A 44,069-nucleotide genomic window follows, 5' to 3' on the forward strand; every position below is an offset into this window, starting at 1 on the left:
TCGTGGCCGTCGCGACCGGGATCGCGTCGCCGCGCGCGGCGATCACCGCCGTTGGCCTCTCCACCCTGGTGGTGCCGATGGTCTGCTATCTGCGGCTGCTGCGCGGCCCGGATCTGACGCGGGCGACCCGTACGAGGATGCGGACGTTCCTGTGGGTGTTGTTCGGCTCGGCGCTGTTCTGGATGCTGATCGGCCAGGGCGGGGGCCTGTTGAACCTGTTCGCCGCCCAGTCCACCCTGCGCACGATCGGCGGGCTGACGGTGCCCGCGAGCTGGCTGCAGTCCGCCACGCCGCTGTTCATCCTGGTGCTGGCGCCGCTGTTCGCGGCCCGCTGGCGGCGGTACGGCTCGCGGTTCGGGACGGCGTCGAAGTTCGCGGCCGGGCTCCTGCTGGCCGGCGCGAGCTTCCTGGTGATGGCCGTGGCCGCCCACCTCGCGGCCGACGGCACACTGGTGTCCCCGCTGTGGCTGCTGACGGTCTACCTGCTGCACGCCTGCGGGGAGCTGATCGTGTCGGCCGTGGGGATCAGCGCCGCCGTGGCGGTCGCGCCGCCCAGCTACGCGGGTCAGATGATCGGGGTCTGGTGGCTGTTCAGCGCGCTGGGCGTGGGCCTGAGCAGCCAGCTCGTGAACCTCGTCCCGGTCATCGGGGCGCCGTCGTACTTCCTCGCCCTGGGCGTCGCCGTCGCCGCCTACGGAGTCCTGCTGCTGATCCGCAGGCGCTCGTTGGCGGCGTCGCTGTCCTGACGGGCCGGGCGCGCGCGGGTGGGCTGTGCCCACCCGGCGCGCGGGGCGACCTCACCAGGTGACGAGCAGCTCCACGGGCCGGCTGAAGGCCACCCCGCGGCTCCACTCCAGATCATCGGCCTGGCCCGGAGAGCCGCAACCCGGGCAGCCGCGCGGTGAGCGCACCGATCGCGACACCGAGCTCGATGCGGCCCAGCTGCGCACCGAGGCAGTGGTGGATCCCGTGGCCGAACGTCAGGTGCGGGTTGCGTTCGCGGCGCGGGTCGTACTCTGCGGGCCGGACGAACACCTCCGGGTCGCGGTTCGCGGCGTTGATCCACGGCAGCACCGCCTCCCCGGCCCGGATCAGGACGCCACCGAGCTCGACGTCCTCGACGGCGATGCGCAACGCGCCCACCCCACCCCCGGCCTGCGACATCCGCAGCAACTCCTCGACGGCCGCGGGGACGAGGGACGGCTCCTCGTGCAGCTGCTGCCAGCGACCCGGTTCACGCAACAGCACCAGCACCGCGTGCGCGATGCCGGCGGTCGTGGCGTGGTAGCCGGCCCCGAGGAGGGTGTAGCCGAACGCGATCAGCTCCTCCTCGCTGAGGCGGTCGCCCTCGTCGCGCGCCGCCACCAGCACCGTCAGCAGGTCGTCGCCGGCCCGGCCGCGCTTGGCCGCGATCAGCTCGCCCAGGTAGGCGGCGAGCGCGTCGCGCGCGGCGATCACCTCGGCCTGGGACCGGGTGCCGAAGCTCAGCATCAGGTCGGTCCACGCCCGGAACCGGTCGACATCGGTGTAGGGCACCCCGAGCAGCTCGCAGATGACGGTGATCGGCAGGGGCTGGGCCAGGTGGACCATGAGGTCACCGGGCGCCCCGCCGGCGACCATCGTGTCGATCAAGCGGCCCGTGAGCTCCTTGACCCGTGGCCGCAGGGCGTCCATCCGCCGAACGGAGAAGGCCTGCGCGACGAGCCTGCGCAGCCGCGTGTGTTCGGGCGCGTCCATCACGAAGATGGACTTCGAGCCCGCGGCGATGGGCAGCACCCGCGGTGCGTCCGGAGCGGTGATCGCCTCGCGGCTGAAGCGGCCGTCGGCGAGCACGGCCCGGACGTCGGCGAGGCGGGTCACGAGCCAGGCGGGATGCCCGCCGGGCAGGCTCACCCGCGACACCGGCGTGGAGGCCTGCAGGTCCTCGCAGCCCTCCGGCGGGTCGAGGGGGTCGATGACGGGGAACGGGAACGACGGTGGTGCGACGGTGGACATGTGCCTTCCTCCGGTGGGTCGGGCCGGCGGCGACCGCCGGGTCGGGACGTCGGATCGTGGTCAGGCGGTGATGCAGGCGGCCGGGAACTCCACGGGGGACTCCGCGGCGGCCCGGACCCCCGCGCCCGCCCTGCGCACGGCCGGGCCGATCCCGGCTGTGCCCCGCAGCCGGTAGCGGAAGCGGCTCGCCGACGCCCGTTCCTCCACGGCGACCAGCTGGAACTCGACGAGTTCCTCGAGGACCGCCTCGGCCCGCTCCTCGTCGAGGCCGAGCACATCGGCGGCCGCGGCCACCTCGATGGATCCGCTCAGGGTCTCGGCGAGGCGGTCGAGGGCGTGCCGCGCGGGCTGCGGCATCAGCCGGTAGGTGCGCTGCCTGCTGCTCGCCGGGTCGAGCCCCTCGGTGGACAGGCCCATCAGCGGGTCGGCGAGCCCGCGCAGGCGCTCCAGCAGGTGCGTGACCGACCAGTGGGGCCGCAACGCCAGCCGTGCGGCGGCCGCGCGAAGGCTCAACGGGAGCCCGTCGCAGAGCTCGACGAGCTCCCGGACGGCGAGCGGCTCGGCCGCCACCCGCGCCGGATCGATCACAGACGTGAACAGGTCCACCGCCGCGGCGTGCGGCAGCGCGGTGAGCTCGACGGTCATGGTGATCATGGGTGCCGCGATACGCCGCCTGCTGCTGAGCAGCGTCGCGCAACGGTTCCCCGCGGGCAACAGCGGCGTCAGCTGCTCGGCGCAGACGACGTCGTCGAGCACCACGAGAACGGCGTGCTCGGCCGTCCAGCTGCTCCAGGTCGCGGCGAGGTCCGCGGCAGTGCTCGATCCGCGGGTGGGCACGCCCAGGGTGGTGAGGAAGTGCGCGAGCACGACGGCCGGATCGACGGCTCCACCGTTCGCGTCCAACATCGCAGCGAACATCTGCCCGTCGACGAAACGGTCGGCGACCTCGTGCGCCACCCGGGTGCAGAACGCGGACGAGCCGACGCCGGGCGGGCCGCAGACCACCACGGTCGGCGGTACGGCCCGGGGCTCCTGCGACAGCAGGGACGCAGTGACACGTGCCGGCTCCGCGCGGCCGACGAGCGTTCCGACCTCGAGCGGCAGCAGGCTCGGCACGCTGGGCGCACCGGCCAGCCAGATCTGCCCGCGGCCCGCGGGGGCCTCGATGGAGCGGTCCGAGCCGAGAACCGCACTATGCAGCTCCCGCAGCTCGCGGGACGGTTCGAGACCCAGCTCCCGGGCCAGCGCCGCACGCGCACGCTGGTAGGCCAGCAGGGCCTCGGACCGACGGCCGGAGCGGTGCAGCGCGAGCATCAGCTTGGCCTGCAGGCCCTCGTGCGTCGGCTGTGCCGCCACCAGGCCGGTGAGCTCCCCCACCAGCTCCAGGTGGAAGCCGAGCGCCAGGTCTGCGTCGATGCGTCGCTCCGCCGCGCTGCTGCGGAGCTCGTCGAGCCGCAGCGTCTCCGCCTCCAGCACCGGGCCGACGTTGACGTCACCGAGCGCCGGGCCCCGCCACACCTGCTGTGCCGTGCGCAGCACCGTGGAGGCCTCATGGAGCTGGCCGGCGTCGAACAGGGTCCGGCCCCGCGCCACGAGCTGCTCGAACCGCACCACGTCGAGGTCGTCCGGGAGCAGCCGCAGGATGTAACCGCCCGGTGTGGTCTGCAACGGACCGCGATCGTCCTCACGCCCGCGCTCCGGCTGCTGGTCCACCAGCAGCTTGCGCAGTTGGTAGACGTAGGTCTGCAGGGTGGTCAGGGCGCTGGTCGGCGGCCTGTCGTTCCATAGTTCCTCGATGATGCGATCGGTGCGCACCACCGCCCCGGCGTTCAGGGCCAGCAGCGCCAGCACACGGCGCAGTTTCGGCGCCGACGGCGTAACGATCCGACCCGAGCACTCCACTTCGAACGGACCTAACATTCGAACCTGCACGAGGACCCCCCGTCCCATAGTGACCGGTGGACACCAGTCGCCCGTAACGTCGCATTCATCTGGTCGTTACATTTTCCACGCCGGACTCCGACGTGGTCGATGAGCAGCACCGCCCAGGAGTTCGACCCGGCCACGATCACGCGGCGGTCTAGAGGGCTTCTAGATTCCCGCTGGGGCCATGGCGTCGATGATGTGATTTAAATCACTCCTACTTGAACCTGGCACGATCGCTCCGACTGGGTGATTGATTCGATGCTCGAACTAGTGTAGGCTCAATGCGGCAACCACCCCATCACGAATCGGATAGGTTTCCATGACCTCGAAAGCGCAACTGCCCGGCTGGCTCCGTCCGGCGAACAGCGTCGTGAAGACCCTCCAGAAGATCGGCTTTCCCCTGGGCACAATCCACGTGCTCACCGTGCCCGGCCGCAAGTCGGGGACGCTCCGCTCCACGCCGGTCTCCCCCCTCACCGTCGACGGGGGGCGCTACATCATCGCGGGCCTGCCGGAGTCCGACTGGGCACGCAACGTCCGCGCCGCCGGCCAGGGGAAGCTGGCCAAGGGCCGGACCACCACCACGGTCTCGGTGACTGAGGTCACCGACCAGCAAGAGCGGCAGCGCGTTGTGTCGTCGTTCCCGCGCGAGGTGCCGCACGGCGTGCAGTTCTTCGTGCGCATCGGCCTGGTCGAGACCGGCACCGAGGCCGAGTTCGCCGCCGTTAGCGACGAGGTCGCGGTGTTCGAAGTCCGGGAGCTCTAGCCTCGGGCTTTCATCGAGGTTGATCTTGTGAGCGACACGTCGGCCTGCGGTACGCGAAAGGTGACATGTGGCGACCCCCTCGGCACGAGAGCATCGGTCCCGAGGAACCAGGACCGTGGTTCCAGAGGGTGCTCGAGGAGGTCCCCGATGGCGATCGTAGGTGGGTTGGATCTGCACCGGAAGCAGATCACCTTCGATGTGGTGGACATCGACACCCGGTCAGGTGCGGCGGGGCCGGATCAGCCCGGCGGACCGCCAGTTGTTCCGCGGCTGGCTGGCCGAGCTCGGTGGTGGGCGGGTCGATCTGGCGGTCGAGGGCTGCACCGGGTGGCGGTTCATCATCGAGGAGTGCCCGCCTCGCACTACCCGACACCGCCGCCGGCTACGAACCCAAGAGGATGCGGCTGCGCATCCTCGCCACCGCCGGGCGGCTTATCCGCACCGCGCGCCGCCACATCCTGCACATCGACCCGACCTGGCCCTGGGCCACCACGATCACCACCGCCCACGCCCGGCTTTGCGCGCTCCCCGTGCCCTGAACCCCGCCACACACCCGCGCAACCCAGGACCCGGAGCACCGGCAGAAGACGCTGAGCCGGCGATCACGCACGCCCACCGAGGGCCCACCCAATCTGAAGATCAACAACCCTGAACGAAGATCACCGTACGACCGTTACGAAAGATCGAGGCTAGGTCCTCTTCATCGAGCGGATGCGGCTGGCCTGCTTGTACTGCACCACCACACCGCGCGAGAGGAAGTCGTCGATCAGGGAGAGTTCCCACTCACTGTATCCCTCGATCTCGTTGAGCCCGGCCGCCGCCAGGGGCTCGTAGATCTGGTTGATGATGCGCCTGGCGGCACCGGTGAGCGAGAGGACCACGCGGCGGCGGTCCTCGTTGCTCGAATCCCGGTTGAGGTAGCCGCTGGCCACCAGGCGCTGAATCGCCGTCGTCGTGGCCGCCGGGCTCAGGCTCACCGCCCTCGCCACCGCCGTGGCCGTGGTGCCCGGCTCCGCCTCGACAATGCCGAGGATCCGCAGATCCGTGCGGTTGACCTGCAGCGCGGCGGCCGCGGCGGCATCGACCTCGTCGGTGGCGGCACCGAACTCGGCCGCGGTCTGCATCACTCGACGAAGCAGCAGCGATCGAGCGGAATCGGTTGACACGGGCCGAGTATAGCCCATGTCAACGATGCCGACCCACTCCGCTCATTCGACGATCAAAGCAATGGATATCGATTCAGTGATCACCAAACCGCCACCTCCTACCACGTCGAGTTCATTAACTTGTCCGTTCAAATCAGCGGGACCGTAACTATTCAGGTCTCGAGCTGGTGATGTTGCGCCATGTCACTGAAGTGATCTCAACGAGAATTGCGTAGCTGGACTTGTTCGATGTGCATGAGGACGAGCGCGGCTTTGACGTAGTCGCCGATCCTGCGGGGGCTGGCGGTGACACGTCGCAGTGCTCGCCAGCGGCCGGTGAGCAGGGCGAAGCCGCGTTCCCCGCGGCAGCGGACCGACCGCAGCGAGTGTGTTGTAGGTCTGGTTGCCAGGGGCGAGGACCTGGCCGTTGCCGGGCTGCTTGATCGGGTGTGCACGCCCTGGCCGGCGCCGTGGTAGCCGGAATCGGCGAGGGTGGGCAGGTCGAGCTGTGACGCCGACCAGTACAGCGCACCGAGCACGCCGGTGGTGCGAGCGCAGGTCAGGTCGTGGCGGTGGCCGGGCAGGACATCGGACACCCAGATCGGCAGCCCGTCCGGACGCATGATGGCTTGCACGTTCCCGCCGGGTGCGCGGTGTTTCCCGGAGTACCAGGCGTTGATCGTTCGCCCTTCGTGCTGGTCGAGGTTTCGGCGCATCGGTCGGTGCGGAAGACCTGCCGTCGAGCACGACATGCGACCACCCCTGCTCGGCGACGGTGGTGAGCGCGTCGTGCAGGTCCGGGGCCTGCTCAGCGAGCATGGTGACGACTCGTCGCGATAGTGGTAGGCGGTAGCCCGTGACACCTTGAACCCTGCACCCACCAGGGCCACATCGCCTTGGTTGCGGAACCAGACCAGCACGAGCTGTCCATGTGCCAGCGGATATGCCGAAGGCGCACGCGTCGGCGCACGCGTCGGCGCACCGGACGCAATCCAGGTCGCGGACCGGTTTCACCTGCTCTGCAACCTCACCGACGCCGTCAAACGCGTCGTGCGTGCGCATCAGAAGTGCCTGCAGGATCAGCCCGCTTCAGCCGCCGTCGCCCAACCCGATCCGACCCAGCCCGCCGCACCGGACGGCGAACCGACCGATGTTGTCGCCGGGCGCCGCGCCGAGCTGACGCGACTGCGCTGGGCTGAGGTCCGCGTCTTGTCGGACAAGGGGATCGGGACCACCGCGATCAGCAGAGCGCTGAATCTGGACACCAAGACGGTGCGGCGCTACGCCCGCGCCGCCACCGCCGAGGAACTGATCACCACCATGCCGCGCCGGGGCAGTGACCTCGACGGACACACCGCCTACCTGGCCACACGCTGGCAAGAGGGCTGCACCAACGCCATGCGGCTCACCCAGGAGCTGCGCGAGCGCGGCTACCGCGGCAGCGAACGGTCCGTGCGTCGGCTGCTGCAAGCGTGGCGTGCCGGCGCCACCCCCGTGGCCACGCCCACCAGCCCTCCGACTCCGCATCAGGTCACCGGGTGGATCATCCGCCCCACCAGTGAACGCACCAAGCACGACCACGCCGCTCTCACCCGGATCATCGACCGCTGCCCGATCCTGCGCGTCCTCGACCAGCTGGTCGGCGACTTCGGCGGGATGCTTCGCCACCTCCACGGCCAGCACCTCGACACCTGGATCGCGCAAGCCAGGCCAGCGGGATCCCGCAGCTCCACGGGTTCGCCACCGGCCTGCTCAAGGACTACGACGCCGTGCGCAACGGGGTTGACCCTTCCCTGGAGCAGCGACGCAGTCGAAGGCGCCGTCGCGAGGCTCAAGGCCGTCAAACGAGCGATGTACGGCCGAGCGAACTTCGACCTCCTCCGACGCCGCGTCCTGCTCCCCACCTGACCCGGCTACCCCGGATTCACGGACCTTGTGCCACCTGTGTTCCGCGTAATTCAGTCGACCTAGAGGCCATGATCTTGGGTTTGACCTGGGGGAACGGGTCGAGACACGCGTCGTAGGCGTGTCTCTAGGTGGTGGTGTTGTCGCTGGTCAGTGGCTTGTAGCGGCGAGTTCGATGATCTGCTTCGGGGCGGGGATGTCGAGCTGGGCGAGCAGGTCGCGTTGGGGCTTGGACAGCTCGGTGCGCTGGCGGAACGTGCCGGTGGGGCCGGTGAAGGTGCCGGCGTGGAGCCGGTCGAGGTGACGGCGCACGTTGTTCCAGGTGTCGCCGGTGCTGGTCTCGATGATGCGAATGAGCAGCAGCGCGAGCCAGCACAGCACGATGTGGGCGCGGATGCGTTCTTCGAGGCGGTGATAGACCGGGCGCAGGTCGAGGATCTGTTTCATGTCCCGCCAGCCGCGTTCGACCTCGAGGAGCTGCTTGTAGCCCAGCGCGATGTCGGCGGCGGACAGGTGCGGGTCCGAGCAGCGCAGCAGGTACTTCCCGTCCAGGTTCGCCTCGGACTTGATCTTCGCCTTGTCGATGCGCAGCAGCCCGCCGGGAGTGACCCGCAGGTACCGGTTCAGGCCGGGCTTGGTCGAGATCCGGCCGCGTAGCTCAGCGCGTTTCATCACCGGGAGCTTGTCTGATCCGGCGATGAGCTCCTCGAGTTGGGCGACGAGTTGGGCACGGATGTGGGCGTCACGCTCGGCGCCGTCGGGGTTGTAGCAGATGACGAACCGCTCGGTCTCGGACACCTTCACCTCCTTGACCCGCATGTTGTCGGCGATCTCGGTGTAGCGGCCCTGCCTCGACAGGGCGGCCTTGATCTCCGGGGAGTCGGAGCGAAGCTTCTCCCCGATGATGTAGGCGTGATCGCCTTGTCGCAGGTAGCGACGGTTGGCCTCGGAAGAGAACCCTCGGTCGGCGACCCACACGATCTTCGACAGCGTCCAGTCCCGCATGTCGTCCTTGACTTGGCGGATCAGCTTCGAGTCGGCAGTGTTGCCGGGCCAGCACCACACCCGAACCGGGATCCCGTCGCGGGTCACGGCCATCCCGATCACGATCTGGGGTAGGTCGTCGCGGGAGTCCTTCGACTTGCCGTAGGTCCGGAACCCGACCCCGTTGTCCTGCCCGTCTGTTGGCCGCCGCTGAGGATGACGATGGCGGCGTCATCGACGGTGACGATGTCGTCGATGTGAGCAGGCCCCGTCGGCGAGGTGCCGGACGGGGCCTGGTCGTCGAGGTGGCGCGGTCGTCGTTGTTGTGCCGGGTGGGGTGTCAGTCGGCGGTGACCTCGGCGACGGCGGTGCGGGTGGAGGACTCGTCGACGATGGCCTTGTCCGCGGCGAACGCCGCGACAAGCGCTTGGACGGCGAGGTTGTTGACCGCCCGGGGATAGCCACGGCTGGTCTGGTGGATCAGCGCGGCGGCGTCGTCGGAGAACAGGGGGTCTGTCCGTCCGGCGAGGGCGAGGTGGTGTTTCAGGTAGCTACTGGTCTCCTCGGCGGTCATCGGGGGCATGGCGTAGCGCAGCGCGATCCGTTGGTCGAGCGCGGCGAGGACGCCGAGCTTGATCCGCCGCCGCAGCGTCGGTTGGCCGACCAGCAGGCATGCGAACGGGCTCGAGGAGTCCATGTCGTGGTTGGTCAGCATCCGGATCGACTCGAGCTGGGCGTGGTCGAGCAGGTGGGCCTCGTCGATGACCAGGACGGGGGTGCGGCCGCGTTCGGCCTGCTCGACCGCGAGCGCGTCGACGGTCTGCGGGACCAGCGTGGCGTGGTGGGTCAACGGCTTGGCGCCGAGGGCGGCGACGATCTGGTGGTGGATGCCGCGGACCCCGACCGTCGGGTTGGGCAGGTAGATGATGGTGTGTCTGGTGGGGTCCAGGGCGTGCAGGGCGGCGCGGACGGCGACGGTCTTCCCCGCGCCGACCTCGCCGGTGATCACCCCGATTCGGTGCTCGGTGATGCACCAGCCGATCCGGGCGACGGCCTCGCCATGGGCGGCGTGGCGGTGCAGCATCCCGGGGGCGAGGTCGCGACCGAACGGGGTGCGGGTGAACCCGAAGAACCCTTGCAGACGGTCGATCACGAGTCCGTCCCGCCATCGCGGACCTGGCCGTCGACGTCGATGAGGAGGTCGAGTTGCCCGGGCAGCTCCCCTGCGTGGTCGGTGCTGGTGAGGGCGGCGTAGTTGACGCGTTGAGCGAGTTCGGAGTGGTGGGCGTCGTCGAGCAGCAGCGCGTAGTTGATCCCGGTCGCCGCCGGCGGCTCGGGTGGGGTCTCGGGGCGGGCCTTGACGTGGGAGTGGCGGGTGATCCGGTGCGGCAGCGCCGCCCCGACCGCGGTCCCACCGTGACGGACCTCGATGCGGGTGAGGTCGAACGGGTCGAACACCAACTCGACGCGGCGTCCGGCCAGGGCCGGGTCGACCTGATAGCTGTTGCCCTGCAACGACACCAGCGCGGTCTTGCTGACCGTGCGCTGCTCGGCCCAGAGGAACGCCTCCGCCAACGCTGCGGGGGTCGGAAGCGGGAACGGCCCGCCAGCCGACCACCGCGCGAGGGGTGCCGCGTCGGTCTCGGAGTGGGGTCGGCGATGGTAGACCTGCTCGACCCAGGCGGTGAACAACCGGTTCAACTCGCCCAGCTCGGCGACCTCGTGCCGCCCGACCTCGTTGCGCCCGCCCGCGGCGCTGGTGTTCTCCGCGCTGTTCTCCGCGCTGATTTCGACGAGGAACTGTTCGCGGACAGTGCGGAAGAACCGTTCGATCTTCCCCCGGCCCTGCGGGCGGCCCGGGGTGGAGTGGACCAGCCGGATCCCGAGCTTCGCGCAGGCCCGCAGCAGCCAGGTATCGACGAACGCCGAGCCGTTGTCGACGTAGATCCCTTCCGGGACCCCGCGGGAGCCCAGCGCGGGGCGCAGCGCCGCCGCGAGGCGGACGGTGTCCTCGGCGAACCCGAACCGGTGCCCGACGATCGCGCGGGAATGATCGTCGATGAACGCGAACAGGTAGGTCTTGCGCCCGCCGATCCGCGGGCCGTGCAGGGCGTCCCCGGTCCACAGCTCGTTGGGTCGGTCGGCCTCGAACCGCCCGAACACCGGCGTCGGCGCCCCGCCCAGCACGGTGGGGTCGACCGCGGCCAGGTCGGCGAAGCGGCGCTGCAGCGTGCGCTCACCGGGGGCCCAGCCCAGCTGCGCGCGCAGGATCCGCCGCACCTGGGTCGCGGTCCGGTCCGGGTTCTCCTTCTTCAACGCCACCGCCAGGTCCAACACCTCCGCGGGCAGCCGTCGAGAGGACTGCCGCGGATGCGGCACCAGGGCGTCGAACCCGCCGGTGCGCCAGGCCCGGATCCAGCGGTCCAGCGTCTCCCGCGACACCCGCACCGGTCGCCCGGCCGGGTCGAGGTGGGTGCGGGCGGCCAGCTCCCGGACCAACCTGCCGCGCTGACGTGTCGAGTGCGCCGGGTCGGCGGCCTCACGGATCAGCTGGTAGCGGAACAACGCCACCGCCCGCGCCCGTTCCGCCCGCCCGCTCGCCTCGTCCGGGCGCACCCCGCCCACCGCCACCGGTCTCACCATCACCGACACCTCTCCTCGCTGGTCGTGCTCGCCGTGCTCGGCGGACAGCGCGAGGATGACCGCTGGTGATCACCACCGGCAGGGGCAACTCGTGTTGATCAATTTGAGGCTGTCGGGTCGGGCCATCCGGGGGCCAGCAGCCGGCCCGCCGACACCGCCACGGCGACCGGCCAGACCGGCACCACGACCACGCCGGCGACAGCGTCGTCGGAAGCGCCGAAGCGGGCGTGCACCGCCCGGACCGCCGCGTGGATCGCGGCCAGCGCGTCGGCCCAGGCCGTGCCGGCCGGGCCGGGCAACACCGGGTCCGGGTCCAGCGCCCGACACCATCCGGTGAACACCGCCCGCACCGGCTCGGCGCGGGTGGCGAAGCGCCGCAACCAGCCCCGGACCGTGTCCGCCGGGCGTCCCAGCGCGGCGGCGATGAGCCGATGCCCCTGCCCGGCCGCCCGCGCCGTCAGTGCAGCCCCGATCACCGCGGCCGTGTCCGCCCGCCTGAGCAGCAACAACACCGGCAACAACACGTGGGTCACCCGGCACCGGGAACACCGCGACCGGCGCGGGGTCACCGTCCTGGGCCCGTCCGGGCCGCGCACGACCCGGGTCCGGGCTCGACCCCAGCCGGCCAGCCGGCCCGCGCACCCCGGACACACCAACTCGCCCGAACCCAGCCGTTGCTCGACCACGACCGGGTCGATCTCTACCGTGACCACCGCGCCTCCGAGCGCACCGCTCGGCCCTCCCGCAGCAGCCCGGCCAAGGACACCGTGGGAGGGCCGAGCCCTCCCGACGTCGACCTGCCGTCGTCACCGTGTCGTCGGCGACGAACGAGATCAACACGCCGCGCCGCACACCCCTGCCATCATCACGCCCGACGGCGCCCTCGCCCCGCTACGTCGTCGTATTCAACGGCGGCTGACACCCGTCCTTCTCACCGGCGCCGTCCTTCTCACCGGTGCGGTCGGGAAGGGGACGGCCGTGGTCGTCGCGCGCCACGGGCTGGTCGGGGTCTTCGAGTTCGAAGTAGGTGGAGGTGGTGTCGAAGAACAGCAGGTCGACTTCGAGGTTGAGCAGGTTCGCGACCTGCGCGAACACCCCGGCTTCGAGCTGTTCGCAGACGTCGTGGAGCCAGTCCATCGCCCGGTAGCAGGCGTCGTCGGAGGTCTGCGGGAGGCCGTCGATGTGCACGTCGTGGTTGATCCAGTCCGCGGCGGCCAGCTTCGAGGACGGGGCGAGTGCTCGGTTGGCGACCAGCCCGAACAGCACCCGCTCGGTCGCCGCGGTGTCGCGGGGACGACCCCGGCGCGGCTTCCCACCCGGCCCTGCGTCCAGCCCGCGCAGCACGGTGTCGATGCCCAGCCGCTGCCACAGCGCGTCGAGGACGAACGTGCCGCCGAACGGGCGGGACTCGCAGAACGTCAGCTCCGAGCCCGCGCCCGCGGCTTGCGCGTCGGCCGGATCGAGCAATCGGGTCAGCGACCCGACCAGCCGCTTGATCGCGTCCCGGTCGAGCTGGTCCTCCCGGCCGAACCCGTAGAGGATCTTCGGGACCGATCGGCCGGCGACCGGGTCCCACTCGCTGTGGGCCAGGTGCAGGTAGCGGACCGTGCCGGCCTTGGTCTTCCGCGTCGTCGTCTTCACGAACATCGCTCTAGACCTTACACCCCGAAAGGGGCTTCTAGCAGCGGGTATCCGGACAGCCGTTTCTCTAGGCGATTCTGCGTTCAGCGGCCACCCGCACCGCCCTGACCTTGGACTTCACCCGACCCGGGACTCTAGACGAGCCGAATTACGCGGAACGCAGGTGCCAGAGCCACCGCAACTTGGCCGTTGACACGAGCAGAGCTTCATTCCAGCAGGTCATCCCTGAAGTCGCCATGGACCTGGCGGTCCACCCGTGGCGGAGGAAAATCGGTGGGCGCTCGCGACGACGCCGGCCGCTCCTTGCTGCTGGTGAGCCCGTTCTGAAGTCTGGTCGCGGGTGTCAATGACGCGTTAGAACTGACAGCCCCCTGGCCCGCTAGATGTACTGACCGGAGACGTTGGTTGAGGTTGTGTGACGACACGATCTGAATGATCTTGAGGTGGAGGACCTCTCAGGAGTGCTGTGGAGCTGTCTGACGGCACCCACCACCACCGGGAGGTCCTCCATGGCCCACGCTAACGCGGCGCTGACCCCGAAGGCCCGATTGAAGCTCGCGCGTCTGATCGTCGAGGACGGCTGGTCGGTCTCCGCCGCGGCGGCACGGTTCCAGGTGTCCTGGCCGACGGCGAACCGCTGGGCGCGCCGCTACGAGACCGAGGGCGAGGCCGGCATGGTCGATCGCTCCAGCCGCCCGCACCGGATGCCGCGCCTGACCCCACAGCCGGTCGTGCGCAAGATCGTGCACCTGCGCTGGAAACAGCGCCTCGGACCGCTGGAGATCGCCGCACGGACCCCGGTCGCGGCCTCGACCGTCGGGCGGGTGCTGCGTCGCTGCGGGATCAGCCGGCTCAAGCAGGTCGACCGGGTCACCGGGGAACCGGTGCGCCGCTACGAGCACCCGCACCCCGGATCGTTGATCCACGTCGATGTCAAGAAGCTCGGCAACATCCCTGATCAGGGCGGATGGCGCTACGTCGGCCGCCAGCAGGGCGAGCGCAACCGGGCCGCAACCCTGGGCAAGCCCCGCAACAGCCACCACCACCCGAAGATCGGTACCGCGTTCGTGCACACCGTGATCGACGACCACTCCCGGGTCGCCTACGCCGAGGTCCACGACGACGAGACCGCCGCCACCGCGATCAGTGTGCTGCGCCGGGCCGTGGCCTGGTTCGCCGCCCGCGGCGTGATCCTGGAACGGGTGCTGTCGGACAACGGCAGCGCCTACCGCTCGCACGCCTGGCGCCACGCGTGCACGGAGCTCTCGATCACCCCGAAGCGGACCCGGCCCTACCGGCCCCAGACCAACGGGAAGATCGAACGTTTCCACCGCACCCTGGCCGCAGGATGGGCCTTCCGACGGCTCTGTCTCAGTGAATCCCAGCGCCGCAAGGCCCTACCGGGCTGGTTGCACGAGTACAACCAGCACCGGCCCCACAGTGCCACCGGCAGGAAACCACCCATCACCCGCTTGACCAACCTCTCCGGTCAGTACAACTAACGGGGCTTCGCCCCAGCCCGACCAGGCGTGTCGTGGTCGGCCTGGTCGGGCGGGTTCCGGTCGGCGCGGAGACCGTGACCGGCGTGCCGGTCCGGTGTATGAACCGCATGGAGCGGTTGGTTGGCCTACTGGCCGCCCGTCCGACCGGAGCCCGCGATGACGCTACCGCGCAGTGCCGCCGATGTCCTGACCGATCATGTCGTGTTCGAGGTGGAGTGCATCGACCGGATGTATCTCAACGTGTACGTGCCCGGCCTGCAGTACGCGGCCGGGTTGGTCGCGTTCGTGCACCGGCAGCTCGATCTCCCGATCGCCTCGACCGCACCCTTGGGGAAGATCACCGACGGGTTCGTCGCCGGGATGCACCGTTTCGCCCGTGACCAGCGGGTGCCGTGGGTGGACTTCGTCAAGGGCCAGCGTACGGACGACATCGCCCACGAGCACCTGGCCCGGTTCGACCAGGACGAAGGCGTGTTGTTCATCGGTCGCGCCCAGGAGAAGACGGGGCTGTTCCGCACCGAGAAACGCCGGGGCGACGACGGGCGGGCGTATCCGTGGATCGTGCGCGCCACCGGGGTGGTCAACCACTTCTACGTCTACGCCGTGGACCGCGACTTCGGCCCGTTCTTCCTCAAGTTCTGCTCCTACTTCCCCTACAACGCCCGGCTGTGCATCAACGGCCACGAGTGGGCCAAACGCCAAGCCGCGAAGGAGGGCATCGGGCACACCGCGCTGGACAACGGGTTCGCCACCTGCGATGACCCGGCCGCGCTGCAAGCGGTCTGCGACCGGCTCGGACCCGCGCAGATCCAGGCGCTGCTCGACAAGTGGCTGCAGATTCTGCCCAGCCCGTTCAGCGACGCCGATCGGGCCGCGGGCTACCGCTACGAACTGTCGGTGCTGCAAGCCGAGTTCTCCCTGACCCAGGTGCTGGACCGGCCGGTCTCGGGGCGGGTGTTCTTCGAACACGTCATCCGCGACAACCTCGACGCCGGCCGCCCCGACCAGGTCAGCCTGATCTTCGACCGGCAGTTGGTGCGGCGCGGTCCGCGGCCGACTCCGGGACGGTTCCGCACCCGGGTGATCACCAACGGGGTCACACCCAGCGTGCACATCGACTACAAGAACACCCGGATCAAGCAGTACCACAAGGAAGGACGGGCGCTACGGACCGAGACCACGATCAACAACCCCGGCGACTTCGGGATCAAGAAACGGCTGACCCATCTGCCCGAACTCCGGGAGATCGGCTACTCCGCCAACAGGCGCCTGCTCGGCGTCCAACGACTCAGCCACAACCCGATCCGCGCCGCCGAGGCCTTCCACACCGTGCACGACCCGATCATCACCGACGACGGCGCCCGGATCGCCGGGCTCCGCCTGGGTGACCGTCGCGCCCACGGGCTGCTCCAGGCACTGCTGGTGTTCCGGCTGCTCCCGAACGGATTCCTCAACCGTGACCTGCGCGGCCTGCTCGCCGGGCTACTGGGCCGAGAACCCGAGGAGATCAGCACCGGGCAAGTCAGCTACGACCTACGACGGCTCCGCGCGCACGGCCTGATCAACCGCGTCCCGCACAGTCACCGCTACCGGGTCACCAACACCGGGCTACACCACGCCATGCTGATCACCCACCTGCAGACCCGGGTCCTGCAGCCCGGCCTGGCCCAGCTCACCGACCCCAACCCACCACGACCGACGGTGCTGCGCACCGCCGCCCGCAACTACCAGCGCGCCCTCGACCAACTCACCCAGGAGACCCAACTTGCCGCATGAACACGAACTTGACTCGATCACACCGACTTCGTCGGCCCAAGTCTTCTAGTGTGGTGGGCCGATGTTAGAAACAAACAACACCGCCGACCAGCTGGCCGGTTCCCATCTGCGTGGTGTCCTGCCGGGGGCACCGCCGGGGGCTGCTTCAGCACGCACGCCGAGTGAGCGTGTGAGGCCGCCGCCACCGGCGAATCCCGATGCCGACGTGGCCGATCGCCATCCGCCACATACGCACCGACGACGGCCCAGACGCCGACGTCGGGCACGCCGCCAACTGCCTGGGGCCTGGACCGGGTACCGCGTCGTCGGCACAGGCCGGTGCAGAGACGAAAACTGGAACGTCGCGGACGGGAACCAGTCGGTCATGCCGACCCCTTGACCCACCGAGCTGATCATCGGCGGGCGACGATCACGCTGGACCATCCTCCGCCAAACGCGCCGAACGGTCGTCAACCATCGCCAACAGGCCCCGAAACCTGGAGCAGACTGTGACCCCGTTTCGTCGGCTCCGACGCCGTGCTCCAGATTTGCTCCAGTTGCGCGTGCGTGGGCGTCTTTAATGATCCACACGAAGATCACGTCGAGATCGACAGCGGGTCTCTGTAACCGACGATTGCTGCAGGTCAGAACATGAAATGGGCGGTTCCCCCGTCGAGAGGAACCGCCCGTTCCGGCCGTCGGGACGACAGGATTTGAACCTGCGACCCCTTGACCCCCAGTCAAGTGCGCTACCAAGCTGCGCCACGTCCCGGCCGCCCCCGAGGAGGCCTCACAACCCTACAACACAGCGATCTGAGGCCGTTCGGCCGGTCATGGCTCCCCCAAAACGGCTGGTAGCCGCACCCACTGCCCGCCGCCGGTTGCCCGTCGGCTGCGACCCCGTCAGTGTCGGCCGACCGACACCTCCCCACCACCGCCGATGGTCGCCCGACGTGGGCGACTTTGGGGGGTACCCGTCAGTAACTTAAACCGAGGCCTGGGCCGGGATCGGGGGCGCCGCCGCCACCAGCGGGAACGTGGCGCGGACGGCGAACCCGCCTCCCGCGGACGTGCCGGCCGACAGCTCGCCCCCCACCGACGTGACGCGCTCGACCAGGCCGCTGAGGCCCGCACCACCGGCGGCGAAGGCGACGCGGCGGCGGCGGGCCGGGGCGGCGTTGACCACCTGGACGTACAGCTCGTCGGGGTGCCAGGTCAGGTCGACGCGCACGGACGCGCCCGCGGCGTGGCGCACGGCGTTCGTGAGCGACTCCTGCACCACCCGGTAGACGGCCCGCCCGACGCCCGGAGCGACCTCGGTGCGGGCGCCGTGGTGGGTGATCTCCACGTCCACGCCGGCGGCCTGGGCGCCGGCGACCAGCGCGGCCATCTCGGCGAGCCCGGCACGCTGCTCGGCCCCGCCGTCGGCGAGGCCCAGGGCCACCCGCATCTCCGCGAGCGCCCGCTTCGCGAGGCCACGGATCCGTTCGGCCGCCTCGCGGGTGGGCTCCTCCTGCGTGGACGCGGCGAGGGCGGCGGCGCCGACGGCGATGAGGGTGGCGTGGTGGCCGACGGCGTCGTGGATCTCCCGGCCGATGCGGGCGCGCTCCTGGGCCCGTGCGGCGTCCTGGGAGGCCGCGAGTGCGTCCTCGCGGACCTGCTCGAGCTCGCGGAGGCTGGCGGTCAGCCGGGTGCGGGTGGCCATCAGGAGGCCTACGAACGCGGGCGCGACGGCGTTGATCCCGACGTAGGCGACGGTGAGCACGATCTGCTGCCAGCTCAGGTCCTGGGTGACCAGGACGGGGGTCACGGCGGCGACCACCGGCAGCACCAGCCACGGCAGCGTGCCCCACACCCGCCCGTTGCGACGCCCCAGCGCGTAGAGCGAGACGACGGCGGCAGGCCAGCCGAGCCCGCCCGCCAGCCCCCACAGCCCACCCAGGACGGCCAGGGGCGGCCACAGGTGGCGCAGCGGCAGTACCAGGCAGGCCACGAGCCCCGCCGTGAGCGACCAGGTGAACGGGGGGTGCGACAGCAGGACGGCACCGACGGGGATTCCGACCGCCGCCAGCTCCACCCCGCCCCGATGCAGCGCTGCGGTCCAGTTCACCCGACACCCCACCCCTGCGCCAGCAACGCGGCCTGCACCCGGTTGTCGGCCCCCACCTTGTTGAGCAGCGCCGACACGTACTTCTTGACGGTAGCCTCGGCCAGCCCGAGACGACAGCCGATCGCCGCGTTGGACTCGCCCGCGGCCAGCCCGCGCAGCACCTGCTGCTCGCGGAGCGACAGCCGCGGCGGCGACGGGGGCGGCCCCGCCGCGAGCTTCGGGAGCAGGCGGGCGGTGATCCGGGGGTCCAGCACGGCACCCCCCGCGGCGAGGTCGCGCACGGCGCGCACCAGCACCTCGGGGTCGGCGTCCTTGAGCAGGAAACCCTGCACACCGAGGCCGAGCGCCTCGGTGACGTACTCGTCGAGGTCGAACGTGGTGAGCACGGCCGCCGGCGGTGCGTCGGGGCGCGCACAGAGCACGCGCAGCGCCTCCAGGCCGGTCATGCCGGGCATCTGGACGTCGGCGAGCACGACGTCGGGCCGGTGCTCGTCGACGGCGCGGAGCAGCCCCCGGCCGTCCTCGGCCTGTCCGACGACCGTGATCGCGCCACCGGCCTCGAGGACGGTGCGCAGCCCGGCCAGCAGCAGTGGCTCGTCGTCGGCGAGGACGACGCGGACGGGGAGCATGCCCGGGAGGTTACTTCCGCGCGCGCTTCTCCCGCACCCGGATCGCGATGCGGACCGGCGAGCCGGTGAACCCGAATTCCTCGCGCAGCTTGCGCTCCAGGAACCGCCGGTAGCCGGCCTCCAGGAACCCGCTGGTGAACAGCACGAACGTCGGCGGCCGCGTGGCCGCCTGCGTCGCGAAGAGGATCTTGGGCTGCTTGCCGCTGCGGACCGGCGGCGGCGTGGAGGCGACGATGTCCGACAGCCAGCCGTTGAGCCGGCCCGTGGGGATGCGCCGGTCCCAGGACGCGAGCGCGGTGCGCAGCGCGGGGGCGATCTTCGTGACCGACCGGCCGGTGAGCGCCGAGACGTTGACGCGCTCGGCCCACCGCACGCTGACGAGGTCGCGTTCCAGCTCGCGCTTCATGGCCAGCCGCCGGTCCTCGTCGACGAGGTCCCACTTGTTGAACACCAGCACGAGCGCGCGGCCGGCCTCCTGCACCATCGTGATGACGCGCTGGTCCTGCTCGGCGATGGGCTCGCTGGCGTCGATCAGCACGAGAGCCACCTCGGCGGCCTCGATGGCGGCCTGGGTGCGCAGGCTGGCGTAGTACTCCATGCCGCTGGCGGTCTTGACGCGCTTGCGCAGCCCCGCGGTGTCGACGAAGCGCCACACCTCGTCGTCGAGCTCGACCAGGGAGTCGACGGGGTCGACGGTGGTGCCGGCGACGTCGTGGACGACCGAGCGGACCTCGCCGGAGACCTTGTTGAGCAGGCTCGACTTGCCGACGTTCGGCTTGCCGATCAGCGCGACGCGTCGCGGTCCGCCGCGGGCGTTCGCGCCGAAGTCGTCGCGGGGGGTCTCGGGCAGCTTCTCCAGGATGACGTCGAGCAGGTCGCCCGAGCCGCGGCCGTGCAGGCCCGACACGGCGTAGGGCTCGCCGAGGCCGAGGCGCCACAGCGCGGTGATGTCGGAGGTCAGCCGGTCGTCGTCGACCTTGGTGGCCACCAGGATCACCGGGATGTCGCCCTTGCGCAGGATCCGCGCGACGGCCTCGTCGGTGGTGGTGGCGCCGACGCTCGCGTCCACCACGAGCATCACGGCGTCGGCCGAGCGGATGGCCAGCTCGGCCTGGGCGGCGACGGCGGCCTGCAGGCCGCGGGCGTCGGGTTCCCAGCCGCCGGTGTCGAGCAGCGTGAAGCGCCGCCCGTTCCAGAGGGCGTCGTAGGCGACGCGGTCGCGGGTGACGCCGGGGACGTCCTGGACGACGGCCTCGCGGCGGCCGAGCAGGCGGTTGACCAGCGTGGACTTGCCCACGTTGGGCCGCCCCACGACGGCCAGAACCGGCGCCGGGGTCAGGACCGCGTCCTCGACCCCGTCGAGGAGGTCCTGGTCCGCGGGCGCGAACTCGCCGGGGTCGAGCCCGAGTGCGGCCATCGCCGCGCGGTCGTCGGGTCCTGCAGTCATGATGCTGTACTCCGTAGCTGATCGAGTTCTCGGACCATCCCGGCCAGTGCGGCCCGGACGGTCTCGGTGGCGGCGGTGAGGCCGGTGCGGCCCCCGCCTGCCGGGACGTGCAGTGGCTCCCCCACCAGGACGTCGACGCGGGGGCGCCAGCGTCGTGCGGACCCGTCGGGGCGCCGGGTGCCCCGGCACACCACCGGGACCACCACCGCCCCGCCGCTGCGCGCCAGCCAGGCCGCGCCGTGCTGCGCCGCGGCCACGTCGCCGGACCCGCGCGTGCCCTCGGGGAACACCGCGACGAGCCCCCCGCCGCGCAGTACCCCGACGGCCGCCAGCAGCGGCCGCCGGTCGGGTTCGCCGCGGCGCACCGCGAGCTGGCCGATCCGCGGCAGCACGAGCCCGAGCGGCCCCCTGAACATCTCCCGCTTGACCAGGAACACCGCGCGGCGCCGAAGTAGTCCGAACAGCAGCGGCCCGTCGACGAACGCGCTGTGGTTGGCCACCAGCACCACCGGGCCGCAGGCGGGGATCCGCTCGCGGTGGTGGACGTGCAGCCGGTAGAGCGGCAGGAACAGCCAGGTGCCGATCCAGCGGGCCAGGTCGTGCAGTCGGGGCCAGGATCCGGGAGGGAGATCGGCCCCCGTGGCCGTGATCACCGGAGAAGTCCCCGCTCGACAGCCAGCGCCAGGAGGGCGTAGAGCACGTCGTCGACCGACAGGTTGTCGGTGTCGAGCACGGTGGCGTCCTCGGCGACCTGCAGCGGCGAGGTCTTGCGCGTGGTGTCGAACTGGTCGCGGCGCCGGACGTCGGCCAGCACCTGTTCGACGTCGCCCGAGCGGCCGGCCTTGCGGTCCTGGGCGCCCCGGCGCGCGGCCCGGACCTGCTCCGACGCGGTCAGGTAGACCTTGAGCGGGGCGTCCGGGACCACGACGCTGCCGATGTCGCGGCCCTCCACCACGATGCCGCCGCGCTCGACGAGGCCCTCGTCGATGAGCCGGCGCTGGTGCAGCACCAGCGCCTCGCGCACGGCGGGCCGCGCCGACACCGCGCTCACCGCGCCGGTGACCTCGGGTCCGCGGATCTGGGCCTCGACGTTCTCGCCGGCGAGCAGTACGGCGGGCGCGGACGGGTCGGTGACCGAGCGGAGGTCCGCGGCCGCGGAGACGGCGACCTTCTCGGCCTCGTCGCTCGACGGGTCGAGCCCGGCGCGCAGCACGGCAAGCGTCACGGCCCGGTACATCGCGCCCGTGTCCAGGTAGGCCGCCGACGACTCCCGCGCCAGCCGGCGCGAGACGGTGGACTTCCCGGTGCCGGACGGTCCGTCCATCGCCACGACCCCGCGCAGCATGCCGGTCACCGTTGACTACCCCTCTTCCGGGCCAGCGGCCCCTCCCGCCGCTTCACCGGCCGAACACACAACGCACCCCATCATGCCGTGCGGCCCCGCTCAGTCCTGGGGCAGGTCCCGGCGCAGCGCCGCGGCGCCGCGCAGGTAGGGGTGCCGCAGCTCGGCGCGGGTGCGCTCGGTCTCGACGTGGGCCAGCAGCCGCACCGTGCGCGGCAGCGAGCCGGGGACCCCGATCTCGGTGGCCGACAGCAGCGGCACGTCGGTGAGCCCGAGCAGCCGCGCCGCGTAGGCGGGGAACTCCGCGGTGAGGTCGGGTGTGGCGGTGAAGACGATCGAGATGATGTCGTCGGCCACCAGGTCGTTGCGCTCCAGCATGGCCGTGACCAGCTCGGCGGAGCCCTCCAGGATGTCGTCGCGGGAGTCGGCGTCCACCTGCACCGCCCCCCGCACCGCGCGGACCGCCACCGCGCCTACATCCCTACGGACTTGTACAGCGAGCCGACCTCGGTCCTGTTCAGCGGCCGGAACTTGCCGGGGCGCTGGTTGCCCAGGTGGACGTCGCCGACGGCGGTGCGCACCAGCCGCTGCACTGGGTGCCCGACCTCCTCGAGCAACCGGCGCACCACGTGCTTGCGCCCCTCGTGGATCACCAGCTCCACCATGGAGCGGCCGGCGTGGAAGTCGACGAGCTTGAACGAGTGCACGGCCACGAGACCGTCCTCCAGCTCGACGCCGGCCTTGAGCCGCTTGCCCATGTCACGCGGCACCTGGCCCATGACCTCCGCCAGGTAGGTCTTCTCCACCTCGTAGGAGGGGTGCATCAGCCGGTGGCCGAGGTCGCCGTCGTTGGTGAGCAGCAGCAGACCCTCGGTCTCGGCGTCGAGCCGGCCCACGTGGAACAGCCGGCCGCGGGCGCCGCCGTCGAAGTGCTCGTCCATGATGCCGCGCTCGACGATGAGGTCGCCGACGCACATGCGGCCCTGGTCGTCGGACATCGTGGAGAGGATGCCGCGCGGCTTGTTGAGCGCGAGGTGCACCAGCCCCTCGGCGATGACGATGCGCGAGCCGTCGACGTGCACGACGGCGGTCTCGGGACGCACTCGGCGGCCCATCTCGCGCACGATCTTGCCGTCGACGCTGACGCGCCCCTCGGCGATCAGCTCCTCGGCGGCGCGGCGGGAGGCGACACCGGCCTGGGCCAGCACCTTCTGGAGGCGGACGCCGTCGGGATGGTCGGCGATGGGCGGACGTTGATCAGTCATTTCCGGTTTCACATTTCATCGATGGCGTCGACGTCGGGGAGCAGCGGTGCCAGTGGCGGCAGCTCCTCGAGCGACGAGAGTCCGAGCCGTTCCAGGAACAGCTCGGTCGTGCAGAACAGGGTGCCCTGGGTGGCGTGGTCGACGCCGACCTCGTGCACCAGCCCGCGGGTGAGCAGCGTGCGCAGCACGCCGTCGCAGTTGACGCCGCGCACGGCCGACACCCGGGCGCGGGTGACGGGCTGGCGGTAGGCGACGACGGCGAGCGTCTCCAGGGCTGCGCGGGTGAGGCGGGCGCGCTGGCCGTCGAGCAGGAGGCGCTCGACGTGCGGCGCGTAGACGTCGCGGGTGTAGAAGCGCCAGCCACCGCCGATGTTGCGCAGGTCGATGCCGCGTTCCTGCTCCGTGTAGCCGACCGCGAGCCGCTGCAGTGCGGCCCGGACCCGCGCGACGGGCTGGCCGAGCGCGAGCGCGAACGCCTCGTCCTCGGTGGGGGCGTCGACGACGAGCAGGAGAGCCTCCAGGGCAGCATCGAGACGGACGTCGTCGAGCAGCTCGTCGAGATCGGTGCTCACGGGGGCTGGATCACTCATCTGTATCAGGTCGGGGCAGGTCGGACGCCCCCCATCGTACGGTGAGCTCCCCGAACGGCTCCGGCTGCTCCAGGTCCACGCTGCGTTCGCGGAACAGCTCCAGCACGGCGAGGAACCGCGCGACGATCTCCAGCGGCGTGGTGCAGTCGTCCGTGAGCGTGGCGAACGTGGCCACGCCGAGCTCCGCGAGCCGCTCGCGCAGGTTAGCGGCGTGCTCGGGCACCGAGACCTGGGCGGCGTGCAGGTGGTCGAGTCCCACCGTGGGCGGCGGCTTGGGCCGGAACACCGACGCGGCGAGGTCGGCGAACGTGGCGGGGTCGACCCCGAGCAGCACCTCGGGCAGCAGGACGGCGAAGCGCTCCTCCAGCGCCACCGAGCGGGGGAACCGGCGCATCGCCCCGGCCTCCAGCTCGACGAACAGCCCCGCCACCTGCTTGTACGCGCGGTACTGCAGCAGGCGGGCGAACAGCAGGTCGCGGGCCTCCAGCAGCGCGAGGTCCTCGGCGTCCTCCACCTCGGCGTCGGGCAGCAGGCGGGCGGCCTTGAGGTCGAGCAGGGTGGCCGCGATGACGAGGAACTGCGTGGTCTCGTCGAGGTCGGCGTCGTCGCCGAGCATCTTGAGGTGCGCGATGAAGTCGTCGGTGACGGTGTGCAGCGCCATCTCGGTGATGTCGAGCTCGTGCTTGCCGATCAGCTGCAGCAACAGGTCGAACGGGCCCTCGAAGTTGTGCAGCCGGACCTGGAACCGTCCGGGGTGCGCCTCGGGACCGAAGACGGCGCCCTCGTCGAGGAGCGTCACCGGGCGAGGACCTCGCGCGCCGCCAGCCGGTAGGCCTCGGCCCCGTTGGAGTTGGGTGCCCAGGTGGTGATCGGCTCGCCGGCCACCGTGGTCTCCGGGAAGCGGACGGTGCGGTTGATGACGGCCTCGAACACGAGGTCCCCGAACGCCTCGATCACCCGCTGGCGCACCTCACGGGTGTGCAGCGTGCGGTGGTCGAACATCGTGGCCAGTATCCCGACGATCTTCAGGTCCGGATTGAGCCGGTCCTGCACCTTCTCGATCGTGTCCATCAGCAGGGCGACGCCCCGCAGTGAGAAGAACTCGCACGCCAGTGGGATGAGGACCTGGTCGGAGCAGGCCAGCGCGTTGATGGTGAGCAGGCCCAGCGAGGGCTGGCAGTCGATGAGGATGACGTCGTAGCGGTCGAGCACGGGCTTGAGCGCACGCCCGAGCGCCTGCTCGCGGCCCACCTCGGTGACGAGCTGGACCTCGGCGGCGGACAGATCGATGTTGCTGGGCAGCAGGTCGAGGTTCTCGACGCTGGTCTGCCGGATCACGTCGTCCACCTCCACACCCCGCTCCATGAGCAGGTTGTAGATCGTGGTGTCGAGCTCGTGGGCCTGGACGCCGAGACCGATCGACAGCGCGCCCTGCGGGTCGAAGTCGACGAGGAGTACCCGGCGCCCGTACTCGGCCAGCGCCGCACCCAGGTTGATGGTGGACGTGGTCTTGCCGACGCCACCCTTCTGGTTCGCGACGGCGATGATCCGGGCGGGTCCGTGCTCGGTGAGCGGGGCCGGTTCGGGCACCTTCAAGCGGTGTCTCCCGGTGGAGTCCGTCTCGGGGGCCGGCTCCACCTCGTCGAGCGGCTCCCGGCGGGGGGCGAAGGGCCGCGGTGTGTCCATGCGGGCTCCGGTCTCTCGCGGAGGTCCCCTGATCTTGTCAAGGGGCCGTTCAGCGCAGAGTAGAAGGCACCGCGGGCGACCGGCAACGCGCCCCGCCGTGGAGCGGTCGCCCTTTTCGGTCGGTGAGCACGCGACGTTACCGGCTGGTTGCGGGAAGCTGCGCGTCGGGTACCCGGGGCGTGAGACCCCTGTTCCCCGGACGTGACGGCACGGACACGGCCGCGCAGCAACACCTCTGTTGACTCACCGTCGTCCCCGAGACGATCCGGAGAGGTCCACCCCGAAGCCGGACCTGTTCAGCCCGTACACCCTCAAGGGCGTGACCCTGCGCAACCGCATCGCCATGTCGCCGATGACGATGTACCGCTCCGTCGACGGCAAGAGGGACGAGTACCACCTGATGTACCTGGGCGCCCGCGCCGCCGGCGGGTTCGGCCTGATCACCTCGAGCAGGTCGCCTCGCCCCCGAGGGCCGCACCACGCCGCACTGCGCCGGGATCTGGGACACCTGGTGCTGCTGGGCCACCCGGCGCTGTCCAACCCGCACCGGCCGGTGTGGGCCGCCCGCGAGCTGGGCCACAAGGACCCGTTCGAGCTGGTGCCCGAGGACTGGGGCTGGTGGCTGCAAGAACTTCCGCGGCCACGACCCGAGCATCGGCTGGCCCGAGGTCCCCGTCACGGACGAGGCGGAGGCCGCCGAGACCGCAGCCTGACCCCGCCTCGCGCCCACGGAGACCCCGACTCGCGGTCGCCCACGCCCCGACTCGCGCACGCTCACGCCCCGACTCGCGGGCGTTTGTCCGCGAGTCGGGGTCTGCGTGTGGCCGAGTCGGGGTCTCCGTGCGTCAGCGCAGGGCGCGGGGGTGGCTCGTCGCGTAGACCTCGCGCAGGGTGTCCACCGTGACGTGGGTGTAGATCTGCGTCGTCGTGACGCTCGCGTGCCCCAGCAGCTCCTGCACCACCCGGACGTCGGCGCCGCCGGCGAGCAGGTGCGTCGCGAAGCAGTGCCGCAGGGTGTGCGGGGAGACCTTCGCCGTCAGGCCCGCGGCGTCGGCGGCGCCGTGCAGCACGTGCCAGGCGCTCTGCCGCGACAACCGGCCGCCGCGGGCGTTGAGCAGCAGGGCCGGGGTGCCGCGGCCGCGGGCCGCCAGCCCGGGCCGGGCGCGCACCCGGTAGGCCTCGACGGCCGTGAGCGCCGGCCGCCCGACGGGCACGATCCGGTCCTTGCCGCCCTTGCCGCGCAGCAGCACGGTGCGGTGCTCGACGTCGAGGTCGTCGAGGTCCAGGCCGATGGCCTCGGAGATCCGGGCGCCGGTGGAGTAGAGCAGCTCGAGCAGGGCACGGTCGCGCAGTGCGGTGGCGTCGTCGCCGATGCAGCCGGCGAGCAGCTGATCCACCTCGTCGACGGTGAGGTCCTTGGGCAGCCGCACCGGCAGCGCGGGCGGCGCCACCTCGCGGGCCACGTCCTCGGCCACCAGCCCGTCGCGGGCGGCGAACCGGTGCAGGCCCCGCACCGCCGCGAGCGCCCGCGCCGCCGACGACGCCGCGAGCGGCGTGGGTCCGCTCCGCAGCGCGACGACGAACCCGCTGACGTCGGACTCCCGGACGGCGCCGAGGTCGTCGACCCCGGAGCTCGTCAGGTGGTCGACGTAGCGCCGCAGGTCACCGGAGTAGGACCGCAGGGTGTTGGCCGCGCTCCCCCGCTCGACGGCGAGGTGGTGCAGGAACGCCTCGACCACGTCGACCGGCCTGCTGCCCATCGGCCCATCATGCCGCTACCCGACGGACGCGGACGCGTGACGCGCCACCAGCTCGGCCAGCTCGTCGCGGGTCGGTCCCGCAGGCACCGGCGGCCGCCAGCCGCCCGCGTAGATCGCGTGGGCCCGCGGCTCGACCTCGGCCAGGGTCCCCGGGAGCGTCTGCATGGCCTGGTACGGGCCGACCACCCGCATGAGCGACGGGTCCACCTCGGCCGCGGCCCCGATCAGGTCCGACGGCAGCGGCCGGTCGAGGTCGACGTCCGCACCGGCCCAGCGCGCCGCGAGCCCGTCGTCACACACGACGTGGTCCTCGAACCAGGGGCGGATGTTGCCGGTGCACCACGCGTCGAACGCCCGTGTGGACGACTCCGGGTCGGCGGCGTCCTGCTCCAGCAGCGCGAGGAGCGCCCGCACCTGCAGCAGCGACGTCGTGACGCCCCGACCCGCGGACGGGTTGGTGGTGCACACCGCGTCGCCGACGAACACCAGCCCGGGCAACGGCACCACGCCGTTCTCGTCGAGCTGGCCGCAGTAGCTGTTGTAGAGCCGGCCCCCGGGCAGCACACCGGTGATCGGGACCGCGCGCTCCGGGTCCGTCCACGTCGCCAGCAGCGGGACGGCCGCGGCGGCGGCCTCGAACACGGCGACCTCCCGCAGGCCCGCGAACGAACGGTCGGTGCCGGGCCGGAGGATCAGCGCGGAGAACACGCCGTCGTCGTGCGGGAAGGCGATCACGCCGTAGCCGGGGTAGAACGCCACCCCGGCGATCGGCATCGACATCGGCCCGAAGTCCGCACCGGGACGCAGCCGGTACTGCCGCGAGACGTACGCGAGACCACAGTCGCGGCTGTCCACCGGGGCCCGCAGGCCCCGCCCCAGCCGCCCGGCCCGGCCCGAGGCGTCGAGCACGAGGTCGGCGTCGAGCCGTTGCCCGTCCACCCGCAGCCCGACCGCGCGGCCCCGCTCGGCCAGTACGTCGTCGGCGTGGCCGCGGAGCATGACGACCCCCGGCTCGGCCTCCGCGGCGGCGCGCAGCACCCACTCGAACGTCAGCCGGCGACAGCGCAGGCCGAGCGCGATGTGCGGCGGCTCGGGCAGGATCACGCGCTCGGCCCCCACCGCCACGAGGGTGTCGAGCACTTCGGGCATCTCGGCGGTCAGCGCCTCCACCACCTGCAGCCGGAACGCGTGCGGGTGGTGGAACTGCATCACCCCGGCCCGTTCCCACGTCCCGTCCGGGCGCGGGCCGGGGTCGCGGTCCACGACGGTGACGTCGTGACCGCGACGGGCCAGGGCGATGGAGGTGAACAGACCGGTGGGCCCGGCCCCGACGATGGCGATCCGCATGCCTCGACAGAGGCGGCGACCCGCGTTCCCGATACATCAGGACAGCTGCGGAACGACCTCACGCTCGAACAGCTCGATGCCCGAGCGGTCGTAGGCGGCCTCGGCGAAGTTGAAGATGCCGTAGGTCATGCCCGCGTCCTGCAGCTTCGACAGGTTCGCGACGATCTGCTCCGGCGTGCCGCACGCGGGCAGCCCGCGCACCGCGCCGAGCGACGCCTCCGCCTTCGCCTCACCGACGTACGGCACGAGCCGGGCCTTGGCGTCCTGCAGCCGCTGCTCCACCTCGGCCTCGGTGGCGCCGATGGCCACGTTGTAGTTGGCCGAGCGGGTGATGGCGCCGAAGTCGGTGCCGACGGTGTCGCAGTGTCCCCTGAGCAGCTCCGACTTGTGGGTGAAGCCCTCCAGCGTGCCGTCGAAGTTGGTGTACTGCGCGTACTTCGCCGCGATCTTCAGCGTGACCTTCTCCCCGCCACCGGCGATCCAGAGCGGGATACCGCCGTCCTGCAGCGGCAGCGGGCGGCAGATCGCGCCGTCGACCTGGTAGTGCTTGCCGCTGAACGTGGAGACGCCCTCGGTCCAGGCCTGCCGCATGATCTGGACGCCCTCGTCGAGCATCCCCAGCCGGTCCGGCGCGGGCGGGAAGCCGTAGCCGTAGGCCTTCCACTCGTGCTCGTACCAACCGGCGCCGATGCCCATCTCGACGCGGCCGCCGGAGATGATGTCGGCGGTGGCGGCGACCTTCGCGAGGTAGGCGGGGTTGCGGTAGCTCATGCAGGTGCACATCTGGCCCAGCCGAACCCGCTCGGTGACCGCGCCGAACGCCGACATCAGCGACCACGCCTCGTGCGTGGCCTGGTCGGTGGGCGCGGGCACGGTGTGGAAGTGGTCGTAGACCCAGATCGACTCCCACGGGCCGGCGTCGGCGTGCTGCGCCAGCCCCTTCATCACACCCCACTGCTCAGCCGGCTCGATGCCGACGAGATCGTGTCGCCAACCCTGGGGAACGAACAGTCCGAAGCGCATGCGTGAACGGTACCGTCGGCGGGGTGACCACGCCCGGGCCCTCGATGCGCATCGGTGACGACGAGCGGCACGCCGCCGCGGCCGCGCTGGGCGAGCACTACGCCCACGGCCGACTCGAGGCCCACGAGTACGAGGAGCGGGTCACGGCCGCATACACCGCGCGCACCGCCGCGGAGCTGGAGCGGCTGTTCGCCGACCTCCCCCGCCCGGCCCCGGTCATGCCGCCGGTCCGCTACGTCCCGGTACCCGACGCCTACGCGCCCTACGGCCGCCACCCGGTCACCGGGCAGCCCTACTCCGACCGTTCCAAGGTCATCGCGGGCCTGCTGCAGCTGTTCCTGCCGTTCGGGGTCGGCCGCTTCTACACCGGCCACTACGGCGTCGCGGTGGGCCAGCTGCTCACGCCACTCGTGGGCCTCGGGGTGCTCTGGTCGTGGATCGACGCCATCGTCCTGCTGGCCGGCCGCCCCAATGACCCCTACGGCCGTCCGCTGAGGAACTGACCGGGCACAGTTGATCGTCAACCCAGGGTTGACGCTCGGTCATCGTCAACCTACAGTTGACGCATGGCAGAACCCGTCCGCACCAACGTCCGCCTCGACGACCTCATCCACGCCATCACCACCGTCCACTCCGACGCCCTCGACCAGCTCCAGGACGCCGTGCTCGCCGCCGAGCACCTCGGCGAGGTGGCCGACCACCTCATCGGGCACTTCGTCGACCAGGCCCGGCGCTCCGGAGCGTCGTGGACCGACATCGGCCGCAGCATGGGTGTCACCAAGCAGGCCGCGCAGAAGCGGTTCGTGCCGAAGGAGTCGGCCGACCTCGACCCCGACCAGGGTTTCTCCCGGTACACCCCGCGCGCCCGCAACGTCGTGATCACCTCGCAGAACGAGGCCCGGGCCGCGGGCAACGACACCATCACCCCCGCCCACCTGGTGCTGGGCCTGCTGGCCGAGGACAAGGGACTGGGCGCCCGCGCGATCGTCGCCCACGGCGTCCCGCTCGACGCCGTCCGCGCCGCGGCCACCGCGGCCCTGCCCCCGGCCGCCGAGACCAAGCCGGACCTGGTGCCGTTCGACGCGCAGGCCAGGAAGGCGCTCGAGCTGACCTTCCGCGAGGCGCTGCGCCTCGGGCACAACTACGTCGGCACCGAGCACATCCTGCTCGCGCTGCTGGAGCAGGAGGACGGCACGGGCCTGCTGTCCGGGCTCGGCGTCGAGAAGGAACGGGTCGACGCGACCGTCGCCGAGTACCTGAGCCTGATCACCGCCGCCCGGGACGAGGGCTGACGGCCGTCAGCCCTCGCGCTCCGCGAACCGGGTGGGGCGGTCGGTCCACGGCGCGTCGACGGGACGGCCGGTCGCACCGGCCCCCGCCACGGCGTTGGCGGCGAGCACGGCGGCCACCGTCACGCCGTTGACGATGGTGCCGGCCAGCACCATCCGCACGGCCACCGACAGCGTCACCCAGCGGGTGGACATGTCGGCCTCCTCGTCGTCGCCCATCTCCGGGCGCCCGACGTCGGAGAGCCCGCGGGCGAGGAACACCCGCACGGACTCGTCGGAGAAGCCGGGCGAGGGCACCACGTCGATCAGCACCGACCAGTCGGTGGCCGTGAGCCCGGCCTCCTCCTCGAGCTCGCGCTTCGCGGCCTCCACCGGGTCCTCATCCTGGACGTCGAGCAGGCCCGCGGGCAGCTCCCAGAGCCGCCGGTGCACGGGGTGGCGGTACTGGTGGATCATCATCAGCCGGTCGTCGGGGTCGAGCGCCACGATCGCGACGGCGCCGGGGTGCTCCAGGATCTCCCGGACGGCCACCCGCCCGCCGGGCATGACGACCTCGTCGGACCGGAGGGCCATGACGCGGCCGGCGTAGACGTCCTTGCTGGACTGCACCGGGAAGTCGTGCCGGGGAGAGCTCACGAACCTGCTCCGTTCACGGACGCGGCCGCGCGCTCGCGCGCGGGGCCGTCGAAGGGGAGCCGGTCCTCGGCCCGGTACCTCAGCGCCGCCTGGACGAACGCGGCGAACAGCGGGTGCGGACGGGTCGGGCGGCTCTTGAGCTCGGGATGGGCCTGCGTGCCCACGAAGAACGGGTGCTTCTCGGCGGGCAGCTCGACGAACTCGACGAGCCTGCCGTCCGGCGACGTGCCGCCGAACACCAGCCCGACCTCCTCCAGCCGCTGCCGGTAGGCGTTGTTGACCTCGTAGCGGTGGCGGTGGCGCTCGGAGACCTCCCGGCTGCCGTACGCGGCGGCGGCCACGGTGCCCGCTCCGAGCTTGGCCGGGTAGGCCCCGAGGCGCATGGTGCCGCCCATGTCGCGCTGACCGGCCACGACGTCACGCTGGTCGGCCATCGTGGAGATCACCGGGTGCGGCGTGCGCTCGTCGAACTCGCTGGAGTTGGCGTCCTCGAGCCCAGCCAGCGAGCGCGCCGCCTCGATCACCATGCACTGCAGGCCCAGGCACAGCCCGAGCGTCGGGATGCCGCGCGTGCGGGCGTGGGTGATGGCGCCGAGCTTGCCCTCGATGCCGCGGACGCCGAACCCGCCGGGGATGAGCACACCGTCGACGCCGTCGAGCGCGGCGGCCGCCCCGGCCGGGGTACGGCAGCGGTCCGACTCCACCCAGAGGATCTCCACCCGCGCCCGGTGGGCGAACCCGCCGGCCCGCAGGGCCTCGGTGACCGAGAGGTAGGCGTCGGGCAGGTCGACGTACTTGCCGACCAGCGCGATCCTGGCGGTCTCGTCGGGATGGTGGACGCGGTCGAGCAGGTCGCCCCAAACCGTCCAGTCGACGTCCCGGAACGGCAGGCCCAGCCGGCGCACCACGTAGGCGTCGAGGCCCTCGGTGTGCAGCACGCGCGGGATGTCGTAGATCGACGGTGCGTCCGGGCAGGCCACCACGCCGTCGAGGTCGACGTCGCACATGAGGCTGATCTTGCGCTTCATGTCCTCGGGGATCTCGCGGTCGGCCCGCAGGACCAGCGCGTCGGGCTGGATGCCGATGTTGCGCAGCGCGGCCACCGAGTGCTGGGTGGGCTTGGTCTTGAGCTCGCCCGACGGCGCGAGGTAGGGCACGAGCGACACGTGCAGGAAGAAGCAGTTGTCCCGGCCCACCTCGTGGCGGACCTGGCGGACGGCCTCCAGGAACGGCAGCGACTCGATGTCGCCGACGGTGCCGCCGACCTCCGTGATCACGACGTCGGGGATGCTGTTTCGACCGTCTGGGCTGTCGTCGTCGGGCTCCGCCATCGCGAGGATGCGGTCCTTGATCTCGTTGGTGATGTGCGGGATGACCTGCACCGTGTCGCCCAGGTACTCGCCGCGGCGCTCCTTGGCGATCACCGTGGAGTAGACCTGGCCGGTGGTGACGTTGGCCCGGCCGTGCAGGTTGCGGTCGAGGAAGCGCTCGTAGTGACCGATGTCCAGATCGGTCTCGGCGCCGTCCTCGGTGACGAAGACCTCGCCGTGCTGGAACGGGTTCATGGTGCCCGGATCCACGTTGAGGTACGGATCGAGCTTCTGCATGGTCACCCGCAGACCACGCGCCGTGAGGAGTTGGCCGAGGCTGGACGCCGTCAGACCCTTGCCCAGCGAGGACGCTACCCCGCCGGTGACGAACAGATGACGAGTCGCGCGAGGCTGCACGGGGTCTCAGCCTACAACGAGGAGCGCCCATCCCCCGCGCGCCCCACCCGGGAGGGCTACGCCTTGGGGGCCGAGCCGCTCGACGCCGTGACCGCCGTGCCGTACTGGCCTGCCCGGCCGTCCACCTGCTCGCGCAGGGCCAGCACCGCGGACACCTGGCCGGCCCCGGTCTGGAGATCGTCCACGGTGGACATCGCCCCGGTGACGGTCGGGTCGGCACGCGCGACGCCGACGGCCCCCGTCGCGTCGGACGAGCCGGCGCGTCCGGCCAGCACCGCTCCCCCGCCGGCGCGGTCGAGCTGCGCGGCGAGCCGGGCGGTGACGGCCGCGGCGTCGGAGGCGTCGACGCCGGTCAGCGCCCCGCCGGTGAGGACCAGGGCCAGGTCGGCCTGCGCCGGGGGATCCCCGGGGGCCACGAAGCCGGCACCGGCGAGGCCGGAGAGCACGGCGCGTTCCTGGTCTGGGGTCGTGCCCGCCTTGGCGAGCAGCACCCCGCCGAGCAGGCCACCGGCCAGGCTCCCGGTGTCGGACGCGGCGGGCAGCTGCGCGCCGGTGGGCAGCAGTTGGGCGGTGAGCTGACGGAGCTGGTCGGCCCGCGCGGGATCGCCGACGGCGTCGGTGAGGGCGACCTCCCCGGTGACCTTCGCGCCGGACTGCCCGAGCAGCGCCACCACCGCGTTGCGGTCGGCCGGGTCGGCCCCGGACGTGATGAGCACGACGGTCTGGCCGGTCAGGGTGCCGCGCACGGCCGCCGGGCCGACGCGCTGGGCGAACTCGTCGGACGCCCGCTGCGACGCGGCCAGCGCGTCGCGCTCGGCGGTGAGCTGCTGGACCTTGCCGCCCAGGTCGTCGGCCTTGGTCGTGACCGCACCGAGCAGGCGGTCCGACACCCCGCTCGCCCCGAGGACCACCCCGATCGCCAGGGCCAGGAACACCGCCGCGATGGACACGGCGTGGTAGCGCAGGGAGATCACCCGAACCAGCCCCGGATCACCTCGAACAGCGCACCCCAGCCGTGGGAGATCCACGCCAGGACCGCATCGCCCGCGTCGGACACGAGCAGCGCGGCGACGATCGCCACCACCGCGGCGCCGATCATCAGCAGGATCGCCCCGGCCGAGATCCGGCTGCGGTAGAGCGTGGCGATCACCCGGCTGTCGACGAGCACGCCGCCCAGCTGCAGCCGCGTGAGGAACGTGGAGGCGTTGCTGCCCGCGCGGCCCCGGTCGAGGAACTCGGCCATGGTGCCCGACAGCCCGACGGTGACGACGAGCGCCGCATCGTGGTGCGCGGCCAGCAGCAGCGCGAGGTCCTCGGGGTTGGCCGTGCTCGGGAACGTGACGGCCCCCGCCCCGAGGTCCTGCACGCGGTGCAGGCCGGGCGCGTGGCCGTCGGCGAAAGCGGGCACGACGATGTCGGCGCCGCAGGTCAGGGTCTCGTTGGAGACCTCGGCCGGGTCACCGACGATCAGAGCGGGCGTGTGGCCGGCGGCCATCAGCACGTCGGCGCCCGCGCCGACGCCGACCAGCACCGGCCGGTACTCGCGGATGTAGTTCTTGAGGCGCGCGAGCTCCGCGGCGGCGTCGAACCCGGCCGCGACGACCAGCACCTGGCGCCCGGCCAGCTCCACCTCGACGGGCGGGACCCCGGCACCGTCGAGCAGCATCGCGCGCTCCTGGCGCATGAACTCGATGGTGTTGGCGGCGAACGCCTCGAGCTGGTGCGCCAGCCCGGACTTGGCCTCGACGAGCGCGTCGGCCACGGAGTCCGCGTCCTGCAGCACCCCCGCGGCGAGCCGCAGCTCCCCCGCGTAGATCACCCCGCCGTCGAGGCGGATGCGGGCGCCGTCCTTGATGGCGTGCATCGCCTCTGCGCCGACGTTGTCGACGAGCATGATCCCCGCGGCGACGAGGATCTCGGGCCCGAGGTTGGGGAACCGGCCGGAGATCGACGGCGAGGCGTTGACCACGGCGGCGACGTCGGCGGCGACGAGGGCGTCGGCGGTGGCGCGGTCCAGGTCGATCTGGTCGAGCACAGCGATCTCACCGGACTTCAGGCGGCGCAGGAGGCCATCGGTACGCCGGTCGACGCGCGCGGTGCCGGCGAGTCCGGGCAGTTCTGGGCGCGTGCGGTGCAGCAGGCCGGACAGCTTCATACACGCACTGTGACATCCGGTGACCGCAATCCCAGGAAGGCACGCCGACGCCTACCCTCCGTTCATCCCCACATCTCCACGCCCGCCGGCCGGACGGCGGTGATCAAGGCGACATGGTCGTCAGTGGATCTTCAGCAGCGACCGTTCGGCCTTGGTCACCGGGTGGTGCGGGGCCGGGGCGGCCGGGCATCAGGCCGGGTCAGGTGCGGGCCGGGGTCTTCCTGCGGGGTCTGCGCGCCGGCGGCGCGTCCGCACGGTCGGCCTCGCGGTGCGCCCGGGCTGCACCCAGGAGCTCCTCGGCGTGGGCGCGGCCGGTGTCGGTGTCGTCGAGACCGGCGAGCATGCGGGCCAGCTCGACGATGCGGTCGCCCTCGGCCAACCGCCGCACGATGCTGCGCCGGGCGCCGTTCTCACCGCGCACCGACTTGTCGACGACGAGGTGCCGGTCGGCGTAGGCCGCCACCTGGGGCAGGTGGGTGACCACGATGACCTGGTGGCGCGCCGCCAGCTTCGCGAGCCGCCGGCCGATCTCCACCGCGGCCCGCCCGCCGACGCCGGCGTCGACCTCGTCGAACACCATGGTGGGCACGGGATCGGCCCCGGCCAGGGCCACCTCCAGGGCCAGCATCACCCGCGACAGCTCACCACCCGACGCGCCCTTGTGCAGCGGCATCGGTGCGGCACCTCCATGGGCGACGAGGCGCAGCTCCACCTCGTCGACGCCGCTGGAACCGGCCACGAGCGTGGCCTTCCCGATCGTCAGCGTGTCGGCGGTGCCCGGCGTGGCCTCGCGCGGCGAGACCGACACCAGCAGCCGTGCGTCACCCATCGCGAGCCCCGCCAGCTCGGCGGTGGTGGCCTCGGCCAGCCGGGCCGCGGCCTCCGTGCGCGCCGCCGTGACCGCCACGGCGTACTCGGCCAGATCGGTGGCCAGCGCGTCGCGGTGGGCGGCGAGCCCGGCCAGCGCCTCGTCCGAGACGTCGAGCCCGGCGAGCCGCTCCCGCGCCTCCGCGGCCCAGGCCAGCACGCCGTCGACGTCGGCCGCGTACTTGCGCGTCAGCGCCTTGAGCTCGGCCTGCCGCGACAGCACGGACGCCAGCCGTTCGGGATCGGCGTCGAGACGGTCGAGATAGCCGGTGAGCTCGGTGCCGACGTCGCCGATCAACGCGAGGGCCTCGGCGAGCCGGGCGTCGAGGGCGGTGAGCTCGCTGTCGCCGGCCGCGGAGAGGCGGCTGCGGGCGTCGCCGATGAGGGCGAGCGCCGCGGGAACCTCCATGTCGTCGCCACCGACCAGCGCCATGTGGGCCCCGGACGCGACCTCGCGCAGGTCGTCGGCCGCCGAGAGCCGGCGCCCCTGCTCGATCAGCTCGACGTCCTCACCCGGCTGCGGGTCGACCGAGCCGATCTCGGTGAGCCCGTGGCGCAGCAGGTCGGCCTCCTGCGCGAGGCGACGTGCCCCGTCACGGCGTTCGACGAGCTCCGCGGCCACCCGCAGCCACTCGGTGCGCGTGGCGCGGTAGCGCTCCAGGGGGGCGGCCACGGCGTCGCCGGCGAACCGGTCGAGCAGGGCCCGCTGCTCCGCCGGGCGCAGCAGCCGCAGCTGGTCGTTCTGGCCGTGGACGGCGAGCGTGGCCTCGGCCAGGCGCCCCAGCACCCCGACGGGCACCGACCGTCCGCCCAGGTGCGCCCGCGAACGCCCGTCGGCCCCCACCGTGCGGATCGCGATCAGGGTGCCGTCCTCGTCGGCGTCGGCCCCCACCTCGTCGGCGACGGCCATGGCCGCGGCATCGGCGGTGAACCGCCCCTCGACGACGGCGCGCTTGGCGCCCTCCGACACCCGCGACGCCTCCGCGCGGCCGCCGCCGAGCAGCGACAACCCGGTGACGACCATGGTCTTGCCCGCACCGGTCTCTCCGGTGAGGACGGTGAGCCCGGGGTCCAGGTCGAGCGTGGCGTCGTCGATCACGCCGAGGCCCTGGATCCGCATCTCGGCCAGCATGGGTCGCAGCCTACGACCCGACCCCGACAGATCCGACGAGCCATCCACAGGCCCCTCGGCTACCCGCGCATCGGACGACCCGGGCGGGTCATCGTGCGCCGCGCCAGCCCCGAACGGGCAGGTCGAACTTGCGGACCAGCCGGTCGGCGAACGGCCGACCGTCCAGGCGCACCATGCGCACGGGCATCTCCCCGCGCGTGATCTCCACGCGGGAGCCCGGGCGCAGCGGGAACGTCCGGCGGCCGTCGCAGTCGAGCACCGCGGGCGGCCCCGACGGGTCGACCTCGATCGCCACCGTGCTGTCGGGCGAGATCACCATGGGCCGGGCGAACAGCGCGTGGGCGTTGCTCGGCACCAGCAGCAGCGCCTCCACCTGCGGCCAGATCAGGGGGCCGCCCGCCGAGAACGCGTAGGCCGTGGACCCCGTCGGTGTCGAGCACAGCACGCCGTCGCACCCGAACGCCGACACAGGTCGCCCGTCGACCTCCAGCACCACCTCGAGGATCCGCTCCCGCGTGCTCTTCTCGACCGTGGCCTCGTTCAGCGCCCACGTACGGGCGAGCACGTCGCCGTTCGACCGCGCCACGACGTCGAGCGTCATGCGCTCCTCCACCGAGTACGTGCCCTGGACGAGGGCGCCGAGCGCCTCGTCGAGCGACTCCTCCTCGGTCTCGGCGAGGAAGCCCACCCGCCCGAGGTTGACGCCGAGCAGCGGCACCCCGACCGGCCGCGCCATCTCCGCGGCGCGCAGCAGCGTGCCGTCGCCACCGAGGACGAGCACCACCTCGGAGCCCTCGGCGCATCCCGGGCGGCCGTCGACGATCCGCGGCTCCATACCGGGGGGCAGGTCGCCGTCGGGCACCTCGGCCCACTCGTCGCCGATCACCCGCAGGCGCACGCCCGAGTCGGCCAGCGACTTCGCGACGTGCGCGGCCGTGCGCCGGTTCGTCTCGCGTCCCGTGTGCAGGACCATGGTGACCTCGCGCGGGGTCATGCCGGACCCTCGGCGACGGCGGTGGCCAGCACGTCGTCGCCCAGGTCGTCGCCGTCGCGGGCGAGGCGCAGGAAGAACTCCACGTTCCCGGACGGGCCCGGCAGCGGGCTCGCCACGGCCCCCTGCAGCCGCAGGCCCAGCTTCCGCGCGGCGGCCGCGACGTCGGCGAGCGCCGAGAGCCGCAGGGCCGGATCGCGCACCACCCCGCCGGACCCCAGCCGCTCGCGCCCCACCTCGAACTGCGGCTTCACCATCGGCAGCAGCGTGCCCGCCGTGCACGCGGCGAGCGCGGGCAGCACGGTGCGCAGCGAGATGAACGACAGGTCGGCGACGGTCAGGTCGACCGTGCCCCCGATCGCGGACGGCTCGAGCGCGCGGACGTTCGTGCGGTCGTGCACGTGCACCCGCTCGTCGCTCTGCAGCCGCCAGACGAGCTGGCCGTACCCGACGTCGACGGCCTCGACCTCGCGCGCGCCCCGCTCCAGCAACACGTCGGTGAAGCCGCCCGTGGACGCGCCGGCGTCGAGGCAGCGCGCGCCGGTGACGTCGACGCCGAACGCGTCGAGCGCACCGATCAGCTTGTGGGCACCCCGCGACGCCCATTCGCGCTCACCGGTCTCCTGGACGGTGACGGGGGTGTCACGGTCGACCATCGTGGCGGCCTTGCCCGCCGCCACGCCGCGGACGGCGACACGGCCCTGCTCGATCAGCTCGGCGGCCTGCTGGCGGGACCGGGCCATGCCGCGGCGGACCAGCTCGGCGTCGAGCCGGGCTCGGGTGACCACCCGCGTCACGCCGACCCGGCGGCGAGCGCCTCGCCCAGCGCCGCGTGGACCCGTTCGAACGCGTCGACGTGCTCGGCCGGCGGCCGGTGCTCGAGACCCTCCAGGCCCGCCATCGCCCGCGCGACCACCTCGCCCGGATCCGACGCAGCCACGCGGGGGTCGGCCGGGTGCGGAGGGCCGGGAACGGGGCGGGTCATGCCGGGTGCTCCTCTGCCGGTCGCTCGGTCGCCACGGCGGCCAGGGCCGTGATGGTGGTCGCGGAGGTCACGGCGCCACGGTAGCCGAGGCCGCTGTCCTTCCGCTCAGCCCGAGATCGGCCAGCGCACGCGTGGCGTCGGCGCCGTCGGCGGTGACGGTGGCCGGGCCGCCGCCCGCATCCCAGTGGACCCCGCAGAGGGTGCGCAGGGCCGCGAGCGGGTCACCGCCGCCGGACAGCCGCAGGCCGCCGTCGTCGGTGGGCTGCGCCGTCCAGGCGGACGGGGCGCCGGGCGCCAGTTCGTCGGCCGGGGCCGTCAGCGCCCCCATGTCGGCGGCGATGTAGTCGGGCCGCAGCGCGGGCGGCGCGGCGAGCACCTCCGCCGCATCGGAGACTCCCGTGAGGACGAGGAGCGTGGCGAGCCCGGCAGCCCGGCCGCCCTCGATGTCGGTGTCGAGCCGGTCCCCCACCACGAGCGCGCGCTCCGCGCCGGTCCGCTTCACCGCGGCCAGCAGCTGCGCCGTGGCGGGCTTGCCCGCCACCTGCGGCTCCAGCCCGGTGGCCGTGCGCAGCACCGACACCATCGACCCGTTGCCGGGCAACGGACCGCGCTCGGTCGGCAGGGTCGGGTCGAGGTTGCAGGCCACCCAGACCGCGCCGCGCCGCAGCGCGACGGAGGCGTCGGCGAGCAGCCGCCACCCGGTGTCGGGGCTGTGGCCCTGCACCACCGCCGCCGCGACGGCGGGATCGTCGGTGACGGTGAGCCCGGTGGCCGTCACCTCGGCCGCCAGCGCGTCGGTGCCGACGACCAGCACGGGCGACCCGCCGGGCAGCTGCTCGGCGAGCATGGCCGCGGCGGCCTGCGAGCTCGTCGCCACGTCGTCGGTGTCGGCCGGGAAGCCCAGCTCGGCCAGGTGCTGCGCGACGTCCGCCGGGCGCCGCGAGGCGTTGTTGGTGACGTACACCGTGCGCACCCCGCGCTCCGCCGCCCCGCGCACGGCCTCCACCGCGCCGGGCACGGCGTCCTGGCCCCGGTACAGCGTGCCGTCGAGGTCGGCGAGCAGGACGTCGTAGCGGTCGAGCAGGTCGGTCACCGCCCGTCCTCCCCACTCTCGTCCGGGCGCTCGGTGAATGCGGTGCGCACCGGCCCCGTCCCGGCGTCCGGCGTGACGGTGGTCGGCGCGCGGTCGACGCCATCGGCATGAACGGGCGCAGGAGCGTCGTGTCCCTCGTCCGTGGCGCCGGTCGCCACGCTTTCGGCGGGTCCGGTGGTCGTGACGCCGCCGGCCTCGCCGTCGGCGTCGGTGACGACGTCGTTGGCCGCGCCGGTGGCCGCGTCGGTGGCCGCGTCGGTGGCCACGTCGGTGGCCGCGTCGGTGGCCACGTCGGTGGCCGCGTCGGTGGCCACGTCGGTGGCCGCGTCGGTGGCCAGGTCCGTGGCCGCGTCGGTGGCCAGGTCCGTGGCCGCGTCGCCGTCGGTGGAGCCGGCGGCGGTGTCAGCGGTCGTAGCGGCATCGGCCGTCGTGCCGGCATCGGCGGCGGTGGCGACGTCGTCAGGTACCGCGTCCACCGCCGGGGTCGCAGGATCGACGGCCTCGGGGTCTGCGGCCTCCGGTTCGGCGATCGCCGCAGCCTCGTCGTCGTCGACGGGCACATCCGCGGCGTCGTCCGCGACCGCACCGTCCTTCGGGGACCCGAGGCCGCCGGTGGAGGCGCCGTCGTCGGTGACGGCCTCCGGCCCGGCCTCGTCGTCGGTCTCCAGCTCGAGGAGGTCCTCGCCCTGGAAGGTGACGCCGTCGTCCTCGAGGGGTTCGCCGGTCAGCTCGGCGATCCGCGCCGCGGCATCGGTCTCGCCCTCGACATCGGCGTCGACCGTGTGGACGAACCACTGCAGCGCGTCGGACTCCCGCCCGGCGGCCAGCAGGTTGTCGGCGTACGCGTAGAACAGCCGGGGGCTCCACGGCTCGCGGCGGGTGGGTTCCAGCTCCGGGATCTGGAGGCCCACGACCGCGGCGTCGAGCTCACCGAGATCGCGACGGGCCCCCGCGGCGACGATGGCCAGCTCGATCGTCTCCGCCTTGCCCAGCTCCTTCGCCTCCGGGGCGCGCACCAGCTCCAGGGCCCGCTCGGGACGTCCGAGCGCACGTTCGATGTCGGCCATGACCGCGAGATGCCCCGGACCGCCGCCCATCCGCCGGGCGGCCCGCAGCTCGCCGAGCGCCTCGTTCCACTCCCCGGCGTGGTAGGCCACGATCCCCGCGGCCTCCCGCACGACCGCGATCCGCGACGCCCGACGGCGCGCGTAGCGGGCATGGGCCAGCGCCTGCTCGGGGTCCTCGTCGACGAGCATGCCCGCCGCCACGAGGTGCTTCGCGACGACGTCGGCCGTGTCCTTCTGCAGACCGCGCAGGTCACGGCGGGCCTCGTCGTCCAACTCGCCCGGGGTGATGCCCTCGGGGAGATCGGGCTCCTCCACGTGGGTGGTGGTCACGCCCTCCGGGGTGCGGCGGTCGGGACGGTCGCCGCGACCGCCCTGGTCGCGCCGGTCCGACGGGCGCCGGTCCGAGGCGCCGCGCCGGTCGCTGTACGAACCCGCTCCGCGCCGGTCGCCGTCGCGACCCGTTCCGGCCGGTGAACGCCTCGCATCCGGCCGTCCCGCGTCGGAACGGCCCGAATCGGAACCGCCGTAACCGGAGCGTCCCGACCCGGAGCGTCCGGAATCCGCTCGCCCGGAAGCGGACCGCACAGAATCGGATCGCACAGAATCGGATCGCGGTGAACCCGATCGCGGGGAGTCCGTCCGTCCGGAATCGGAACGTCCGGAATCGTGCTGGCGTGAACCGTGCCTCGCCGAGTCCCGCCCTGCCGACTCCGGCCGCGGGTAGTCGGACCGCGCAGTACCGGAGCGGCCTGAGTCCGGACGTGCGGCGTCGCCGCGATCGTCACCGTCGCGGCCCGAGTCGGACCTCGCGAAATCGGGCCGCGCCGAGTACGAACGCCCCGAGGCGTTCCCGCCGTCCCGCGGACCGGCCGGGCGGTCCGAGCCGTAGCGGCTCGACCCGCCGTCCCGCGCTCCGCCCGTACGGCGTGCGTCGCCGCCGGCCCGACGGTCGTCGCCGCGCCCCGCGTAGCCCGTACCGGCCGATCGGTCGCCGGCGTCGCGATCGCGGTAGGACGGGCGCTCGGCACCGCGCGACCGGTCGTCGGACCCGCGTCCACCGTCGCGCGGGGGGTACGAACGGCCGCCCGACCCCTGCCCGGTACCACCGCGACGGTCGTCGTCGCCGCGGTAGGGGCTCGATCGCCGGTCGTCGCGTGGCGATCCGTCCCGGTAGGCGCCGGTGCTGCGCTGCCCTGCGGGCCGGCTGTCGTTACCGCCGCCGTAGGGCCTGCGCTCGCCGGACCGCCTGTCCGGTCCGTCTCCGCGGTCCGCCCGGGAGTCGCCGGCGGCGGCCCGACGTCCACCCTCGGTCTTGGGTGTCCACTTGCCGCGGGACCCGCCGGCCGCATCGCGGTCGCCGTACGGACGCCGCTCGCCACCCGTGCTGCGTCGGTCGTCCGACCCGCCGCGCTCGGGACGGCCACCGGAGGAACCCTGGTAGCCCCCCGTACCGCGACCCGTACCGCGGCCAGAGCCGGCACGGCCGGTGCTGCCGCCACGGTCGTCACCGCGCCGGTCGTCACCGCGCCGGTCGTCACCGCGTCGATCATCACCGCCGCGATCAGGGCGGGCGCCCCGATCCGGACGGGCGGACCCACCGGTCGCGGGCCGGTAGCGGTCCTGCCGGTCGCGTCCGCGAGCGGGGCCGTCGTCGCGGCGCGGTGCGGCGCCGCGTCGGTCGCCATCGCTCCTGCCCTCCGACCGCTCCTGCCACGAGGACCGGGCCGCACCGGCGTCACCGCCCGGACGGTCGTCGCGGCGCCGATCGTCGCGGCGGCCTGCGTCACGTCCCTGCCGGGAGCCGCGTCCGGTGTCCTTGCCACCCGCACCACCCGCCGGACGGCCGGACGAGCCCGAGGACTTCGACCACCCGCTGCCGACGCGCGAACCGGAGCCGCCACGCTGCTCTCGACGATCTCCGGATCGATCATCACGGTCGTTGGTGGAACGGGTGGGCCTGTCCTTGCGGTCCCCGGCGCCGGCGCGATCATCTCGTCGTGGGCGGTTATCGCCGGAACCATCCGCGATACTCACCTGTAGAGGATACAAAAAAGTAGGCCCCCACCTGACGGCGGGGGCCTACTTCGAATTTTGATGTCGGCGGCGACCTACTCTCCCACACCCTAACGAGTGCAGTACCATCGGCGCAGGCAGGCTTAGCTTCCGGGTTCGGGATGGGACCGGGCGTTCCCCCACCGCTATAACCACCGACAACACTATCAACTTATGGTTCCTGCTAGTGGATGCGAGACAAGAGCCTCGACCACCGAACACATGTTTGTGTGTTCAGGGTCGCACAGTGGATGCAAACAACTCGCTGTAATCAAGCCCTCGGCCTATTAGTACCAGTCAACTCCACCCCTCACAGGGCTTCCATCTCTGGCCTATCAACCCCATGGTCTGTGGGGGGCCTTAACCACGCAAGGTGGTGGGAGACCTCATCTTGGAACGAGCTTCCCGCTTAGATGCCTTCAGCGGTTATCCCTTCCGAACATAGCCAACCAGCCATGCCCCTGGCGGGACAACTGGCACACCAGAGGTTCGTCCGTCCCGGTCCTCTCGTACTAGGGACAGCCTTCCTCAAGTCTCCTGCGCGCGCGGCGGATAGGGACCGAACTGTCTCACGACGTTCTAAACCCAGCTCGCGTACCGCTTTAATGGGCGAA

The 44,069-nt window shown here is 72.3% G+C and carries 41 protein-coding genes, 1 tRNA gene, 2 rRNA genes and 1 pseudogene; 10 read left to right on the plus strand and 35 right to left on the minus strand.

From position 1 onward, the window contains the following. A partial coding sequence (locus BGP03_RS36145; protein ID WP_363094920.1) for a hypothetical protein occupies positions 1-117 on the plus strand: 117 nt, incomplete at its 5' end. After that, positions 78-746, plus strand: coding sequence for an oligopeptide:H+ symporter (locus BGP03_RS32445; RefSeq protein ID WP_363094905.1), 669 nt, complete (start codon positions 78-80; stop codon positions 744-746). The genes BGP03_RS36145 and BGP03_RS32445, both read left to right, overlap by 40 nt. A gap of 112 nt (positions 747-858) precedes the next feature. Here BGP03_RS32445 and BGP03_RS32450 read toward each other — a convergent pair whose 3' ends face one another. Both BGP03_RS32450 and BGP03_RS32455 read right to left on the minus strand, forming a co-directional pair. Next, positions 859-1,995 (minus strand): cytochrome P450, encoded by a 1,137-nt coding sequence (locus BGP03_RS32450; protein WP_298798385.1) that lies wholly within the window; start codon positions 1,993-1,995, stop codon positions 859-861. A gap of 60 nt (positions 1,996-2,055) precedes the next feature. Beyond that, the gene (locus BGP03_RS32455) at positions 2,056-3,945 is read right to left on the minus strand and encodes an AfsR/SARP family transcriptional regulator (protein ID WP_363094907.1); all 1,890 of its coding nucleotides are present in this window, start codon (positions 3,943-3,945) and stop codon (positions 2,056-2,058) included. 295 nt (positions 3,946-4,240) lie between these two features. Here BGP03_RS32455 and BGP03_RS32460 point away from each other — a divergent pair, with 295 nt between their 5' ends. Together BGP03_RS32460 and BGP03_RS32465 are read left to right on the plus strand one after the other, a co-directional pair. Next, complete coding sequence (locus BGP03_RS32460) at positions 4,241-4,687, plus strand: nitroreductase family deazaflavin-dependent oxidoreductase (RefSeq protein ID WP_298798381.1); 447 nt, start codon at positions 4,241-4,243, stop codon at positions 4,685-4,687. A 398-nt stretch (positions 4,688-5,085) separates the two neighbouring features. Continuing rightward, positions 5,086-5,226 (plus strand): hypothetical protein, encoded by a 141-nt coding sequence (locus BGP03_RS32465; protein ID WP_298798404.1) that lies wholly within the window; start codon positions 5,086-5,088, stop codon positions 5,224-5,226. Between the two features lie 150 nt (positions 5,227-5,376). Here BGP03_RS32465 and BGP03_RS32470 read toward each other — a convergent pair whose 3' ends face one another. Then, a complete protein-coding gene (locus tag BGP03_RS32470; RefSeq protein WP_298798380.1) occupies positions 5,377-5,811 on the minus strand; it encodes a winged helix-turn-helix transcriptional regulator in 435 nt (144 codons plus the stop codon). Between the two features lie 239 nt (positions 5,812-6,050). Continuing rightward, on the minus strand, positions 6,051-6,548 hold the full coding sequence (locus tag BGP03_RS32475; protein WP_298798379.1) for a transposase family protein: 498 nt from the start codon (positions 6,546-6,548) through the stop codon (positions 6,051-6,053). 184 nt (positions 6,549-6,732) lie between these two features. Here BGP03_RS32475 and BGP03_RS32480 point away from each other — a divergent pair, with 184 nt between their 5' ends. After that, positions 6,733-7,740: a hypothetical protein gene (locus BGP03_RS32480; RefSeq protein ID WP_298798378.1), complete on the plus strand. Its 1,008-nt coding sequence runs from the start codon at positions 6,733-6,735 to the stop codon at positions 7,738-7,740. Positions 7,741-7,887: 147 nt separating this feature from the next. Here the strand turns inward: BGP03_RS32480 and BGP03_RS32485 are convergent, their stop codons facing one another. The 5 genes from BGP03_RS32485 to BGP03_RS32505 all read right to left on the minus strand — a co-directional run bounded on the left by BGP03_RS32485 (position 7,888) and on the right by BGP03_RS32505 (position 13,011). Continuing rightward, positions 7,888-8,835: a transposase gene (locus BGP03_RS32485; protein ID WP_298798376.1), complete on the minus strand. Its 948-nt coding sequence runs from the start codon at positions 8,833-8,835 to the stop codon at positions 7,888-7,890. Between the two features lie 226 nt (positions 8,836-9,061). Next, positions 9,062-9,874 carry an ExeA family protein gene (locus tag BGP03_RS32490; protein ID WP_299738605.1) on the minus strand — a complete coding sequence of 271 codons (813 nt, stop codon included), beginning with the start codon at positions 9,872-9,874 and terminating at the stop codon, positions 9,062-9,064. Beyond that, a complete protein-coding gene (locus BGP03_RS32495) occupies positions 9,871-11,364 on the minus strand; it encodes a DDE-type integrase/transposase/recombinase (RefSeq protein ID WP_299738607.1) in 1,494 nt (497 codons plus the stop codon). The genes BGP03_RS32490 and BGP03_RS32495 overlap by 4 nt, the downstream gene beginning before the upstream one ends. A 98-nt stretch (positions 11,365-11,462) precedes the next feature. Beyond that, on the minus strand, positions 11,463-11,888 hold the full coding sequence (locus tag BGP03_RS32500; RefSeq protein ID WP_299738610.1) for a hypothetical protein: 426 nt from the start codon (positions 11,886-11,888) through the stop codon (positions 11,463-11,465). A gap of 367 nt (positions 11,889-12,255) precedes the next feature. Then, the gene (locus BGP03_RS32505; protein ID WP_298799462.1) at positions 12,256-13,011 is read right to left on the minus strand and encodes a hypothetical protein; all 756 of its coding nucleotides are present in this window, start codon (positions 13,009-13,011) and stop codon (positions 12,256-12,258) included. A 503-nt stretch (positions 13,012-13,514) separates the two neighbouring features. Here BGP03_RS32505 and BGP03_RS32510 point away from each other — a divergent pair. After that, positions 13,515-14,507, plus strand: a complete 993-nt coding sequence (locus BGP03_RS32510; RefSeq protein WP_298799461.1) for an IS481 family transposase — start codon at positions 13,515-13,517, stop codon at positions 14,505-14,507. A gap of 156 nt (positions 14,508-14,663) precedes the next feature. Next, positions 14,664-16,283 (plus strand): hypothetical protein, encoded by a 1,620-nt coding sequence (locus BGP03_RS32515; protein ID WP_298799460.1) that lies wholly within the window; start codon positions 14,664-14,666, stop codon positions 16,281-16,283. A 677-nt stretch (positions 16,284-16,960) separates the two neighbouring features. On the opposite strand, the gene BGP03_RS32520 is transcribed toward BGP03_RS32515, so the two are convergent. From BGP03_RS32520 to BGP03_RS32570, 11 genes and pseudogenes are all read right to left on the minus strand, one after another. Beyond that, positions 16,961-17,034: transfer RNA gene (locus BGP03_RS32520), tRNA-Pro, on the minus strand. Positions 17,035-17,247: 213 nt separating this feature from the next. After that, positions 17,248-18,372, minus strand: coding sequence for a histidine kinase (locus BGP03_RS32525; protein ID WP_296377799.1), 1,125 nt, complete (start codon positions 18,370-18,372; stop codon positions 17,248-17,250). Beyond that, the gene (locus BGP03_RS32530; protein WP_296377800.1) at positions 18,369-19,001 is read right to left on the minus strand and encodes a response regulator transcription factor; all 633 of its coding nucleotides are present in this window, start codon (positions 18,999-19,001) and stop codon (positions 18,369-18,371) included. The genes BGP03_RS32525 and BGP03_RS32530 overlap by 4 nt, the downstream gene beginning before the upstream one ends. Before the next feature lie 10 nt (positions 19,002-19,011). Beyond that, positions 19,012-20,448 carry a ribosome biogenesis GTPase Der gene (gene der / locus BGP03_RS32535; protein WP_296377801.1) on the minus strand — a complete coding sequence of 479 codons (1,437 nt, stop codon included), beginning with the start codon at positions 20,446-20,448 and terminating at the stop codon, positions 19,012-19,014. Continuing rightward, complete coding sequence (locus BGP03_RS32540) at positions 20,445-21,101, minus strand: lysophospholipid acyltransferase family protein (protein ID WP_296377802.1); 657 nt, start codon at positions 21,099-21,101, stop codon at positions 20,445-20,447. The genes der and BGP03_RS32540 overlap by 4 nt, the downstream gene beginning before the upstream one ends. Next, positions 21,098-21,793, minus strand: a complete 696-nt coding sequence (cmk, locus tag BGP03_RS32545) for a (d)CMP kinase (RefSeq protein WP_296377803.1) — start codon at positions 21,791-21,793, stop codon at positions 21,098-21,100. Before cmk ends, BGP03_RS32540 begins: the two co-directional genes overlap by 4 nt. 99 nt (positions 21,794-21,892) lie before the next feature. Further along, positions 21,893-22,258 (minus strand): chorismate mutase, encoded by a 366-nt coding sequence (aroH, locus tag BGP03_RS32550; protein ID WP_296377804.1) that lies wholly within the window; start codon positions 22,256-22,258, stop codon positions 21,893-21,895. A gap of 5 nt (positions 22,259-22,263) precedes the next feature. Beyond that, a complete protein-coding gene (locus BGP03_RS32555; protein ID WP_296377805.1) occupies positions 22,264-23,055 on the minus strand; it encodes a pseudouridine synthase in 792 nt (263 codons plus the stop codon). 8 nt (positions 23,056-23,063) lie between these two features. Next, positions 23,064-23,588: pseudogene (scpB, locus tag BGP03_RS32560) on the minus strand (SMC-Scp complex subunit ScpB); the annotation flags it as partial. Between the two features lie 49 nt (positions 23,589-23,637). Then, positions 23,638-24,444, minus strand: a complete 807-nt coding sequence (locus BGP03_RS32565; protein ID WP_298798360.1) for a segregation/condensation protein A — start codon at positions 24,442-24,444, stop codon at positions 23,638-23,640. After that, a complete protein-coding gene (locus BGP03_RS32570) occupies positions 24,441-25,331 on the minus strand; it encodes an AAA family ATPase (protein WP_296377807.1) in 891 nt (296 codons plus the stop codon). Before BGP03_RS32570 ends, BGP03_RS32565 begins: the two co-directional genes overlap by 4 nt. 343 nt (positions 25,332-25,674) lie before the next feature. Here BGP03_RS32570 and BGP03_RS32575 point away from each other — a divergent pair, with 343 nt between their 5' ends. Next, a complete protein-coding gene (locus BGP03_RS32575; protein WP_298798368.1) occupies positions 25,675-26,235 on the plus strand; it encodes a hypothetical protein in 561 nt (186 codons plus the stop codon). Here the strand turns inward: BGP03_RS32575 and xerD are convergent. From xerD to BGP03_RS32590, 3 genes are read right to left on the minus strand one after another with little or no spacing between them, the layout of a single operon-like run. Beyond that, positions 26,177-27,091, minus strand: coding sequence for a site-specific tyrosine recombinase XerD (gene xerD, locus BGP03_RS32580; protein ID WP_298798361.1), 915 nt, complete (start codon positions 27,089-27,091; stop codon positions 26,177-26,179). The genes BGP03_RS32575 and xerD overlap by 59 nt on opposite strands. A 15-nt stretch (positions 27,092-27,106) precedes the next feature. After that, positions 27,107-28,438: an FAD-dependent oxidoreductase gene (locus BGP03_RS32585; RefSeq protein WP_298798362.1), complete on the minus strand. Its 1,332-nt coding sequence runs from the start codon at positions 28,436-28,438 to the stop codon at positions 27,107-27,109. Positions 28,439-28,474: 36 nt separating this feature from the next. Then, positions 28,475-29,461, minus strand: coding sequence for an LLM class F420-dependent oxidoreductase (locus BGP03_RS32590; RefSeq protein ID WP_296377810.1), 987 nt, complete (start codon positions 29,459-29,461; stop codon positions 28,475-28,477). 23 nt (positions 29,462-29,484) lie between these two features. Here BGP03_RS32590 and BGP03_RS32595 point away from each other — a divergent pair, with 23 nt between their 5' ends. Both BGP03_RS32595 and BGP03_RS32600 read left to right on the plus strand, forming a co-directional pair. Next, a complete protein-coding gene (locus BGP03_RS32595; RefSeq protein WP_363094915.1) occupies positions 29,485-29,964 on the plus strand; it encodes a DUF1707 domain-containing protein in 480 nt (159 codons plus the stop codon). A 63-nt stretch (positions 29,965-30,027) separates the two neighbouring features. Beyond that, positions 30,028-30,753: a Clp protease N-terminal domain-containing protein gene (locus tag BGP03_RS32600; protein WP_298798363.1), complete on the plus strand. Its 726-nt coding sequence runs from the start codon at positions 30,028-30,030 to the stop codon at positions 30,751-30,753. 6 nt (positions 30,754-30,759) lie between these two features. Here the strand turns inward: BGP03_RS32600 and BGP03_RS32605 are convergent, their stop codons facing one another. The 12 genes from BGP03_RS32605 to BGP03_RS32660 all read right to left on the minus strand — a co-directional run. Beyond that, positions 30,760-31,386, minus strand: coding sequence for an NUDIX hydrolase (locus tag BGP03_RS32605; protein ID WP_298798364.1), 627 nt, complete (start codon positions 31,384-31,386; stop codon positions 30,760-30,762). Continuing rightward, positions 31,383-33,113: a CTP synthase gene (locus BGP03_RS32610; protein WP_298798365.1), complete on the minus strand. Its 1,731-nt coding sequence runs from the start codon at positions 33,111-33,113 to the stop codon at positions 31,383-31,385. Before BGP03_RS32610 ends, BGP03_RS32605 begins: the two co-directional genes overlap by 4 nt. A 56-nt stretch (positions 33,114-33,169) precedes the next feature. Then, positions 33,170-34,087, minus strand: a complete 918-nt coding sequence (locus tag BGP03_RS32615) for a copper transporter (protein WP_296377814.1) — start codon at positions 34,085-34,087, stop codon at positions 33,170-33,172. After that, complete coding sequence (steA, locus tag BGP03_RS32620) at positions 34,084-35,268, minus strand: putative cytokinetic ring protein SteA (RefSeq protein ID WP_296377815.1); 1,185 nt, start codon at positions 35,266-35,268, stop codon at positions 34,084-34,086. The genes BGP03_RS32615 and steA overlap by 4 nt, the downstream gene beginning before the upstream one ends. Before the next feature lie 199 nt (positions 35,269-35,467). Beyond that, positions 35,468-37,267 carry a DNA repair protein RecN gene (gene recN, locus BGP03_RS32625; RefSeq protein WP_298798366.1) on the minus strand — a complete coding sequence of 600 codons (1,800 nt, stop codon included), beginning with the start codon at positions 37,265-37,267 and terminating at the stop codon, positions 35,468-35,470. A gap of 88 nt (positions 37,268-37,355) precedes the next feature. Continuing rightward, positions 37,356-38,261, minus strand: coding sequence for an NAD kinase (locus BGP03_RS32630; RefSeq protein WP_296377817.1), 906 nt, complete (start codon positions 38,259-38,261; stop codon positions 37,356-37,358). Then, positions 38,258-39,046, minus strand: coding sequence for a TlyA family RNA methyltransferase (locus BGP03_RS32635; protein WP_296377818.1), 789 nt, complete (start codon positions 39,044-39,046; stop codon positions 38,258-38,260). The genes BGP03_RS32630 and BGP03_RS32635 overlap by 4 nt, the downstream gene beginning before the upstream one ends. A gap of 5 nt (positions 39,047-39,051) precedes the next feature. Continuing rightward, complete coding sequence (locus tag BGP03_RS32640; protein WP_296377819.1) at positions 39,052-39,243, minus strand: hypothetical protein; 192 nt, start codon at positions 39,241-39,243, stop codon at positions 39,052-39,054. A gap of 67 nt (positions 39,244-39,310) precedes the next feature. Continuing rightward, complete coding sequence (locus BGP03_RS32645; protein WP_296377820.1) at positions 39,311-40,336, minus strand: HAD-IIA family hydrolase; 1,026 nt, start codon at positions 40,334-40,336, stop codon at positions 39,311-39,313. Beyond that, a complete protein-coding gene (locus BGP03_RS32650; protein WP_298798367.1) occupies positions 40,333-41,733 on the minus strand; it encodes a hypothetical protein in 1,401 nt (466 codons plus the stop codon). The genes BGP03_RS32645 and BGP03_RS32650 overlap by 4 nt, the downstream gene beginning before the upstream one ends. Before the next feature lie 1,765 nt (positions 41,734-43,498). After that, positions 43,499-43,615: ribosomal RNA gene (rrf, locus tag BGP03_RS32655) — 5S ribosomal RNA — on the minus strand. A 107-nt stretch (positions 43,616-43,722) separates the two neighbouring features. Continuing rightward, a 23S ribosomal RNA gene (locus BGP03_RS32660) occupies positions 43,723-44,069 on the minus strand; the annotation flags it as partial.

The sequence above is a fragment of the Pseudonocardia sp. 73-21 genome (assembly GCF_001899645.1).
In the GTDB taxonomy this organism is placed as follows: Bacteria; Actinomycetota; Actinomycetes; order Mycobacteriales; family Pseudonocardiaceae; genus Pseudonocardia.

What these genes read in the sequence shown, in the direction of transcription:
- BGP03_RS32445 (WP_363094905.1), top strand. Translation starts at nt 78, where the DNA reads ATGGTCTGCTATCTGCGGCTGCTGCGCGGCCCGGATCTGACGCGGGCG.
- BGP03_RS32450 (WP_298798385.1), bottom strand. Translation starts at nt 1,995, where the DNA reads ATGTCCACCGTCGCACCACCGTCGTTCCCGTTCCCCGTCATCGACCCC.
- BGP03_RS32455 (WP_363094907.1), bottom strand. Translation starts at nt 3,945, where the DNA reads ATGGGACGGGGGGTCCTCGTGCAGGTTCGAATGTTAGGTCCGTTCGAA.
- BGP03_RS32460 (WP_298798381.1), top strand. Translation starts at nt 4,241, where the DNA reads ATGACCTCGAAAGCGCAACTGCCCGGCTGGCTCCGTCCGGCGAACAGC.
- BGP03_RS32465 (WP_298798404.1), top strand. Translation starts at nt 5,086, where the DNA reads ATGCGGCTGCGCATCCTCGCCACCGCCGGGCGGCTTATCCGCACCGCG.
- BGP03_RS32470 (WP_298798380.1), bottom strand. Translation starts at nt 5,811, where the DNA reads ATGCAGACCGCGGCCGAGTTCGGTGCCGCCACCGACGAGGTCGATGCC.
- BGP03_RS32475 (WP_298798379.1), bottom strand. Translation starts at nt 6,548, where the DNA reads ATGCGCCGAAACCTCGACCAGCACGAAGGGCGAACGATCAACGCCTGG.
- BGP03_RS32485 (WP_298798376.1), bottom strand. Translation starts at nt 8,835, where the DNA reads ATGGCCGTGACCCGCGACGGGATCCCGGTTCGGGTGTGGTGCTGGCCC.
- BGP03_RS32495 (WP_299738607.1), bottom strand. Translation starts at nt 11,364, where the DNA reads ATGGTGAGACCGGTGGCGGTGGGCGGGGTGCGCCCGGACGAGGCGAGC.
- BGP03_RS32505 (WP_298799462.1), bottom strand. Translation starts at nt 13,011, where the DNA reads ATGTTCGTGAAGACGACGACGCGGAAGACCAAGGCCGGCACGGTCCGC.
- BGP03_RS32510 (WP_298799461.1), top strand. Translation starts at nt 13,515, where the DNA reads ATGGCCCACGCTAACGCGGCGCTGACCCCGAAGGCCCGATTGAAGCTC.
- BGP03_RS32515 (WP_298799460.1), top strand. Translation starts at nt 14,664, where the DNA reads ATGACGCTACCGCGCAGTGCCGCCGATGTCCTGACCGATCATGTCGTG.
- BGP03_RS32530 (WP_296377800.1), bottom strand. Translation starts at nt 19,001, where the DNA reads ATGCTCCCCGTCCGCGTCGTCCTCGCCGACGACGAGCCACTGCTGCTG.
- der (WP_296377801.1), bottom strand. Translation starts at nt 20,448, where the DNA reads ATGACTGCAGGACCCGACGACCGCGCGGCGATGGCCGCACTCGGGCTC.
- cmk (WP_296377803.1), bottom strand. Translation starts at nt 21,793, where the DNA reads ATGCTGCGCGGGGTCGTGGCGATGGACGGACCGTCCGGCACCGGGAAG.
- BGP03_RS32555 (WP_296377805.1), bottom strand. Translation starts at nt 23,055, where the DNA reads ATGACTGATCAACGTCCGCCCATCGCCGACCATCCCGACGGCGTCCGC.
- BGP03_RS32570 (WP_296377807.1), bottom strand. Translation starts at nt 25,331, where the DNA reads ATGGACACACCGCGGCCCTTCGCCCCCCGCCGGGAGCCGCTCGACGAG.
- BGP03_RS32575 (WP_298798368.1), top strand. Translation starts at nt 25,675, where the DNA reads ATGTCGCCGATGACGATGTACCGCTCCGTCGACGGCAAGAGGGACGAG.
- xerD (WP_298798361.1), bottom strand. Translation starts at nt 27,091, where the DNA reads ATGGGCAGCAGGCCGGTCGACGTGGTCGAGGCGTTCCTGCACCACCTC.
- BGP03_RS32585 (WP_298798362.1), bottom strand. Translation starts at nt 28,438, where the DNA reads ATGCGGATCGCCATCGTCGGGGCCGGGCCCACCGGTCTGTTCACCTCC.
- BGP03_RS32590 (WP_296377810.1), bottom strand. Translation starts at nt 29,461, where the DNA reads ATGCGCTTCGGACTGTTCGTTCCCCAGGGTTGGCGACACGATCTCGTC.
- BGP03_RS32600 (WP_298798363.1), top strand. Translation starts at nt 30,028, where the DNA reads ATGGCAGAACCCGTCCGCACCAACGTCCGCCTCGACGACCTCATCCAC.
- steA (WP_296377815.1), bottom strand. Translation starts at nt 35,268, where the DNA reads ATGAAGCTGTCCGGCCTGCTGCACCGCACGCGCCCAGAACTGCCCGGA.
- recN (WP_298798366.1), bottom strand. Translation starts at nt 37,267, where the DNA reads ATGCTGGCCGAGATGCGGATCCAGGGCCTCGGCGTGATCGACGACGCC.
- BGP03_RS32630 (WP_296377817.1), bottom strand. Translation starts at nt 38,261, where the DNA reads ATGACCCCGCGCGAGGTCACCATGGTCCTGCACACGGGACGCGAGACG.
- BGP03_RS32640 (WP_296377819.1), bottom strand. Translation starts at nt 39,243, where the DNA reads ATGACCCGCCCCGTTCCCGGCCCTCCGCACCCGGCCGACCCCCGCGTG.